We start from the raw sequence: 46,053 nt of genomic DNA on the forward strand, positions 1-46,053 counted from the left end.
GATCTTGTCGGGATGCCCCTCGGTCACGGACTCCGAGGTGAACAGACGACGGGACATGACACTCCAAGACGTCAGTGGGTGGGTACGGAGGTGGCCGGGGAGAGCCCCGGCCACCGTGGTTTCTCAGCGGCTGGTCAGCGGTCGGTCAGCTGATCCTTGAGCTGGTCGGCGAGTGCGAGCCGCTGCACCTTGAGCGTCGCGGTGCGCGGCAGTTCGGCCTCCGGGATCTGCACCGGGTCGGCCAGCTGCGGGAACCGGGCGACGGCGGCACGCCACCGTTCCAGGTCCAGCGGCTTGTCGCCGTGCGTGCAGATCACCGGCACCGCCTCGGCGTTGGGCCCCTGGACGACGACGAGCTCGCTCAGCTCGTGCAGTTCGGCCAGGACGACGTCCTCGATCTCCAGGGAGCTCGTGACGCCCGGGATCATGTCGACCTCGCGGTCGAGCATGTGCAGACAGCCGAACCGGGTGAAGTAGCCGACGTCGCCGGTGCCCCACCACTCGCCCTTGCGGTTGGCGTCGTAACGCTCCTGCTCGCCGTAGTACGTCTTGGCGATGCCCGGCCAGGCGACCTCGATACGGCCGGGGTTCTGCTCGGTCGGGCGGTGGCCGTCACGGCTGACGACCCGCACCTTCGCCGCGCCCAGCGGCATCTGCCAGCCCACGCACCGGCCGTTGGCCTTGTGCGCGGAGTGCCGGAAGTAGGCGCGGCCGACGGCGGGGCCGACCTCGCTCTGCCCGTAGATCTGGAAGAACAGGGCGCCGCGCCGGTCGGAGGCCTTGAGGAGCGTGCTCATCGTGCCCGGGTGGATCGCGTCGAAGGTGCTGCTGAAGACCTTCACCGAGGCGAAGGGCGCCCGCGGGTCCTCGGCCAGGCCCTCCCACTCCATCAGCGAGTTGGGCAGCGCCTCGATGAGAGCCGGGCGGTGCTCGATGAAGTGCTCGGCGACGACCGCGGGGTCCGTCTCCCGCAGCAGCAGCACCGGGTACTCCTTGAGCAGCGCCAGCGACATCGCCGCGACCATCCGCGAGTGCACGAACGGCACATGGATGGCGACGGTCTCCTTCTTGCGCAGCAGGGCCAGCAGCCGCCACTGCGGCAGCAGGCGGATGCCCTGGGTGCGGGCGGTGTGCACCACGAGCTTGGGGATGCCGGTGGTGCCGGAGGTGTGGGTGATGACGGCGGCCTCGTCGATCGGCCGGACCACCGGCTTCACCCGCGGGGAACCCGCGAGTTCACCGAGCGAGATCGCGCCCGGCCGGTCGAACGCCGAGGTGATGACGCGCTCGGTGAGATCCGCCAGCGGCACGTCGGCGAGGGTGTCGAGCTTGTTGCCGTCGGTGAGCAGCGTCGGCCGGCCGACCCGCTCCAGCAGGACACCCACGGTGGCGGGGTCCAGGGCGGGGGAGATGTTGACGACGATCCCGCCGATACGGGAGATCGCCGCCGCGAGCATCCAGTGGTCGGCGCCCGCCGTCTTGTAGATGAAGACGTGCTCGTCGGGCCGGACCCCGGCGGCCCACAGGCGGGCCGCCAGGTCGTCGACGTGGTCGGCGTACTCGGCCACCGTCAACCGGCGCCCCACCTCCGGCAGGGCGTCCAGGTCGTGGTCCAGGGTGATCGGCGTCGACGGGTTCACGGCCGCGGCCATCTCCGGCAGGAGACCGATGTGCAGGCCGCGCTTCTGTATCGAGGAGTAGGCGGTTGAGCCCTTCATCGGGCTGTCTCCTTTGCGCTGGGCGATGGATGTTCGGGCTGTCGCCGGCTCTGTGCGGGATACCGGGCGGTGCGGGACACCGCGGAGTGAGGCGTGCCGTCAGGCCGTCGCGCGGCCCGCCTTCAGCGCCGCCGCCGTCTCCGTGACCCGGCGGGCCTGGTAGCGGGCGCCCTCCAGGACCACCTCGCTCGGGCCGCCGTTGCTGTTGCCGGCGCCCGAGACATACGAAGTGCCGTACGGATTGCCCGTCTTGAACTGGATCGGGTCCGTGTAACCGGGCGGCACGATGATGCCGCCCCAGTGGTAGAAGGTGTTGCTCAGCGCCAGGATGGTGGACTCCTGGCCGCCGTGCGCGGTACCGGTCGCGGTGAAGGCCGAGACGACCTTGTCCGCGAGCCCGCCCCGCTGCCACAGCGGGCCCGCGGTGTCGATGAACGCCTTCAGCTGGCTGGAGACGTTGCCGAAGCGGGTCGGGGTGCCGAACAGCACCGCGTCCGCCCACTCCAGGTCGTCGAGGCCGGCCACCTCGACGTCGGCCGTGTCCTCGATGTGCTTGGCCCACGCCGGATTGGAGTTGATCGCCTCCGGCGGGGCCAGCTCACGGACCTTGCGCAGGCGCACGGTCGCGCCCGCCTTCTCCGCGCCCTCGGCCGCGGCCTGCGCCATGGTGTGCAGGTTGCCGGTGGCGCTGTAGTAGATGATCGAGACGTTGACGGCTGCCATATACGGTTCCTTCGCTGACTCTCTGTCTGCCGAAGCCGATTACTTGGCGACGACGAGGGTGGCGGGCTCCGCGACGTGGAACGAGACGTCCTCGAACCCGGCCTTGATCAGCCAGTCGCGGTAGTCGCTGCGCGTCCAGGTGCTGCCCTGCCGGGTCTTGAGCAACATCTCCGAGGCGAAGATCAGCGGGAAGGCCGGGCCGCTGCGGTCGTCGTCGACGACGTAGTCGTTGACGACGAGGGTGCCGCCGGGCTTGAGGGCCTGCCGGAGCCGGGAGAAGACCTCGATGTTGCTCTCCGGGCTCTCCTGGTGGGCGATGTGCGAGTACACCGCGACGTCGTACTCGGCTGTACCGAAGTCGGTGGTGTGGAAGTCCCCGTTGAGCGTGGTGAACCGGTCCCCGACGCCCCGCTCGTCGAGCAGCCGGCGGGCGATCTCGTTGATCGGCTCCCAGTCGAGCTGGGTCGCCCGGGCGGCCGGGTTGGCCTCCAGCCAGATCCCCGAGTAGATGCCCGAGCCGCCGCCCACGTCGAGGATCGAGATCTCCCCGGCGTCCGCCAGCCCGAGCACCTCGGCGGCGACACCCGCGGCAGGCACCGACTGCGCGGCGATCGCCGTGACGATGCCCTCCCAGTGCGGGTTGTTGGCGACCTCGACGACCACGTCCTTGATCGGCCCGCCGACCCGGACGACCTCGGCCAGATCGGTCAGCGAGCCCGTGTGGCCGAGCTTCAGCCGCGCGAACGGGGCCAGCGACACCGGGGTGTCCTCCACCAGGTAGGTGGCCGCCTCGGGGGTGTTGCGGTAGCGGCCCTCGTGCAGCTCGACCAGGCCGATGCTGACCAGACCGTCGAGGAGCGTCTGGGCGCCGCGCTCGGCGATGGCGGCGCGCCGGGCCAGCTCGGCGGAGGTGTCCGCGCCGTCGGCGAGGTGGGTGAAGACCGAGTGGGTGGCGGCTGCGGCGAGGACACCGGTGGCCCAGTAGCCGTTGATCAGCCGCATGATGCCGACAGGTGACGGCTGGTTGTTGGTCATGCTGCCCCTCCGAGGGCGAAAGTGGCGGGCGAGGTGGCGGTGGAGTGGGTGTGCACCGCGCTGCGCAGCGCGGCGACGACCCGCTCGACCTGGTGGGGCTTGAGCTCCGCGTGCATGGGGATGGAGAGCTGGCGGGCGAAGAGGTCCGCCGAGACGGGGCACGTCTGCTGTGCCTTGAACACCGGCTGCACATGACCGGCCCAGGTGCCCTGCTGGCAGCCGATGCCCTGGCCGCGCAGCTCCGCGGCGACGGCGGCGCGGTCCACGCCCGCGTCCAGCGTCACCATGTACGTCTGCCAGGCGTGGGTGCGGTCGTCGGGGACGGTCGGGGTGCCCACCAGGTCCTCGTCGGCGAGGAGTTCGGCGTACTGGGCGGCCACCGCGCTGCGGCGGGCGAGCAGTTCGTCGATCCGGCCGAGCTGCACCTGGAGGATGGCCGCGGCGATGTCGGACAGCTTGAAGTTGTAACCGACCTCGGTGAACGTCGGCACGGGCAGGCCCACGACCTTGCCCATGTCGAAGATGCTGCCGATGCCGAACGAGGAGCGCAGCCGCGCGTCCTTGCCGATCTCCGGGTCGTGGGCGAGCAGCGCGCCGCCCTCACCGCTGGAGGCGCCCTTGCGTCCGTGGAAGGACAGGCACCCGATCTCGGCCAGCGCACCGGCCTGCCGGCCCTGGTAGGTGGCGCCGACCGCGCAGGCCGCGTCCTCGATGAGGAACAGCCCGTGCCGGTCGGCGATCTCCTGCAGTTCCGTGTAGTCGGCGGGCATGCCCACCGTGTCGATCGCGACGATCCCCGCGGTGCGCGGCGTGACCAGGTCGGCCACCGCCTGCGGGTCGACCGTGTACGTGTCGGGCCGTACGTCGGCGAAGACCGGGGTCGCGCCGACGTACAGGGCGGCCTGCGCGGGCGCCGGGAACCCGTAGTCGGCGACGATCACCTCGTCGCCCGGCCCCACGCCGAGCGCGAGCATCGCCAGGTGCAGCGCCGCCCCGCAGTTGGCGAGCGCCACGGCGTCACCGACGCCGTACTTCTTGGCGAGCTGGGCCTCCAGGGCCTTGCCCTTGGGACCTTGTCCCGCGGGCCAGCCGGAGGCGAACACCTCGGCCACGGCCGCCAGTTCCTCCTCGCCGAGGCTCGCGTGGACCAGCGATATCGGTTCCATCTCGGGTTCAGCTCCCACTCTGGTTCGCGTGCGTCGTCTGGCCGGGGATGTGGAGGGCGGGCGGCTCGTAGCGCAGCGGCGTCAACTGCTCGACGTCGTACCGCTTGCGCATCGCCTCCACGGCCGCGGCGTCCACCGTGGTGCCGCGCGACCAGATCTCCGCGATCTCCTCGAAGTAGTCCTCGTGGATGGGCGAGGGCAGGCACTGGAAGAGCATCTTCACCGGCCTGTCCGTGGCGTTGCGGAACGCGTGCGGCGTGCCGGGCGGCACGAACATGCAGCCGCCCTCGCTCGCCCGGATCACGCGGTCGCCCTTGGGGGACACCCAGTCGTGCCAGCTGTCCGGTGTGCGCTCGGTCGGTTCGAAGCACAGCAGGTCGAGCTCGCCCTCGAGGACGTAGAAGAACTCCTGGGCGTCACCGTGCACATGGGCCCCGACGTCGAAGCCGGGCGGCACGACCACTTCGAAGATGGACACGGAGGAGCCCATCTCCTTCGTGGCCTTGAAGGTCACCTCCTGTGCCCGGGTGACCAGCTTTCGCCCGGCGCCCGCCGGGAGGATGAGGTCGGTCATACGGGTTCCCTCCGCTGTCCGTAGGGGCGCTCAGGACGCGGGCCGGGAGCCGTCGGCTCCCCAGGTGCCCAGGGCCATCTCGGCGGTGATACCGGGACCGAAGCCGGCGATCAGACCGGTGGCGCCGGGGGCCGGGGTGTCCTCCTCGAACAGGCGCCGGGCGGCCTCCAGGACGACGGCGCTGGCGATGTTCCCGTACTCGCTCAGCGTCGACCAGCTGTGCCGGAAGACGTCCCGGTCGACCTCCAGGAACTTGGCGAGGTCGTCGAGGATGCGCGGGCCGCCGGCGTGCACGATGTAGAAGTCGAGCTTGCCCGCGTCCCAGCTGTGGTCCTTGGCGAGCTCGCGCAGGACCGGGGCGAGCGGCTCCATCGTGCCGGGGACCCGGCGGTCGAGCTGGAAGTGGAAGCCGGTGTCCTTGACCGCGTAGGAGATCCAGTCCTCGGTGTTCGGTATGAGGTAGGAGGCGTTGCGCTCCAGCTCGATGCCGTTGCCGCCGATGCCGCGGACGACGGCCGCGGCGACCGCGTCACCGAACAGGCCGTCGGAGAGCAGCGAACCGATGTCGTCGGCCTCCGGCTGGTAGCACAGCGAGCACAGCTCGCAGGAGACGATGAGGACGTTGCTGCCCGGGTGGGCCACGCAGAAGTCGTGGGCCCGGTTGATGGCCGCGCCGCCCGCCGCGCAGCCCAGCTGGGCGATGGGGATCTGCCGGGTGTCGGGGCGGAAGCCCAGCTTGTTGATGAGCCAGGCCGTCAGCGACGGCATCATGAAGCCGGTGCACGACACGTAGATCATCGCGTCGATGTCCCGGGCCCGCAGATCGGCGTTGGCCAGCGCGCGCTCGATGACCTCGGGGGTGCGCTTCTTCGACTCGACCTCGTAGATGCGGTTGCGCTCCTCGAAGCCCGGGTGGCGCAGCGTCTGCTCGATGGGCTGCACGATGTGCCGCTTCTTCACGCCGGTGTTGCGGATCAGGCGGAGCGCCAGGGGCAGTTGCGGCTTGCCGGCATGCGCCTTCTCTGCAAATTCCAGAGTCTCTTCCACCGTGATGATGTGTTCCGGCGCCATCATGGCCGGCTTGCAAAGCCTGGGCATATCTGGAATCCACTTCTGTTGGGGTCTAGACAGCGGGGGCGGTGCGGCGGGCGGGACACGCTTGCTCAGCAAGCGCTACAAGGTGCCTCAAGACCGAGCGGTCGCGGCTGGCGGCGACGAGCCTCGGATGGTTCAGTGGCAGAGGTGACCGGACAGGGAAGGCGATCACGGCGAAGTACGCGAACACGGCGAAGAAGCCGGGAGAGTCCTGGAGAGTCCGGGAAGGGACTTCGGCTGTCCGGAGAAAACGTCGGCTGTCAGGTGCGCAGGGGCTCGAGTCGCCCTGCGGGAACCGGCGAACGACCCTCGGTCCGTTGCCCCGTGCTGTTTTCGGGCAGGCGAGGGGTGCGAAAATAGTGACACGCGCTGAGGAGCCGAGCCAAGTGCCTGTTAGGCATACCCGAGCCAGACTCCAGGCGTACTCGCGCGCGCTTCCGGCAGGGGTCAGGACGCCCCCTGCCGCACCCTGCCTGACCAGCACGTTCGCCGATCGGCGGGAGAGTCGCGCGACCTCGTCCCCGACCCGTCGGAAGCATGCATTCCGGCCCCCGCGGAGCACCGGGCACCCACCGCCTCAAGTGAATCAAGACCGTTCGGCAGGGAATCGTCCAGCACATGTGTGCCGGACTCCGCCGGCGGCCCGTCACATTTGCCCGCCGTGGCCTGTCACACAGACGAGGCCCTGCTGGGAGGAAGCGACCTGATGAACGAAAACGAATGGCTGGCCGCCCGATTCGAAACCGACCGCCCCCGGCTGCGAGCGGTGGCCTACCGGGTGCTCGGATCCATGACGGAGGCCGACGACGCCGTCCAGGAAGCCTGGCTGCGGGTGATCCGCTCGGACGCCAGCGAGGTGGAGAACATGAGCGGCTGGCTCACCACCATCGTGGCCCGGGTGTCGCTGAACATGCTCCAGTCCCGCAAGTCGCGCCGGGAAGACCTCGTGGACGCCCCCGACACCGAGCGCGCGCAGCACCGGGAGGCGGAGTCCGCCGACCCCGAGCAGGAGGCAGTGCTCGCCGAGTCGGTCGGGGCCGCGATGTTCCTCATCCTCGACACGCTCACGCCCGCCGAGAGGCTGGCGTTCGTCCTGCACGACATGTTCGCGGTGCCCTTCGAGGAGATCGCCCCGATCGTCGACCGCACCCCGGCCGCGGCCCGCCAGCTGGCCAGCCGGGCCCGCCGCCGCTTCCAGCGCCAGGGCGTCAGGCCGGAGGACGTGGAGGTGGTCCCGAAGACCCCGCCGGCCCCGGCCGAGACCCCGGACGCCGAGACGGCCCAGGTCGGCAAGGCCGACTTCGTGCACGCCTTCCTCACCGCGTCCCGCGAAGGCGACTTCGAGGCACTGCTGGCCATCCTCGCCCCGGACATCGTGGTCCGCGCCGACCACGCCGCCGTACAGATGGGCATGGCCACCGGCATCGGCCTGGCCACAGGTGCGGGGCTGACCGAGGAGATGCGCGGCTCCGACGCCGTCACCCGCGCCTTCTCCAAGCTCTCCTGGGCTCCGGTGCCGGCCCTCATCGACGGCTCCGCCGGCCTCGCCTACGTCCGCGACGGCGTGCCGCACGCCGTGTTCCGCTTCGACATCGCCGCGGGCCTGATCACCAACATCGACATCCGCGCCGACCTGACCGGCCTGGACATCGTCATCCTGAACTGAGCACGATCATCCTGAACTGAGCACGAAGAAGGGGCGGTCCGCAGGGACCGCCCCCTTCTTTTTGTGCTTGAGGAACCTTGCTTGAGGAACCTTGCTTGAGGAACCGTGCTTGAAGAACCGTGCTTGAGGAACCTCAGTCCTCCAGCGCGTCGAACGCCTTCAGCAGCCGCCGCTGGATGTCGGTGATGTGGTAGTACGCGCCGAGCTTGTAGTACTCCTCCGTGGGCGACAGCGTCAGCCCGTAGACCAGGGTGCGCTTCTCACCGACGTACGCGTACGGCGCCTTCGTGCCGTAGGCGCGGAACTGCTCGATGTCGCGCTCGTCCGTGGAGGGCACCAGCGTCGGGTCGGTGGAGATCACCGCGAAGCACAGGCGGTCGATCTTGCCGGTGTCCCAGTTGAGCGTGGGGTAGACCGAGAACGAGCGCTTGCAGAACTCCAGCCCCAGCTCGGTCGGCACGTGCAGACCCAGCTCACGGACCAGGGCCAGCACGGACTCCGGCGCCAGCGTCTGCTCGCTCAGCTCGCTGAAGTACAGATTGACCTGACGCTTCTTGTAGTCCATCGACGTCATCTGGACCTTGTCCAGCCCATAGCGGGCGAACAGCTCCGCGTTCTCGGCCACGGACGACGGCATGGACGGGATGGCGCTCAGCTGCGCGACCCCGGGCATGTCGTCGGTGGGGAAGAACGCGTACGTCTTCTTGAAGCCACCGGTGACCTCGCCGTCGATGGCGAACATCGACACCGGCAGGTGCTTCTGGGTGTCGGCCAGCAGATCGTCCACGGGGTGACCGGTCGCCGGGAACAGCCCCTTCTCCACCACGGTGGCGTACGGGTCGCCCTGGCTGGTCGGCACCGAGATGCTGAAGTCCAGCTCCGTGGAACGACGTCCGCTCGCCATCGAGAAGACGACGACGCCGTCGGTGAGGGTGTCCTGGAACTCGGTCAGCAGCGGATAGATCTTCTCGCGTGCGCAGGTCACGCCCAGCAGTCCAGCCGCTTCCTCCATGGCCGCGTACACGCGCTCGACATCAGCGGCTCCGGACATTCATACCTCCACGCTTCGATCCTGACGATCCGTCCGCGCCTCAGCTTCGGCCATCGACCTTGAACCCCGCTGGAGGATCGATTGGCGCTGACTGGTCGAACAGACCCCCGACGCCAGGGGGCACGCACAATGGCCGAAGCATTGCCTGCCCGATGGAGAGTGGGGGCGAGTTCACGAATGGCTGACGACACGACCGATACCGCCGTACGAACCGATGGACCCTACGCGCGCCCCGGTAATACCGACGCATGGCGCATAGCGGCGCTGGAACGCGAGATCCAGGAACTGCGCCGCACCAACGAGGAATTGCGCGTGTACGTGAGCAGAGAGCTCGATCCCGAGCCCGAATTCACCGTCGTGGCCGACCAGGAACTGGCGGAATTCGACGTCGTGCCCGGCCGCGGAACAGGCGCGGCCACACCTGCCGCCACCATGGCACCCGCGACCACGGCCATGACCGAGCCCGCCCACCCGCGCGCCCTCGCCGAGTTCCACGCCCTGGGCCCCATCGAGGCGTTTGTCGGCGGCCGGCTCGTCGACCTCGGCGCACCCAAGCAGCGCGCGCTGCTCGCGCTCCTGGTCGGCAAGGTGGGCCGCCCGGTGGCGGTCGACACGATCGTCGAGGAACTGTGGGCCGGCCAGCCGCCGCCGTCCGCGGTGCCCTCCCTCCAGGCCTACGTCGCCAACCTGCGCCGGGTCCTGGAGCCCGACCGCGCGCCCCGGACACCGCCGACCATCCTGCGCACCTACGGTCGCGGCTACCTCCTCGACACCCGGGTCGTGGAGGTGGACGTGCAGTGGTTCGGCGAACGCTCCGTCGCCGGCTGGCAGGCACTGGACCGGGGCGATGCGCGCAGCGCGGTCCACGAGTTCGAGTCGGCGCTGGCCCTGTGGCGCGGCCAGGCGTACGCCGAGGTGGCCGACACCGCCTACATACGGCCGGACGTGGCCCGCCTTGAGGAGCTGCGCCTGTCGGTGGTCGAGGGCCGGTGCGCGGCTCTGCTCGCCGTCGGCGCTCATGAGATCGCGGTGGCCGAACTGGAGGCGTTCGTCCAGGACCACCCGCTACGGGAGTACGGCTGCGAACTCCTGGGGCTGGCCCTCTACCGGGCGGGCCGGCAGGCCGACGCCCTGGCCGTGCTCCGCACCAACCAGCGGCGCCTGGCGGACGAACTGGGCATCGACCCGCGCCCGGCCCTGCGCCGCCTGGAGCAGCAGATCCTCACCCAGTCCGCATCCCTGGACTGGCACCCGGCCCCCCGCCCGCCCGCCGTCGCGACCCGGCGGCCTCCTGAGGCCGCGGACCGCCGCCCCGTCCGCCGCCCGCCGGCCCACCGCGACCGCCTGCCCAGGCCCGACTTCTTCCGCTCGTCCCTGCTGGCGGAGCGGTAGGCGCCCGCGGCGAGCGGCGCTCACGCCGGCCTCCCGCGGCGAGCAGTGCTCACGCCGGCCTCTCGCGATGAGCAGTGCTCACGCCTCCGCGGTCCGGCGGGGCGGCGAGCCGGCCAGCGGCGACGAGTCCTCGTAGCGGACCTCGTAACGCCGCTCGGTGAACTTCCAGCCGTCCCCGGTGCGCTGGTAACGGTCGTGATAGATGGCGTAGTTGATGCCGCCCCGGCCGTCGAAACCACGCCCCACCTCCGACATGTAGGCGCGCCCCGAAGCGGTGTCGCCGTCGAGCACGATCAGGCCCGGATGCGTGTTCTGCACCAGGAAGTCCACGACCTTCGGCACCCGCCGGCCCCACGCCCGGATCTCCTCCGGGCCCTCCAGCTCGATCGGGATGTTGGGCATCCGCAGCGCCCCGTCCTCCGTGAAGAGCGTCGCCACCCGGTCGTAGTCGCGCATCATCACCGCATCGGTGAACTCACCGCGCAGCGCCTCGATTTCGACGCGGTCCGCGATGGCCTGGAAGTCATTCATCGCTTTCCTCTTTCTCCTTACCGGAATTCCCGGACGGTGTGTTCGTCCGGCTCACCATGACGACAGCCGGGGGCTGCGGAATGTGACAGCCGAAGGCCGTTTCCCGGCCTGAGTCCCCCGGACGGGTGAGCGCACACGGCACGGCGTTCGACGTACGGGGACAGCGTTCGACGTGTTCCGGTGTTCTGCGAGGTCAGCGGCCGTCCATGGGCGGCGCCAAGTGGGCGCCAACCGGCTCCATAGTGCGCCCCAACCACTCCACCCGATGCTGGATGCCGCAGCACTGGCCGAAGTGCGCCGTCATGCCTGTTCACCCGTAATCCACGACGGCCCGCCCCACGTGTGGGCCCTCATCTGATGGAAGGCCGAATATGGAGGCTACCGAGGTTCCGGTTCTGATCGTGGGCGGAGGCGGCTGCGGCCTGTCCGCCTCCATCTTCCTGTCGGACCACGGTGTGCGGCACCTGCTCGTGGAACGGCACGCGGACACGTCGATCCTGCCGAAGGCGCACTACATCAACCAGCGCACGATGGAGATCTTCCGCCAGCACGGCCTCTACGACGACGTTGTCGAACGCGCCTCCACCACCGACCGCTTCGGCCGCGTGCGCTGGCAGACCACCCTCACCGGCGACGGCCCCCTGGACCGCCGGATCATCCACGAGATGGACGCCTTCGGCGGTGGCGCGCTGACCGAGGTGTACGCCGCTGACGGCCCCGTACTGCCTTTCAAACTGCCCCAGTTGAGGCTGGAGCCGATCCTGCGCCGGCAGGCTGAGGAACGTAACCCCGGCCGCGTGCTGTTCTCCCACGAACTGGTCTCCTTCACCGAACAGGACGACCACGCCGTCGCCGAGATCCGCGACCTCGCCACCGGCGAGACCACCCGGGTCGTCGCCCGGTACGTCATCGCCGCCGACGGCGGCCGCACCCTCGGCCCCCAGCTCGGCGTGCAGATGCAGGGCACGGTGAAGATGGCCGACGTCTCCACCGCCTACTTCTCCGCCGACCTGTCCCAGTGGTGGCACGACGGCACGCTGATGACCTGGTTCATGAACCCCGAGCGCGCCGACCGCAACTTCACCCTGCTGGAGATGGGGCCGAACTGGGGCAGGCAGTGCGAGGAATGGGGCCTGACCTCCTTCCTCCTGGGCGACGCCGACCGCGCCGACAACGAGGCGGTCGCCGCCCGCATCCGCGAGGTGCTGGGCCTGCCCGACCTGGAGCTGACCGTGCACAAGGTGTCGCAGTGGACGGTGGAGGGCGTGCTCGCCGACCGCTACCGGTCCGGCCGCGTCCTCATCGTCGGCGACGCCGCCCACCGCCAGCCGCCCACCACCGGCCTCGGCCTCAACGGCGGCATCCAGGACGTCCACAACCTCGCCTGGAAACTCGCCGCCGTCCTCTCGGGGCGCGCCGACGACGGCCTCCTCGACACCTACGAGAGCGAGCGCCGCCCCGTCGGCAAGCGCAACGTCGACTGGGGGCTGGCCGCCTGGTTCCACCACCGTGTCATGACGGAGGCCGCGCTCGGCCTCGGCCCGCACGTCCCGCCCGAGCGGCGCGCCTCCGCGTTCGCCGGCTACTTCGAGCAGTCCGAGGTCGGCGAGGTCCGGCGGGCCAGGGCGGCGGAGCTGTTCGCCACCCACCGCGCCGAGTGCCAGGCCCACGACCTGGAGATCGGCTACGTCTACGAGGAAGGCGCACTCGTCCCCGACGGCACCCAGCCGCCGACGGGCTCGCCCATGGGCACCGAGTACCACCCCACCACCCGCCCCGGGCACCGGCTGCCGCACGCCTGGCTGGAGCGCGACGGACAGCGCCTGTCCACCCACGACCTGGTCGGCGCCGAGGGCGGCTTCGCCCTCCTCACCGGCCCCACCGGCACCGGCTGGGCCGAGGCGGCCGAGCAGGTCGCCGAGAAGTTCTCGATCCCCCTCACCGTGGCCCGCATCGGAACCGGCGCCGAGTACACCGGCGACGACTGGGCGGACGTACGGGAGATCGCCGACGACGGCGCCGTCCTGGTACGCCCCGACAACCATGTCGCGTGGCGCTCCATGGGCGGGGCCGACCATCCGGCGGCCGTGCTGACACAGGTGTTGTCCCAGGTCATGAACCACGGGACCGCTGACAGGGCCTGACCCGGCGGACCCGGCGGAAAAACCGTGACCGCAGCCGGTCACATTCCTCCGCCGGGACCTGTCATACGGGCGAGGCCTTGAGTCCGACCCAAATACAACGAGGAGAACAGACCATGTCCACAACCAGTGCCGTGCCTGCGGCAAGGGACTCACGGCGGTGGATGGTTCTCGCCGTCATCTGTGTCGCCTACCTCATGCTCACCCTCGACATGACGGTGATGAACCTGGCTCTGCCGTCGGCGCAGGAGGCCCTCGACTTCTCGGACGCGGACAAGCAGTGGATCGTCACCTCATACGCCCTCTGCTACGGCACCCTGCTGCTGATCGGCGGCAAGCTCTCTGACCTCATCGGCCGCAGGGAGACCTTCCTCGTCGGCCTGGTCGGCTTCGCAGCGGCCTCCGCGGTCGGCGGCGCGGCCAACAGCTTCGGGATGCTGGTGACCGCCCGCGCGGCCCAGGGTGTCTTCGCCGCACTGCTGGCGCCCACCACGCTGTCGATGCTGGCCACCACGTTCACCGACCCCAAGGAGCGCGGCAAGGCCTTCGGCGCCTTCAGCGCGGTCGCGGCCAGCGGCGGCGGCCTGGGGCTGCTGATCGGTGGCGCGCTGACCTCCGGTCTGAACTGGCGCTGGTGCATGTACGTCAACCTGGTGTTCGCCGCGTTCTCGCTGATCGTCGGCGGCAAGCTGGTCCCGCGCCAGCCCCGCGCCAAGGCCAGCCTGGACATCCCCGGCGTCATCCTGGTCTCCGCCGGCCTCTTCGGCCTCGTCTACGGCTTCTCCAACGCGGCCACGCACTCCTGGGGCACCCCCTCGACCTGGGGCTTCCTCGCGGCCGGTGCCGTGCTGCTGATCGTGTTCGCCGCCTGGCAGACCCGCGCCCAGCAGCCGCTGCTGCCCCCGCGCGTCGTCACCGACCGTAACCGCGGTGGTGCCTACCTCACCTCGCTCCTCGTCGGCATCGGCATGTTCGGTGTGCTGCTCTTCCTGATCTACTACCTGCAGACCGAGCTCGGCTACTCCGCGATCAAGTCCGGTCTCGCCCTGCTGCCGATGATGATCGTCACCGGTGTGGCCAGCAACGTCGGCAACATCAAGGTGATGCCGAAGTCCGGCCCGCGTCCGCTGATCACCATCGGCATGCTGGTCAACGCGGGTGCCATGCTCTGGCTGACCCAGATCGGCGCCGACTCCAACTACGCCACCGCGATCCTGGGCCCGCTCATGCTCATCGGCCTCGGCATGGGCATGATCTACGCCGCCGCTCTGAACACCGGCACCTCCGGTGTGGCCCCGCAGGACGCGGGCGTCGCCTCGGCGACCATCAGCGCCGGTTCCCAGCTCGGCGGCGCCATCGGCACCGCCCTGCTCAACACGATCGCCGCCAGCGCGGCCAGCGACTACATCTCCGGCCACGCCCAGGGCAAGCCCAACGCCGAGGTGTTCCACCTCGCCGCGATCGAGGGCTACCAGCAGGTGTTCTGGTGGTGCGCCGCCATCTTCACCGCCGGCGCCGTCCTCGGCGGACTGCTGCTGCGCAGCGGCCCGCTCCCGGCGCCCGCCTGGGCCGCCAAGCCCAAGGTGGAGGAGCCGGAGGCCGGCGAGCCGGAGAAGGCACTGTCCTGACACACACCGCCTGAGCAGCACGAAAGAGGGCCGGGTCACCCCGGCCCTCCTTTCGTTCCCGGGCGGCGGACGTCAGCCGCGACGCAGCGAAGGCTTGCGCACCCGGAAGTTCGCCATCATGCCCATCGACGCGTGGTCGAACATGTGGCAGTGGTACACGTAGGTGCCCTCATAGCCGGTGAAGGTCGCCTGCAGCTTGACCGTCTCGCCGGGCTGCAGCGGCACCGTGTCCTTCAGCCCGCTCTCCGGACCGGAGGTGACGGGCTTGCCGTTGCGCTCCAGGACCCGGAACTGCACCAGGTGCATATGGAAGTTGTGCGGGGTGTAGAGATTGGCGTTGCGCACGTTCCAGATCTCCGTGGCCCCGTACTCGATCTCGGTGTCGACCCGGTCCATGTCGAACGACTTGCCGTTGATGAACGCGTCCATGGTCGCGCCCGTCTCGTCCATGCTCAGCACGAAGTCACGGCTGACCGTGGCGCTCCCCAGCGCGGGCAGCTTGCGCAGCGTCGAGGGCACCGTGCTGCGGTCCGTGACGGGAGCGGTGACCCGGAACTGCAGCACCCGGCCGAGCTGGTCGACGGGCTCGCCGGGCAGCAGACCGCCGGTGTTGGTGAGGATCAGCCTGGTGCCGGCCGCGTACTTGGAGAAGTCGATGACGATGTCCGCGCGCTCACCGGGGGAGAGGGACACCGACGTCACATCCAGCGGCTTCTCCAGCAGCCCGCCGTCGGAGCCGATCTGCTGGAAGGAGGAGCCGTCGGACAACTGCAGCGTGTAGAACCGCAGGTTGGCCGTGTTGAACAGCCGGAAGCGGTACTTGCGGGCGGCGACCTCGAAGTACGGCCATGCCTTGCCGTTGGCCATCAGCACATGGCGCTTCATGAAGTCGCCCATGCTGTAGATGAGTTGGCCGCTGTCGTCGAACCGCGCGTCACGCAGCGCGATCGGCACGTCGTAGGCCCCCGACGGCAGGTTGAGGTTCTTCTCCACGTCGTCGGTGAGCAGATAGAAGCCGGTCAGCCCGCGGTAGACGGTCTCCGACTCCTGGTGGTGGGCGTGGTCGTGGAACCACAGGTTCGCGTGCGGCTGGTTGTTGGGGTATGTGTAGATCTTCGACCCGCCGCCCGGCGCGATGAGATCCATCGGCGAGCCGTCACTGCTCTCGGGCACGTGCGCGCCGTGCAGATGGATCGAGGTCGACACCCCCAGCCGGTTGGTCTGCCGCACCAGGACGCGCCGCCCCGAGGTCGCCTTGATGACGGGACCGGGGAAGTTGCCGTTGAAGGTGTACACGCGGGTCTTGCGGCCCGGCAGGATCTCGGCGTCAGCCTCCCGCATGGCGACGTCGTAGTAGCTGGTCAGGCCCAGGTCGCACACCGGCTCCAGCACCTGGGGCACCGGCATCGCCTGCTCGAACTGCGGAATGGTGGTCGGGTCCAGCTCGCCGGCCTGCGCCGGCTCGGCCATCGCGGGCGCCAGCAGGCCCGCACTGCCGAGGGCGCCGGTCAGCGCGGCCCCCGTCATGAGGACGGTTCTGCGGTGGATCATGTCCCCTCCCCGTGGAGATACGTGTGATGGACATCAGAGACCTCGCAGAGGATGCACGGTCGCACTCTCCGGTGCCTGGAGTGCTGGTGGAGCAGCAGAGGCGGGAGAGCCGCCAGGGGACCGGCCGACCGCCGCCGCCGACCGGCCTGTCACCTCCCCCCGCTCCGACTTGTCACATAGACGAGAGCCGAGTCCGAGGAGGGGCCCTGCATGAGCCGTGACGAAGAGTTCGAGGCAGTACGGCCCCTCGAGGCCACCCACACCGCCTGGGAGACCCCCCGCACACCCCGGCCACGACAACCCCCGCACCCCGACCCGTGGTGCGCCCTCCCGGCAGAAACGCCCGACCCCCGGCCGGAAACACCCGACTACGTGTCCACCGCGGCCGTACTGCTCCTGGAGCGACTGTCCTCCCTGGAACGAGCGGTGCTGGTGCTGCGCGAGATGCTCGGCTGCGACATGGCACGGATCGCTGAGGCCGTGGGCCACCCGGAAGCCACCTGCCGTGAGCTCGCCGCCACCATCACGGCGAGAACCGACACCGGCACCCGCCCCTGGCCCCGCGAGATCACCGGCGCGGACCGGGTGGCCCGGCTGCTCACGGCGATCGTCCCGGCCCTGCTGGCCGTCGGCATCACGATGCGCCCCACGGACGCCGCCGCCGACCCGGGTGCCCTCTTCCACGACCCCCACGGCACCCTCCTGGGCGCCCTGGCCCTCGGCATCGCCGACAACCGCGTCCACACCATCCACTGGCTGCCGGCCCAACAGGTCGGCAGGGAAACGGGGGAGCCGACATGACACGACACACCGCCCCGATCCGGCTGCTGCTGGCCGATGGCCGGCCCGGGCCGCGGGCACGGCTGCGCGCGGACCTCGACGCCGAGGCGGACATCGAGATCGTCGCCGAGGCCGACGACGGCAGGCAGGCGTTGCGGTCGGCCCGGGAACGACGCCCCGACATCGTCCTCACGGACGTGACCCTGCCCGGCCTCGACGGCATCGAGGTGACCCGGCGCATCACCGCCGACCCGGCCCTGGCCCGGGTGCGGGTCGTCATCCTGACCGGCGACAGCCGCGACCGGCACGTCTTCGAGGCGCTGCGGGCCGGCGCCGCCGGATACCTCGTCGACGACACCACCCCCGCCGAGCTCGCCCACGCCCTCAGGGTCGTCGCGCGCGGCGACGCGCTGCTCGCCCCGTCGGTCACCCGTCAGGTGATCGGCCGGCTCGTCGCCCGCTCGCTGCCCCCGGTCCCACGGCCCGCCCTGCTCGCCGAACTGACCGACCGTGAACGGGAGGCCGTCGCCCTGGTCGCCCGCGGACTGTCCACCGCCCAGATCGCCGCCCGCATGGTGATCACGCCGCTCACGGCGAAGTCCCACATCGACCGCGCCCGCGCCAAGCTACGGGCCCGCGGCCGCGTCCAGCTCGTCGGCCTCGCCTACGCAGCGGGCCTGGTCGGCTCGGGCCCGTGACGGCCCCTGACGGTTCCTGACGTTCCTGACGGTTGCTGTCAGTCCTTTGACGGGACGTCGGCCCTGCTCTCCTTCACCATGCGCAGGCCCCGTCCGTCTCCCAGCCCCGCCAGGTCCAGCAGCAGTTCCTTGACCTCGGTCGCCCCGTACCGCCCGCGCGCACCCCGCGGATCCGAGCACAGCAGCACCGGCCCGTCCTGCGGACTGCCCGGCAGCCGGCCGTGCGTGCCCTTCACCGCCGCCGCGCCCGCGTCCAGCCCGATCGCGCTCATCAGATAGCGCATGCCGAGCTTCTTGCGGGCCAGTGCCACGGCCGTGCGTCCCTTCGCCGCGAGCGGCGCCGCGGGGTCGAAGAACAGCTCGGCGGGGTCGTACCCGGGCTTGCGGTGGATCTCCACCAGCCGGGCGAAGTCCGGAGCGCGCTCGTCGTCGAGCCAGTAGTAGTACGTGAACCAGGCGTCCGGCTCGGCGACCAGCACCAGATCACCGGCCCGCTCATGGTCCAGGCCGTAGGCCGCCTTCTCCGCCTCGCCCAGCACCTCGGCCACGCCCGGCAGGCCGGCGCACACCTTGCGCACCAGCGGCAGATCCTCGGGGTCGTCGACGTACACGTGCGCGACCTGGTGGTCGGCGACGGCGAACGCGCGTGACGTCCACGGGTCCAGATACTCCATCCCGGCCTGGGTGTGCACCCGCAGCAGGTTCTCGCGGCGCAGCGCACGGTTGATGTCGACAGGGCGGGAGGCCCGCGTGATGCCGTACTCCGACAGGGCCACCACGGTCGCCCCGCGCCGGCGCGCCGCCTCCAGGAGCGGGCCGAGCACCGCGTCCAGCCGCGCCGCGGCGGCCGCGGCCTTGCGCCCGTCCGGGCCGAACCGCTGCAGGTCGTAGTCGAGGTGCGGGACGTAGACCAGCGTCAGATCCGGGTCGTGGCGTTCCATGATCTGCCGCGCGGCCCGGCAGATCCACTCGGAGGAGGCGATGCCCGCTCCCGGGCCCCAGTAGTTGAACAGGGGGAACTCGCCCAGTGCGGTGGTGAGTTCGTCGTGCAGCTCGGGCGGGTCGGTGTAGCAGTCGGGGTCCTTGCGGCCGTCGGCGTGGTAGACGGGCCGCGGGGTCACCGTCCAGTCGGTGTCCGCGCCCATCGCGTACCACCAGCAGATGTTGGCGACCGTGTACCCGGGGTGGCGGCGGCGTGCCGCGTCCCACAGTTTGTCGCCGCCGACGAGCTTGTTGTGCTGGCGCCACAGCAGGACTTCGCCGAGGTCACGGAAGTACCAGCCGTTGCCGACGATGCCGTGCTCGCTGGGCGGGGCGCCGGTGAGCAGCGTGGCCTGCACCGAGCAGGTGACCGCGGGCAGCACCGGGGCGAGTTCGGCCTGCCAGCCCGTACGGGCGATCGCGGCCAGCCGCGGCATGTGCTTGAGCAGTCGCGGGGTGAGCCCGACGACGTCGAGCACGACCAGGGGAGTGGGCCGGGCGTTCAATGGATCAGCTCCCTAACAGGTTGCTCGCGCAGTCCGAGAGCGAGCAGTTCATCCCGGGCGAAGGCCACCTCGGCGGCGATACCGTCGGCCAACTGGCCTTCGGTGACAGGGCGTTGGGCGGCAGGCAGCACGTTCCAGGTGTACGTCTCCACCTCCAGGTGGTCGCACAGGGCCCGCTCGCCGCCGACCAGCACGTCCAGCGCGTCCCGCAGCACGTCCAGCGTGGCGTGCAGCGGCGGCTGCGGGGCCGCGTGCAGCGGCACGTGGTAGTGCACCCGCCACGGCCCGGGAAGCTCCGCGTCGAGCGCTTCACCCAGGTCGTCGGCCGCGTGCCCGGCCGCGGACCGGGTCTGGTGCAGGAACCGGGGTTCGGCGTACCCGCGCAGCGCGTCGGCCGTCGCGGGCTGCTCCGGATGGTCCGCGCCGAGCGCGGCGGACACCTGCACCTTCACCACCGGCAGCCCCGCACCGGCCAGCCGGCCCAGCGCCTCCTCGGGCTCCTCCCACCCGCATGCCAGATGGGCCAGGTCCAGGCACACCCCGAGGTAACGGGTGTCGATGCCGGCCAGCCCGGCGGCCACCTGCTCGGTCGACTCCAGCACACAGCCGGGCTCCGGTTCGAACCCGACGCGGATCAGCCGCCCGGTGCTCGCGTGCACGCCCTCAAGACGTTCCGCGAGCTCGTCGAGCCGCCCCTGGGCCACCGCCTGGTCGGCCACCGTCCAGGGCGTGCGCCAGGCCAGCGGCAGCGTCGACACCGAGCCGCGGGCGGCGTCATCGGGCAGCAGCCCCGCCAGCACCCGGGCCAGGTCGAGCGTGTACGTCATCCGCGCGTCGCTCAGCCAGTCCGGCCGGTACACCGCGTGCTTGACCACCGGCGCGTGGAAGGCGCCGTAGGGAAAGCCGTTGCAGGTGACCACCTCCAGGCCGCGCGCGTCCAGGTCACGGCGCAGCCCCGCCACCGCGGCCGGGTCGGCGGCGAGCCGGGCGGCGACCGGCGCGGCCAGCCACAGCCCGACCCCGAGCCGCTCGGCCCCCAGACGCCGCCGGGCCGGCACCGCGTACGTGTCCAACTGCCGCACGATCTCCGGCAGTTCCTCGCCGGCGTGGACGTTGGTGCAGTAACCGAGATGGACCGTCTGCCCGTCGCGGTGGGCCAGCCGCATCAGCTGCCTCCGCGGGCGATGGAGTTCCCGGCGAACGCGGAGGCCGCCGCACCCGCCGTCCCGGAGAGGTCCAGCCGCCCGGACTGCCCGTAGAACTCGATCGGGTTGCGCCACAGCACCCGGTCCACGTCGTCCTCGCTGAACCCGGCATCCAGCATCGCCTGCCCGGTGGCACGGGTGAGCAGCGGGTCGCTGCGCCCCCAGTCGGCGGCGGAGTTCACCAGAATCCGGTCCGGCCCCCACTCCCGCAGCACCACCGCCATGCGCTCCGGCGACATCTTGGTGTCCGGGTAGATGGAGAACCCCATCCAGCAGCCGCTGTCCGCGATCTGACCGACCGTCACCTCGTTGAGGTGGTCGACGACGACCCGGCCCGGGTCGATGCCCGACTCCCGCACCACGTCGAGGGTGCGACGGGTGCCGCGCTGTTTGTCACGGTGCGGGGTGTGCACCAGGACCGGCAGGTCGTGGACGACGGCCAGGGCGAGCTGGGCCGCGAACACCTCGTCCTCCGCCGGGGTCATCGAGTCGTAGCCGATCTCGCCCACCGCGACCACGCCGTCCCTGGCCAGGTAGCGCGGCAGCGCGCCGAGCACCTCGCGGCAGCGCGGGTCGTTGGCCTCCTTGGGGTTCAGCGCGAGGGCGCAGTAGTGGCGGATGCCGAACTGGCTCGCGCGGAACGGCTCCCAGCCGGTCAGCGAGTCGAAATAGTCGGTGAAGGACCCGGCGCTCGTGCGGGGCTGGCCGAGCCAGAAGGCCGGCTCGACGAGCGCGCGCACGCCGGCGGCCGCCATCCGCTCGTAGTCGTCGGTGGTCCGTGAGGTCATGTGGATGTGCGGGTCGAAGATGCGCATCAGACTGTCTTCTCCTTGAACTCTGCGGACCGTGCCGACGCCGTGTCGCCGATCCCCCCTGGTTGTGTGGACCGCACCCACTCCGGGTCGCTGATCAGCGCCAGCAGGACGGTCGCGTCGTCGGGCAGGGACCGCCCTGCGGCCCTCCGTTCGTCGTCCAGGTCGGCCAGCATCCGGGCAAGCTCGCCGTCGGCCCGCCGGTCCAGGTCGGCCACGGCGGTCAGCGGTATCTCCATGAACACGCACTTGAGCACGGCCTGCCGCCACATCCCGTCATCGAGCCGCCGGGCAGCAGACCCGACCGCGGCGGCGACCAGACGCGGGTCGTTGGTACGGATGGCGTCGTCCAGCAACTCCACGGCGGCGGCCCCGATGTCGAGGCCCTGGGGCAGCTCCGGAGCGCGCGCCCCCCTGCCCAGGTCCTGCGGCAGGCCCGCGGCGCGGGCTTCGCTGTGCAGGTCCTGTGGCAGGCCTGCGGTACCGGCCCCGCTGTTCAGGTCCTGCGACAGCCCCGCGGCACCGGCCCCGCTGTCCGTGTCACGTGGCAGATCCGCCGCGCCGTCCCCGAGGTCCGGCCCTGACAGGGCGCGCAGCACCGCGCGCTTCTCCGCCGCGCCGCCCTGCCAGTACAGGGCGGTGACCAGCCGGGCCAGTGCCGTCCCGCGCAGCGGCAGCGCGGTCAGCAACAGCACCCGGGCCGCGTCGTCGACGCTCCAGCCCGCGAGTTCCGGGCCGGCGTCGGCGAGCGGGCCCCGGCCGCAGCGCCGGCCCACGGCGGGGAACAGCATGGCGATCGCGTCCGGGTTCTGCGCCACCTGCCAGCGGGCGTCACCCAGCCACTGCGGGTCGGCGACCTGGTTCTTCAACACGTCGGTCAGTACGTCTGCGAGATGTCGGCCGGTCACAGGGAGACCTCCTCCGCTACACGGGTCGCGCTCAGGAACTCGGCCGCGGCACGGGCGTGGGTCAGGAACGCCAGCGACGTGCGCGCGACCGCGGGGGCGGCATGGGAGTGGCGGGGCAGCTCCACGGCCGTCAGCCCGCGGTACCCGGTCTCCGCCAGGGCCCGCAGCGCGGCCGGGAAGTCGACCTCGCCGGAGCCGAACTCCAGATGCTCGTGCACACCCCGCCGCATGTCGTCGATCTGCACGTTGACCAGGTACGGGCCGGCCTTGGTCACACACTCCGCCACCGGCAGCGGCTCCACACAGCGGCAGTGCCCGATGTCGAGCGTCAGCCCGAAGCAGTCCGGCGCGCCGAGCTTGCCGCGCAGCGCGAACCAGTCGTCGAGCGTCTCCACCAGCATCCCGGGCTCGGGCTCGAACCCCAGCCGTACGCCCGCCGCGTCGGCCGCGTCCACCACCTCGGCACAGCCCCGCACCAGCCGGTCCCAGCCCTGCCCCCGCGACACCGCGGAGGGCCGGATACCGGCCCAGAACGAGACGGCCTCCGCGCCCAGGTCCGCCCCGATGTCCACGGCCCGCCGCAGGAAGTCCAGCCGGGCCGCGGGTTCGTCGTCGAGGAGGGTCGGGGCGTGCTTGCGCCACGGGTCGAGCAGATAGCGGGCGCCGGTCTCGATGACGACGGCGAGCCCGAGCCGGTCCAGCCGTGCCGCCAACGCCTCGACGCGGTGCGGCAGTTCCGGTGCGAACGGATCGAGATGGTCGTGGTCGAGGGTGAGCGCGACGCCCTCGTAGCCGAGGTCGGCGATGACGGCGAGCGCGTCCTCGAGGCGGTGGTTGGCGAACCCGTTGGTGCCGTAGCCGAAGCGTATGTCCGAGGAGGTCATAGGGCTCATGTCGGCGACACCCGCCCCGCCAGGACCCGGCCGATCGGTGCGCAGGCGGCCACCACGGCCGCGGCGCCGGGCCGCGCCGACCGTGCGACAAGCGCGCCCTGCAGTGCGGGCAGGTTGGTGATCCCGGCGGCGACCGCCGCCCGTACGCTGCCTGCGTCCGGCGTGGCCAATGCCCGCACCTGGGCGTCGCCGTAACCGGCGGCGTACCAGGCGGCCAGCGAGCCGACCAGCCCTTGGCGTGGCGCGCGCCCCGAGGCGGCGAGCGTGACCCCGGCCGTCGCGGCCAGCGTCGCCCCCGGCAGCAGGCGGCCGGCGCCGGACACCTCGCGGCGCGACAGCGCGGTGACGGTGTACGTGTGCGCCGCGACGGTGAGCGCCGGCACGAGCGCACCGCGCCAGCCGCCCCGGCGGGTACTCGCGCCGAGCAGCACATCCAGTGCACGGCAGGCGGCCATGCCGGCCGGCCCCGCGGCGGTGTCCTTCAGCTTCACGTCGTACGCCCACACCGCACCGGTCAGCGGCACCGCCACCGCGAGCGCCCTGCGGCCCCCGGCCAGTCCGGCGAGCGCGAGTCCGGCCGCGCTGAGTCCGGCCGCGACACCCAGCGCGGTCCGGGCGCTGACCCGGCCGGAGGGGATCGGCCGGCCGGGACGCTCCTTCGCGTCCAGGTCCCGGTCCGCCCAGTCGTTGGCGGCCATCCCCGCCCAGTACAGGCAGACCGCGGCGGCGGACAGCCCTGCGGTGCGCGGACCGAGGGTGCCCGCGGCGGCGGCACCGGCCACCGCGTCCCCCGGCACCGACAGTGCCGCGGGCGCGCGGACCAGCTCCACAAGATCCCGGGGTGTGGTCATCGGCCGCCGCCCGATCCGGCGCCGAGCCCGGCGAGATACGTGCGCAGCGCCTCCCACTGGGCGTGCAGCGCGTGGTCGACGTCGCCCAGCGGGTCCTTGAAGAAGTAGGAGAGGGACTCCAGCGGCCCGGTGTGTCCGGCCTCGTGCGCGGCGGCGGTGATCCGGGCCAGGTCCAGGACGAGCGGCGCCGCGAGCGCCGAGTCGCAGCCCTGCCAGGTGAACTGCAGGCACATGCCGGTGCCGAGGAACCCGTCGAAGGTGATCAGGTCCCAGGCCGTCTTGAAGTCGCCGATGTCGGCGACGTAGTCGATGCGGGTGTCGCCGTCGGGCGCGTAGCCGAGGGTCTCGTGCAGCACCCGCTGCTTGCTGGCCGTCTTCGCGGCGTTGGCCTGCGGGTCGGTGAGGCTGGCGCCGTCGCCGCCACCGAGCAGGTTGATGCCGGACCACGAGCGCACCGAGAGGTTGCGCATCGCGAACATCGGCGCCAGCACCGACTTCAGCAGCGTCTCCCCGGTCTTGCCGTCGTGGCCGGCGTAGGGCAGGCCGCGTTCGGCGGCGAGCTCGGCGAGGGCCGGCAGCCGGGCTCCGGTGGAGGGGGTGAAGTCGACGAAGGCGCAGCCCGTGTCGAACGCCGCGTAGGCGTACAGCGAGCTGGGCGGCAGCACCCTGCCCGGCGCGGCGAGCGCGGCGGTCAGCGCGGCGAGGTCGGAGTGCGCGGGGTGCGCGGGCGGGGCGGGTTCGGTGGAGGACACGTTGACCACCACCACCCGGTCCAGGCCGTGCCGTTCGGCGAACGCCCTGATGTCGGCGGCGATCAGCGCCGCGTCCGCGGCCTGGGTGGCGGCGGCCGGGGCGGGCCGCAGGTTCGCCTCCACCGCGTCGAGGTCCTGTTGCAGCGCCTGCACCAGCCGGGCCGGCACGACGCCGGCGGCGGCCAGTTGCTCGGCCTTCTTGGCCACGGGGATCGTGGTCACGTCGTGACCGCCGAAGACCAGGTCGCCGAAGCCGGGCAGCGCCGTCACGTCCAGCGCGGGATGAGCGGTCACGCAGCCCACCGGGTCGGCGAGCCCGGCACGCAGCGCGAGCGCCCCGATCACGCTGGTGGTGGCGACGGACCCGCGGGCACCGATGAACCAGATGCCAGCACGCACGGTTGTCTCCTTCGATCACGAGTTCGATCACGAACACAATGGATCTGGTGGGTCCTGTAGATCTGGTGGACCTTGTGGACCTTGCCGGTCTGTCACGACCGGGTGGATCGTGTGGTCTGTGTGCGCCGCGGGCCGGACCGGACCTCTGAACGGTCCGGTCCGGCCCGCGAGCGGGACGACCGGACGGTCAGCCGATCTTGACGATCTGTCCGTCGCCGGTGGCGTGGATGTCCGTGGAGCTGGTGCAGGCCGGGGCGTCGGTGCAGGCCGGCCACATCATGGTCTTGTCCGCGACGTAGATGGAGCCGTCGGCGCCGGCCAGGAAGCCGGTGGGCGCGAACAGCTTCTCGTCCGCCAGGACGGTACGGGAGTTGTCCTTGTGGTTGATCTGGATGACGTTGCCGATCGGGTCACCGGTGGGCAGGAACCCGGTGGTGTCGAACTGCGTCACGTAGAAGTCACCGTTGGCACCGAAGCCACAGCCGCTGATGGCGCTGAAGCCGCTCTGCCAGACCTTGAGCTTGCCGGTCTTGGGCGAGTACCGGTACACGTTGGCCGCGGTGGCCGAGTTGCCGTGGCCGGTGATCTGGCCGATGTACACGCCGCCGTCGGGGCCGACGTCGACACACATCGGGACGGCGTCCGAGCCGCCCGGCGTCTCGGGCACGAAGGCGAGGACCTTGGTCTTGCCCTTGCGGTCGACCGAGTTCAGCGTGTTCGCGCCCGCGTCCACCAGGTAGAACCCGCCACCCGGCTTCGTCGTCAGCGCGTACGGGTTGGACGCCGGGTAGGTGTCGGACAGGTCCGGGTTGTTCTTGGTCCAGTTCCAGTTGACCGTGCCCGGGTTGGCGATCACCTTGCGCTGCCCGTCGGTGATGTCCATGATCGAGCCGTACTGCTCGGTCAGCGTCTTGGTCAGCTCCGGGTCCAGCCCGGCCGGAACCTGCTCCGGCGAGCCGGCCTGCAGGGTGTAGATGTGGCCCTTGCGGTCGACGGTGATGCCGTTGGGGCCGATCGTCTCTTCCTGGTTGAACGCGGTCGGCAGGTTCTCGGCGATCCGCACCGGGGTGCCGGACGAGACATCCGCGACCGAACCGGTCTGGCCGTAGCACCTGGTGGCGAAGCCGGTGCCCTGGCACGCGGTGGGGGTGGCCCCCATCTCGGTGACCAGGAGTTCACCGTCGGGGCCCCAGGCCAGGCTCCGCGGTGAGTTCAGCCCGCGGGCCACCACGGTGACCGGCGCGTCGCTGGTGAGGTGGCGGGTCGGGCGGGCCTTCTGAGTGGCGGCCTCGGCCGCCTGCTCCGACGGTCCGACTCCCAGGCCGACGAGCGCTGCTGTGGCCGCCACTCCGGCGACCAGCATCCTGCTCGTTTTGAGACGCCGCATCTTGGACTCATTCCCTCCGGTCGAAACCACGACTTGCTGACGGGTGTTCACGACAGGACGCACCGGGACCGACTCGCACTGATGCGGTATGACCCGCCCCCTGCATCTTGTTCTGGCGCCTCAGCATCAACGACATGGCTTGTTCATGACTGCCGATCAACTTGGCGCCGACTTGGCGCCGGGCACCGACGGCCACTCGCCCCCAACTCCCGTTGCTCGTCAGCCGCTTGCGACTGAGTCCAGCCGACGGGGCACGAACGGACTTTCCGGGTACGTTCGTCGTCCGCCGGTCACATTCCGGCGCCGCGGACTGTCATGAGGGTGAGACCGCGGATCGGCGCGGTCGCGCGGCACGGAGCCGAGGCACACGGCGGATCGGGCCGGATGCGAGGAATCCGGCCCACTGACACCGGAACAGATCGGGAGAGACCATGGGTGACAGGCTCGACATGTCGTTGATGTACGCGATGCACAACGCGCTGCGGCGCGAGCTGGAGATCATGGCCACGATCACGGCCCGCGTCGACGACGACCCGCGGCGCACCCTCGCCGGCGCCGCAGGCTGGGACATCTTCAAGAAGGCCCTGCACATCCACCACACCGCCGAGGACGAGGCGCTGTGGCCGGTGCTGCGCCAGACCGTGGCCGACCGCCCCGACGACCTGGCCCTGCTGGACGCGATGGACGCCGAACACGCCTCCATCGACCCGCTCGTGGAGACCATCGACGCCGCGCTCGCCGACCCGGAGGCCGACGCCGAACGCCTCGCGGCCGCCGTCGACTCCCTGGCCACCAACCTCACGGCACACCTCAAGCACGAGGAGGACCAGGCACTGCCGCTGATCCAGGAGGTCCTCACCCTTGAGCAGTGGCAGCACTACGGCAGGATCCACGGCGCCAAGACCGGCCCCGACGGCCCCCTGCTGACCCCCTGGGTCCTCGACGGCGCCGACCAGGAGACCATCGACGGGATGCTCGCCATCCTCCCCGAGCCCGTCCGCGCCGCCTACCACACCGCCTGGGTGCCCGCGTACATCGAACTCGACAGGTGGAACACCAAGAACTGACCACACACCGACACCGCACGACGGACGCGGCCTCTGCCCACCAGAGGCCGCGTCCGTCGTGCGGTGTACGAGGGCCCGAGCAGCCTCGCCGAACAGCCGAGCAGCCTCGCCGAGCAGCCGAGCAGCCGAGCAGCCGAGCAGCCGAGCAGCCGAGCAGCCGAGCAGCCGAACAGCCGGACGACGGCACCCCACGGCACTTCAGGCGGACCGCTCAGCGCGCGGCGAGCACCCGCCCCTCGTCCAGCGTGACCACCTGGTCGGCCCCGGCGAAGCCTTCCCGCTCATGGGTGACCAGCAGCGTCGTACGGCCACGCGTGGCATCGAGGATGTCGGCGAGCACGGCCGCGGCGGTGTCCGGGTCGAGTCCCTCGGTCGGCTCGTCCAGGACGAGGACCGGCGGATCGGCCAGCAGCGCACGGGCCAGCAGCAGCCGGGTCCGCTGACCGCCGGAGAGCTGGGTGCCGTCGGGGCCGAGCACGGTGTCGAAGCCGTCCGGCAGCGACTCGATCCAGTCCAGGATCCGCGCCCGGCGCGCTGCTTCCCGCAGCTCGGCGTCCTCGGCGTCGGGCCGCGCCAGCAGCAGGTTGGCGTGAATGCTGGCGTGGAAGACATGGGCGTCCTGCGTCATCCCGGTGATCACGCGCCGCACCTCGTCACCGGCGCAGTCCCGCAGCTCGCGGCCACCGACCCGGACGCTGCCGGCCTCGTACTCCACGAACCGCATCAGGGTGGCGATGAGCGTCGACTTCCCCGAGCCGCTCGCACCGAGCAGCACCGTGCGCCGCCCGGCCCGCAGTTCCAGGCTCAGCCCGTCAAGGGCCGTCGCACCGCCCGCCTGATGACGTACCTTCAGGTTCTCGATGCGCACCCCGACCGGCCCGTCGACGGCAAGCGGGGCCGGGTCGGCCGGCTCGACGACCGGGGCGGGAGTGTCGAACAGCTCCGCCAGCCGCCGTGCCCGCACCCGCACCTCGGCCAGCCGGTACGCGGCGGCCGGCAGCGGCTCCAGCGCCTCGAAGGCGACCAGCGCGAGCACCGCGAGCACCGTCAGCTGTACCGCGGGCAGCCGCCCGTCGGCATGGGCGCGCAGCGCCCCGTGCACCACCGCGACCAGCGCCGCCCCCTGGAAGAGCAGCAGCACGGCCGAGGCCAGCGAGGTGGTCAGCGCACGCCGCCGCTCCAGCCGGGCGATCCGCGCGGCGGCATCCTGCGCCCGCCCCACGGCCCGGCCCCGGGCCCCGTACGCGGCGAGGTCGGCCGCTCCCTCGGTCAAGTCCACGACATGTGCGGCGAGTTCGGCCCGTGCCGCCGCCTGCTCCCGGCCGGTGCGGTGGGCCACGGCGAGCACGGCCGCGGGCACCAGCAGGACGGCCAGCGCGAGCAGCAGCCCCAGCAGCAGGCCCGCCTGTGGCAGCAGCAGCCACGCCGTCACCGTGGCGGCGACCCCCACCGTGACCGCCGCGGCGGTCGGCAGCAGCACCCGCAGCAGCAGATCCTGGGCGGCGTCGACGTCGTCCACCAGCCGGGTCAGCAGATCACCGCTGCGGAAGGCGGGTGTCCCCGCGGGCGCCAACGGCACCAGCGCCTCGTACACCCGGGTCCGGAACCCCGCCACGGCCCGCAGCACTCCGTCGTGCCCCAGGAGCCGGTCGCCGTAACGCAGCGCCCCGCGCCCCAGCGCCAGGGCGCGCACGGCGACGATCGCCAGGCTCACCGAGGCGAGCGGCGGATGCTCGGCGGCCCGCGTGATCAGCCAGGACGCGGTGGCCATGAGCGCCGCCGCGGCGAGCTCACTGCCGGCCGCGGCGAGCCCGGCGGGCAGCAACCGGCGCCAGTACGGCAGGAGTTGACGCACAAGACGCAGCGTCGGATGGGAAGGCCCGCCTGACGGCCGGACGGGGGAATGGACGGCCGCCAGGCGGGAGTCGGTGCGGCCGAGGGCCGCCGTGGGGGAGGTCATGAGGCCATCGGCCCTTCTGCGGGCACCAGTGGGGAGGGAACGAAGTCACTGAGGGGGTGGGTGCCGGTGGGTGCGGACGCCAGGACGGCGGGGCCGGTGCCGGCGGGCCCGGCCACCACCGTGCCCACGTCCGAGTCCACGTGCCCGGCCCGCAGCGTGACGATCCGGTCGGCGTACGGCAGCAGGCTGGTGCGGTGGGCCACCACGATCGCGGTGCGCCCGCGCATGAGCCGCACCGTGGCGTGGGTGACGGCGGCCTCGCTGTCGGGGTCCAGGTGGGCGGTCGGTTCGTCGAGCAGCAGCACGGGGGCGTCCTTGAGGAAGGCGCGGGCGATCGCGATGCGCTGGCGCTGACCGGCGGACAGGCCCGCGCCGTGCTCGCCGAGCCGGGTGTCGTAGCCCTGCGGCAGCGCCTCGATGAACGCGTCGGCGTGTGCGTCGCGGGCGGCCTGCCGTACCTCGGCCTCGCTCGCCCCGGGCCGCCCGAGCCGGATGTTGTCGGCGACGGACGCCGCGAACAGATGCGGCCGCTGCGGCACCCACGCCAGCCGCCGGCGCCACTCGTCCACGTCGAGGCGGTCCAGGTCGATGCCGCCGACCGTGATCCGGCCCGTCGAGGGCCGGGTAAAGCCGAGCAACAGCGCCAGCAGCGTGGACTTCCCGGCTCCGCTGGGCCCGACCAGGGCGATGTGCTCACCGGGCCGGACATGCAGCGAGACCCGGTCCAGGGCGGGTGCGGCGCGTCCCGGATAGGTGACGCCGACCCCGTCCAGGCGCACCGACACGGCACGCACCTCGGGCACCGGCGTCGGCTCGTCCGACCGCGCAGGGCGATCCTCGTCCTCGTCGAGGACCGCGAAGACCTGCTCGGCCACCGTGATGCCCTCGGCGCTCTCGTGGAACGCGGCCCCCATCGCCCGCAGCGGCAGATACGCCTCCGGCGTCAGGAACAGCACGATCAGCGCCGTACGCAACGCCATGTGGCCGTCCAGCAGCCGCAGCCCGACCGGCACCGCGACCAGCGCCACCGACAGCGTCGCGACCGTCTCCAGCACGAACGACGACAGGAACGCCACCCGCAGGGTCCGCATCGTGGCCCGCCGGTGCGCGTCGGCCATGTCACCGACCCTGCGCGCCTGGTACTGGGCCCGCCCGAACGCCCGCAGCGTCGGCAGCCCGGCCACGACGTCCAGGAAATGCCCGCCGAGCCGTGCCAGCAGCCGCCACTGCCGCGCGGTGCGCCGGGCGGTGTGCATACCGACCAGCGCACCGAACACCGGGATCAGCGGCAGGGTCACGACGACGATCAGCGCCGAGGTCCAGTCGGTCGCGAACAGCCACCCGACGACCGCGACCGGCACCACGCCGGCCGCCGCCATGGTGGGCAGGGAGCCGGTGACGTACGGGTCCAGGGTGTCGAGGCCACGGGTGAGCAAGGTGGCCGTCTCGCCGTGCCGGCCCGTCGCGAGCCGGAGCGGCGCGGTGCGGCCCAGCCGATCGGTGAGGCGGGCGCGCAGCGCGTGCTTGGCGTCGGACGCGGCCCGCTGCGCGAGCACACCGCGCGCCCACGCCAGCAGCGCCCGCCCGGCCACCACCGCGCCCAGCGCGGCCAGTGTCCCGAAGGCGACCGTGTGCCCGCCGAACCCGTCCGCGAGCACGGTCGCCAGCAGGGTCACCTGGGTGACGACGAGCCCCGCGCCGAGCAGCGCGAGGGCCGTCGAGTTCGCCAAGTGGCGCCGCAGCACCGGCAGTTCCCGCATCAGCCGACGTTCGACCGGTTTCATCCCGGACCCCTTCCCCTTCCCGTACGGCCGCGGCTCAGAAGTAGCTGGGGTGGCGCAGGCCCGTACGGCCGCGGAACGCCCACCAGCTCCACGCCTGGTAGGCGAGGATCGTCGGCACCACCAGCACCCCGAACACGCTGAGGATCTTCAGCGTGGCGTCGTCGGTGACGGCGTCGTGGATGTCGAGACCGTGCCCCGCCGAGCTGATCAGCAGGTACGGGTAGTGACCGGCGCCCACCAGCAGCACCGGCAGCGCGGTCGCGCAGCAGGTCGCCACGAACGCCCGCACCTGGTGCCCGCCGGTGAAGGACCACCAGGCGACGCCGAGTGCCACCACGAGAGCGCCGGCGATGACCCACGACGCCCCGCGGTTGGTCATCGAGGCGCCCGAACCGAAGACGGTGAGCAGCAGCGCGACCAGCGCCGCCGCCCCGGCGCCCAGCAGCAACTTGGCGCCCAACTCCCGTGCCCTGGAAGCCATTTCGGAGCCGGACCGGATGGCGACGAAACCCGCGCCGTGCGCGGCGAACAGCAAGATCGTGGCGATGCCGCACACCAGCACGAACGGCGTGAACACCTCACCGAAGCCGATGTGGAAGCTGCCGTCGGCCCGCCGCGGCACCCCGTGCAGCAGCAGCCCCACCACCAGCCCCCAGCACAGCGCGGGCACCGCACCGCCGAACACGATCAGCGCGTCCCACACCCGCCGGCCACGGGCCCCACGGGCCCGCCGCCGCAGCTGCACCGCCGCGTTGCCGAGCACCAGCCCGGCCAGAATCGCCACGATCAGCGGGTACAGCCCGGACAGCAGGGTGCCCTCCAGGTGCGGGAAGGCACCGAACATCACCCCCGCGAAGGCCACCAGCCACACCTCGTTGCCGAGGAAGAACGGCGCGATGGCGTCGAGCGCGGCATTACCGCCCTCAGGCTTCTCGGCCCGGGCCTGCTCGTCGCCTCCGTCGCGGAGGAAGGGGTGCAGCATCTGTGCGCCGTAGTCGTATCCGCCGAGCACGAAGTACCCGGCCAGCATCAGGCCCAGCAGGCCCAGCCAGGCGATCTCCAGAGACATCTCGCTCAACTCTCCCTCTAGAAGGCCGGGACCGGCTGCTTGTCGTCGGCGCCGCCGGTGGGCTGCTCCGGCAGGCCCTCGGGAAGCGGTTCGGTGACGCCGAGCTGCGTGGCGTCCGGGCCGCGCACGGCGAAGCGGGTGATCAATGTCCAGTTCGTCACCGCGAGGCCCACGAAGATGGTGATGAACACCGTGCAGGACACGATCAACGAGGCCCTGCTGACGTGGGACAGGGCGTCCTCGACGGTCAGGTGGCCGTAGACGATCCAGGGCTGCCGGCCCACTTCACGCACCACCCAGCCGGCCACGGAGGCGAGGAAGGCGAACGGGATCACCGCCACCATCAGCCAGGCCATGGGACGCCAGCGGACCAGCCGGTCCTTCCACAGCAGGAACACGGCGACGAAGGTGATCGTCGAGATCGTGTTGCCGAGGAGCGTCATCACGTTCATCGACAGATGGATCCAGCCCTGCGGGGGCACGTAGTCGCCGGGCCCGAACTGCTCCACCAGCCGCCGCTGCACCTCGGCGACGCCGGAGTTCTCCAGCACGGCGTTCTTCATCGGCTGCGTCCGCTCGATGATCGGACGCTGCAACTCACCCACCACGACCACGAAGAACGAGGCGAGCATCGCCACCCACGTCCCCAGCCGCAGCGAGGAGCGGAACAGCTCCGTCTCCTTCGTTCCCCGAAGGAAGTGGAAGCAGCTGACCCCGGCGACGAACAGACCGCCCGTCGTCAGCGCGGCCAGCACGATGTGACCGAGGGCGGTCAGCGACATCTCGTTGGTCAGCAGCGCCCCGAAGTCGGTCAAGTAGGCGACACCGCCGCGCACTTCGTAGCCGACCGGGTGCTGCATGAAGCCGTTGGCGATCAGGATCCAGTACGCGGAGGCGTACGCGGTCAGGGCGACCAGCCAGATCAGCGTGACGTGCACGCCGCGCCGCAGCCGCCCCCAGCCGAAGATCCACATGCCGAGGAACGTGGACTCGGCGAAGAACGCGATGAGCGTCTCCAGCGCCAGGGGCGCGCCGAAGACGTTCCCGGCGAACTTGCTCAGTCCGCTCCAGCTCAACCCGAACTGGAACTCCATGACGAGGCCGGTGACGATACCGACCGCGTAGTTGATGACGTAGAGCTGTCCCCAGAAGCGCGTCATGCGCTCCCGGACAGCCTTCTTGGCGGGGTCACGGGTGTAGGCGGCCCTGGTGTGCATGAACGCCACCAGGGGGACGAGCCCCATGGTGAGGATCACGAACAGCCAGTGGATGCCGGTCGTGGCCGCGAACTGGAGTCGGGCCAGCTCCGCAGCGCTCATGGTGCGACCTTCCTGAGGGAGGGCGGCGGGAGAAGGACAGAAGTGCGGGGCCCTCGCGTCGCGTGTACAGGAACCGGGCGGTGAAGCCCGCCACCTGTGCGGTGGCCCCGGAAAGACGGTAGAGAACAACACTCATGCATTTCCAAGACCGGTTTTGCCATGTGACGATGCCTCGACAGTTATAGGTGAAGGTGGACCGTGGATCTGCTGCAGTTGCGTTACTTCCAGACCGTCGCCCGTTTCGAGCACATGAGCCGCGCCGCGGAGGAACTGGGCATCGCTCAACCCTCTCTCAGCCGCACTATCGCCCGCCTTGAGGCCGAGTTGGGTTCCCCGCTCTTCGAGCGCCACGGACGGGGCATCAAGCTCAACGCCAGCGGCACGATGTTCCTGCGGCACGTCGACCGCTCCCTCAGCGAGCTCGACGACGGCGTCAGAGCCGTCCGCGAGGCCGGTGACCTGGGCCTGGGCCGGGTCGGCATCGCCTGCGAGACCCTGCTGACCATCACCACCGTCCTCGGCAGCTTCCGCCTGGCCCAGCCCCGCGCCGACATCCGTCTCTACCAGTCCGACGCCGAGGAGATGGAGCGCCAACTACGCGTCGGCGAGGTCGACTTCTGTGTCGCCTCCCAGCGGCTCGACGACCCCCACCTGGACTCCCTCGAACTCACCCGGGAAGAGGTCCTGCTGGCCGTCCCCCGAGGCCACCGGCTGGACGGACGCGACCGCGTGACGATCCCCGAGATCGCCGACGAGCCCTTCGTCACCACCCGCAAGAACCACTGGCAACGCACCCTGCTGGACCGCCTGTTCGCCGCCGAGGGCCGCACCCCGGTGATCTCCTGCGAGGGCGACGAACCCGCCGCCAGCCAGGTCCTCATCAGCGCGGGCCTCGGCATCGGCCTCATCCCCGCCATGTCCCGCCAGGCCGGCACCGACACCCGCGTCCCCGTCTCCTGGGTCCACCTGGACGCCCCCGCCTGCCACCGCGTCCTCACCCTGGTCTGGCGCCGCGACGCCTACCTCTCCGAAGCGGCCCTGAAATTCCGCGAGTTCATCACGTCCCGCCCCTTCATGACCCACCGCCTGCCGGACCCGCGCCAAGCCAAGTCCTAGGATCTGTCGAGCGGTTCTCAAGCGGAACTGGACTTGGCGCCGCCACAGTCCTCTGGTACGTTCACTGCCCTTCCCCGCCCCGGCACCGGACCGTTTCGACGGCCCCGCCCGGCGGCGAGCAGAAGAGCCGGAGAGGTGTCGCGTCCCCACCGACTCTCAAGCGATCCTCCACGCCTCTTCACCGGCCGCTCCACCGGAACGGGTAACGCACCGCACCCCGCACGCGGCGGCCAAGCGCTCCAGAGGGGTCCACATGCCCAAGATCACGTACGTCTCCGCCCGCGGCACCGAGCGCACCCTCGACGTCCCCGTCGGCACCAGCGTCATGCGCGCAGCCGAACTCAACGACGTCGAGGGCATCGTCGCCCAGTGCGGCGGCAACATGCAGTGCGCGACCTGCCACGTCTACGTCGACGAGACCACCCTCGACAAACCGGAACCGGCCCACCCCGACGAGAACTACATGCTCGACTACACCGTCTGCCCCCGCCGCCCCAACAGCCGCCTCAGCTGCCGGCTGAAGGTCACCGAGGCGATGGACGGCCTGATCGTGCACACCCCCGAACGCCAGAACTGACGCCCGAGCCGGAACCGACTCGCCCTCCAGCCCCGGCCGAGGTGCGGAACGGAAACTGCGGAGGACCACCGTTCCAGCACACACCTGGGGGCCTGATGACGTCCGGAGAAGCCGGCATAAACCGCCTGTACGCGGCCGTGGAAGAGGCGGCGGGCCTGCTGGGCGTGGCGTGCTCACGCGACGCCATGTGGCCGGCCCTGACCGCGTTCCAGGACGTCCTCACCGACGGCAGCGTCGTCTTCAACATGGTGACCATGGGCGGACACATCGGAGACCTGTCCTTCGACTTCACAGTGCCCCCCAGCGTCGGCGACCCCTACACACGTGCCCTCGCCCACGGCCTGGTCGACGAGACGGACCACCCCATCCGCACCCTCTTCGCGGACATCCAGGAACGGTTCCCGATCCAGTCGTACGGCGTCGACCACCGCATATCCGGCAGCTTCAACAAGGCGTACGTCTTCTTCCCGCTGACCGACCTCCAGGACCCGGCCCGGCTCGCCGACGCCGTCCCGTCCATCCCGGGCGGCCTGTCCGAGCACGTGCGCACCCTCGCCGACCACGGCCTGGCCAACAAGGTGTCCGCCATCGCGATCGACTACGCGCGCCGCACCTGGAACCTCTACTTCAACGGCCTCTCCCCCGAGCACGTCAGCCGCGAGGCGGCCCGGTCCCTGATCCGCGAGTTCGGTCTCCCCGAGCCCAGCGAGCAGCTCCTGTCCTTCATCGAGACCTCGTCGGCGCTGTACCCGACCTTCGGCTGGGACTCCAGCAAGGTCGAGCGAATCAGCTTCTCCACCCGCACCACCGACCCGACGGCGCTGCCCGCCCGGATCGAGCCGAAGCTCGGCGAGTTCGCCGCCAACGCCCCGTACACGTACGACGGCGACCGCGTCCTCGTCTACGCCGGCGCCCTGTCGCCCAGCGAGGAGTACTACAAGCTGGCGACCTACCACCAGCTGGCCTCCGCGGCCCACGACCGCATCCGGTCCGCCGGCTGACCGCACCGCCACGTCAGGCGCCGGGTGACATTCCAGTCGCCCGGCGCCGCACCATGTGCCCGGCTACGCCGCCAGGACCGGCACCCCGGCCTTCGCCGGCCGCGTCATCAGCCCCGCGCTCCGGGAGCGCCGCCCGGCGAAGACGTAGAGCCGCAGCACGAGGAACCGGCCGATCCCGGCGAGCCCGGAGGCGCCGAGGTAGACGATCTGCTCGGTCAGCAGGCCGGGTTGGCTCTGCGCCAGATGCAGCACGAACACGGCGAGGCTGGTCGCGAGATAGGCCACCCCGGCCGACCCGGCGGACTGCCAGTGCTCACGCCACCCGGCACCCCCCTTCTTCCCGAAGGTGTGGCGGGCGTGGAGCTCGGTGCACAGCACCGTGGAGACGACAGTGACGACGGCGTTGGACAACCCCCAGGGCACCACCATGGCCAGCACCGCGACGGCGAAGCTGCTGACCACGCCGACACCCCCGCCGAACACCACGAACCGCACGAACGAGGCGACGGGCCCGGGCGAGACCGAGGGCTCGTCCGAAGACTGCGGCTTCATGGCTTGGTCCTCCCCCATATGCCGTTTCCTGACAGAGAAAACGCTACGTTGCGTTTCTGTCTACAGCAACAGAATATTTGCGAATCTCCCTCAAAGCTCCAGCTAGAAGCGAGATATCGTTGCAACGGATAAGCATTCAACGCAACGAAAATCCGAAATGCAGTTGCAATGAATGCCACTGAACGCTACGCGTGACGACTCGGCGCCGGTACTGGTGTGCTCACTGCACTGACAGCTGCGCCGACGGAAATGTGACAGGCCTGCCCGAGACGGCACCTACTAGGTACCATCGCGGTATGCCGTCACTGAATGTGTCCTTCACCGACGAGGAGCTCGAAGGCGTGCGCGCCGCCGCGGCCGCCGAGGGCAAGAGCCTCAAGCAGTACCTGCACGACCTCGGGGTCCGCGAGATGCAGCGCAAGCGGTTCGTCGCGGGTGCCGGCGCGTGGGCCGAGCGGCTGCGCGCGGAGTTCGACGAGGCGTTTCCCGACGAGGTGCCGCCGTCCGAACGTGCGGGCGGGGACGGGGCCGCGGCCGCCTGATGCACCTGTACGTCGACGTCTCCTGGCTCCTCGATGTCCAGGAGGCCGCCCTCGGCACCGACGACATGTCGGTCGCGGACTACTCAGCCCTGGTCGCCGCAGTCGCGCGGCACAAGACCAAGCTGCCCAGCCTCCAGGCCGCCGACCCGGACGCGGCCTGGCGGGCCGCCGCGCTCATGCACACCATCGTGCGCCTGGAGCCGCTCCCGCACCGCAACAGCCTGTTCGCCGCGTTCGTCGCGGCCCAGTACATGGACCAGTCCGGGGAAGGCATCGACCCGCCCTACGGTGCCCTGTCGGATCTCGTACGCAAGATCCGCGACTCCGCGCTGCGGGTCCCCGCCGTCGCCGACCAACTGCGCGCCTGGCGACTCTGAGGCGGGCGGCCGCCTCAGAAGCTGTGTCAGAACCGGTGATCAGTGACGTTCTGCTTTCACCGGCTCGACGGGGTGCGGTGAACTGCGGGGTGGTCGGGGAGGGCGGGTGAGGCGGCGGACCATGAGGGTGATGAAGGTCCAGGTGAGGTGGGCCTCGCTGTGGGAGATGAGCCGCTCGTAGTCCCGGACGTTTCTTCTGGCTCTCATGATCCACGAGATGGCCCGCTCGACTCGCCACCGCTTGGCGAGGACGGCGAAGCCGTCCTGGTCCTTGCGGCGGGGCACCGCCTTGAGGGTGATGCCGAGGAAGGAGCGGGACCAGTCGACGAGGGTCCCGCCGTAGGCGGAGTCGGCCCAGGCGACGGCGAGTTCGGGATGGGTCAGGCGCAGGCGGAAGAGCTGGTCGCGGGCGGGGACGCTGTCGTGCGGCGAGGCTTTGGTCACCATGACGGCCAGTGGCATGCCGCGCATGTCTACGGCCAGGTGCCGCTTCCTGCCATTGATCAACTTTCCGCCGTCGAAGCCGCGGGTGTCCTGGCCCACCGTCTCGGCGCCCTTGACCGACTGGGAGTCCAGGATCACCGCGACGGTGCGCGGGTTGATTCCGTCGTGGACGCTGACCTGTTCGTGCAGCTCAGCGTGGATACGGGCCAGGTCCCCGCTCGCCCGCCACCTTTGAAAGAATCCGTAGACCGTGCGCCAGGGGATGCCGAAGTCGACGGGAACGGCCCGCCACTTCACGCCGTTGTCGTTGACGTAGCGGATGGCGTCGACGATGTTCCGGCGCGGATGGGCCTCCGGGCGCCCGCCTGTGGGCAACTCGCAGGCCGGGACGGGCAGCAGCGGTTCGAGGACAGCCCATTCGGCGTCCGTGGTGTCGCTGGGGTAGTGCCGCTCACGCACGGTGCCTTGCTCGGTATGGATGCAGGTCATGGCCGTTCCATGCGGGATAGGACTTCGAGGGTGGCTCTGATGCCGCCGAGCTGGTCGAGGATCAGGCGGGCCCACTCGTCCTTCGGGGTGCGTTTGGTGTGCGGGGCGACGATCCCCTCGATGAAGTTCGTCATCCGGTGCAGCTCGGCGTCAAAGACTGCCTGTTCGTAAGCGATCCACACGTCCGGGTCCTCGGACAGCTGGAACCCGTCGCGGCGGTTGTGGGTCACCGGCGGCAGCCCGTCCTTGACCGCGTTCTTGCGCAAGAACCGGATCCCTGTCCAGACTTGTGCCGGACTCCGTTTGGTGGCTTTGGCCAGCTGTTTCGAGTGCAGTCCCGCGGGCCGTGCTTCTTCCAGGGCTTTGCGTATCGCTTCGGCATGAACATGAGCGGGATGCCCCGCCCGCCGTTTCATGGCTACTGGCCCCGCAGGAGCTCGGCCAGGGCTTCATCCAGGTCCACCTTGCCGGTGGCCACGGCGGTCTCGATCCAGTCCGCGGTGGCCCTGATCTTCTCCACCTGCCGTGTGACCAGGGCGAGCTGGGACTCGGAGAACTCCCGGCCGCGCAGCTTCGGCACCAGCCGGCTTGCGCCGGCCACGAAGCCCTGGCAGACGCCGATCAGGTCGGTGAACTCCATGGCCCGGCGGAACCCGCGCACGATCGCGACGGGATCGATGACACCGTCATCCTCGGCGTCGTTCTCCTCCCACCACTCCTCCTCATCGCCTTCCTCGACGAGATCAGCCTGGTCGAACTGGGCCTGGTTGACCTGCTCACGGGCCTGCTGCCTGTTGACCGGACTAGCAGAAGACACGCCGACGATGGAGAGGAGTCGATCTCTGCCTGGGCGATAGACCTCGTGCAGCTCGAAGTGAGGAGGCTGCATGGGGGCGAGGATTGGCGAGGTCGAGCGGGACATCACCGCGATCCGCTTGCCGAAGTGGGGGCGGGTGATTCCCGCCGAGGGTGTAGTGCCGTGGCTGGTGGTCGGCCCGGACGAGGTGCCGGTGGAGCCGATCCGGCGGTACCTCCGGGATTTCACGGCGAGGAACCGGCCTGGCTCGGTACGCAGCTACGCGTACGGGCTGCTGAGATGGTGGCGGTGGCTGCAGGCCGTCCATGTCGAGTGGGATCGAGCGACCGCGGCGGAAGCCCGGGACCTGGTGCTGTGGCTCGGCCGGGCGGACAAGCCGCGGAACTCTCCTCGGCGTGCGTGGGCCCACACGGCGGGCAAGGTCAACCCGATCACTCGCAAGAGGAACCTTGGCGACGGCTACGAACCCCGGACCATCCGTCACAACAACGCCGTCGTCCGCAGCTTCTATGAGTTCTGGATCGAGGTCGGCGAAGGCCCCCTGGTCAACCCCGTGCCGCTCGACCGCAAAGGGCGCCGCCCACACGCACACCACAACCCGCTCGAACCGTTCCGCGCCGAAGGCCGGATCCGCTACAACCCCAAGGTGCCCAGATCCAGGCCCCGCGAGATTCCGGACGAGCGCTGGAAGGAACTGTTCGGGGCCCTTCGCTCCAACCGCGACCGCGCGATCCTGGCGCTGGATCTCAGCTGCGCCGCCCGTGCGAGTGAGGTCCTCGGACTCCGCGGCGTCGACCTGGACTGGGGCGACCAGCTCGTGCGGGTCCGGCGGAAGGGCAGCGACGCCGAGCAGTGGCTGCCCGCGAATCCCGAGGCATTCATCTGGCTGCGGCTCTACCTGGCCGACCTCGGCCTGCTGGACCCGAACGACCCGATCTGGTGGACGCTTCGTCGCCGCGATCATGGCGACGGCCTGCGGCACCAGCCAATGAACTACGACGCCTTGAGGGCTGTGTTCCGGCGGGTGAACGCGCTGCTCGGGACGAACTACACCATGCACGACCTGAGACACACCGCAGCCCTGCGCATGAGCCGCGATGAAAGCCTCTCGCTCCGGGACGTACAGATCATCCTCGGTCATGCCCACCTCAGCACCACCGCCGACGTCTACCTCATCGAGGACGAAGCCCGGGTGATCCGCCGCGTCGCCGAGCATCTGGCCGCACGCGAGCTCCGTGCCCAGCAACCCCCGCCTCCGGTCGCCGTCGGCTACCACTCCACTGACCTGGACGTGCTATTCGGAGGTCTCCCGCGATGACTGTGACTACCAGCAGACCAGCCGATGCCGTCCCCTCTGCCCGAGACGCCCTCGACCATCAGCCGATGCACGCTGCCGATCGCGGCCCGTTCGACGAGCTCTCGGTCGAGGGCGTTCTGGAGCTGCTGCCGTCACTCTCGACGTTTCTGTCGGCGACGAGCAAGCGAAGCAGGAGCAAGCGGGCCGAGCGGTCGCGCGGGACCGCCCGGATCCTCGGCTGGCTACTGTCCTTCCGGGGGGACGGCTGGGAGGAGCGGTGGATCGTCTCCGGCGCCGACGGCGGCCTGGACTGGATCGACGTCGTCACGGCCGGATACGGATGCGTCGAAGCATCCCGACGGTCAGTGACCACGGACGGGCTGGGCTGTTTGCTCCTGGCCAGGGTGGTGCGTCCGAGCTACGAATTCCTGCAGTGCTACCGGACCTCGGGGCTCTACCGGCACGCCAAGCAGGAGTTCGGCGCCGACCTGTTCAGCAAGCTCCGGCAGGCCGGCATGGCCCGGGGAACGATCCCCAGTCACCTGAGCACGGCCGAGAACAGCCTGGTGAAGGTCGCCTTCCGGACCGGCCGCGACCTCGCCGGTCTCACCGCAGACGACCTGATCGCTTATCACGAGTGGAACAAGAAGACCCTCGGCAAGGCGCCCATGGGGCTTCACGCCGCCTGGGACCTGCTGCGCGACATCGGAGTTCTAGACGAGAAGCTGTCCTTGCGCCGGACACTGGCGCGCGGGCAGCTGCCGACAACACAACTCGTTGACCGGTACGGCATCCAAAGCGGGCCCGTCCGGGACGTGTTCGTACGCTACTTGGACGAGCGCCGCCCCAGCCTCGACTACAGCTCGGTGTCCGGCCTGGCCAGCCAGCTGGTGGGCGCCTTCTGGGCCGACATCGAGAAGCACCATCCGGGCATCTCCAGCCTCCACCTGGCTCCGGAGATCGCCGAGGCATGGAAACAGCGGGTGAAGGTGATCAACCGCCCGGGCAAGGATCCAGTCCCCCGCGAGCAGTGGGCGAGCGTGCTGACCACCGTCCGGGCGTTCTACCTCGACATCGCCGAATGGGCCCTTGAGGATCCGAGCTGGGCAGCCTGGGCGGTCCCCAGCCCGGTCCGCCGCTCCGACACTGGCGGCTTCACCAAGGTCAAGAAGAAGGCCCGCGCCAAGATGTACCAGCGGGTCCGTGAACGCCTGCCCCGTCTGCCTGAACTCGTCGACACCACCGAACAACACCACGCCCACCAGAAACGCCTGCTGGAAGCGGCCGAAGCCACCCCGATCGGCGAGACCTTCACCCTGGACGGCCGCAACTATCGGCGCATCGACAGGAAGGACGACCACAGCAGGAAGCGATTCCACTACCGGCCCACCATCGTGCTCGCGCAGGACATTGCTGCTGGCGAGCAACTCGACCTCACCCGCAGCGAGGACGAGGCGTTCTGGGCCTGGGCAGTCATCGAGACACTCCGGCACACCGGAGTCCGACTCGAAGAGCTTCTGGAACTCACGCACCTGGCGCTGGTTTCCTATCAACTCCCTGACACCGGTGAGATCGTCCCGCTGCTGCAGATCGTCCCGTCCAAGAGCAACGAGGAACGGCTCCTCCTGGTCAGCCCCGAGCTGGCCAGCGTCCTTGCCACGGTCATCAGCCGGCTCCGCGGCGACAACGACGGCGTCGTTCCCTTCGTCGCGCGCTATGACCCCCACGAGCTGGTCACAGGTCCGGTACTTCCGCACCTGTTCCAGCGCCGCGTCGGCTGGAGACGCGATGTCATCACCACCAACATGGTCTACCAGTTGCTCAACGACACTCTGGCTCGCGCCTCACTGACCGACCAGGCGGGCCGGCCGTTGCGCTATACGCCCCACGACTTCCGAAGAATCTTCGCGACCGAGGCCGTCGCCGGCGGACTCCCCGTCCACATCGCCGCCCGCCTCCTCGGCCACGCTTCTGTGACCACCACCGAGGCATACGTGGCCGTCTTCCAAGAGGACCTGATCCGTTCCTACCGGGCCTTCCTCGACAAGCGTCGCGCCGTCCGTCCCGTCGAGGAGTATCGCGAACCCACGGATGACGAATGGCGCGAGTTCCAGGAGCACTTCCACACGCGCAAGCTCGAACTGGGCGATTGCGCCCGCCCCTACGGAACCCCCTGCCAGCATGAACATTCCTGCCTCAGATGCCCCATGCTGCGGGTTTCCCCCAGACAGCGGCCGCGGCTGATCGAGATCATCCGCAACCTCTCTGACCGCATCGCAGAAGCACGGTTGAATGGCTGGCTCGGCGAAGTCCAAGGACTCCAGGTCAGCCTCACCAAGGCCAAGGAGAAGCTTATTGCCCTCGACCGCAGCCTGGAACGGACACGCAACAGCAGCAAGGGCGGTCCCACCGATCTCGACATGCCGGTGATCACAAGGCCACAGTGACGTCGCTGTCCGGCCCCAGCACAGAGATCATTTACGGTGTCATGCCGCATAATGGCTGGTTTCCGCGTTTCCGGAATGCCCCTCGGTCTGTTCCGCAGCCTCGTTGTGCTGCGACGCTTACTCCCCGCGTCACGTCGGCAGGCGAGGGAGTGTGAGATGCATCCTGATCTTGGATCATTGTGGACCGCGGCCGGAGTGGTCTCCGGCTTCCAGGTCACCGGATTCGCTCTACGGATCAATAGAGAGATCGATGTCAGCGGCAAGGGCGACATCACGTGGCTGCCTCCCGCAGACATCCTCAACTTGCTATCGATCGCCGTGACGATGCTCGGAGTGTTCATTGCACCCGTTCTTGAAATCGGCAGCGCAACTGTCCCAATTAGGGCGTTTGGCCTGTCAGTCCTCTTGCTTGCGGGATATCCATTCGCACTCGCAGGCCACTACGACATGTTCAACCCGCGAACGCGTCGCTCATGGACGTATTGCCCGCGGCAGGAGCGGATCGCCCTAGCCATCGTTGGCGTCTCGGCGGTCGCGTACACCGCCCTTGCGGCACTCCGCTAGGAAACCGGACAGCGAATGAGGATCTGCCGCTTTGCCCGATATTCACATGAACCCGACAACTAGCCTGAGTCGACGCAACTGCCCTCCAGAACTTACACCGCCAAGCCGTAGTCCGGATAACGGTCCCGCATGGCCCGGAAGGCCACCTCCGGCCGGTGCAGCAGATCGCACGCGGCCTGGGCGGCGACCTGTTCGTCCTGCGCGAGGTCACGGATGGCCTCGACTTTCTCCTCCACCGTCACGGGTGTCGCGGTCGACCAGCCCGCTGCCCGCTTCGCCGCGTCCCCGCTCCACGCGCGGCGGCCCGTCCGTTCACTGGCCGGCGGGTGCTGGATCAGCTCGTACGCGTCCGGCGTCGACGCCAGAATCCGGTGCACCTCGAAGGAGACGCCCTCCTGGCGCTGGTCCTTCGGCCACCGCGCGGCCACCCACCGATACGTGCGCATCGTGTGGAAGGACAGCCCTATCTGCTCGGCGAACAGGCGTAACGAGTCAGCCACCCCCAGCTCCTCGCCCTCGCCCAGCGCCATGTTCCCGCCGTGCGTACGCAACGGAGCGATCTCCAACGCGACGTCTCCCAGAGCGAACTGGCAGCCCGTCATCACCCGGACCAGCTCAACCGACCGGTCCACCAGATCATCGAAACGCTCACACGGCACACTGCCGACCGTCTGGACCACGGGACACACTCCCAGGGGCCGGAAGGGCCGATGCTTCACCGGCCACAACCACTCCGGCCCGCATATGCCCGAGGCTCCACCGACTGCCTCAAGGTCGCCATAAGCGACCGGAAATACCTCGTTTCGCATGCGAGCAATCCCGTTACTGCCCGAACATCGCCCATGTCCGACGTATTGCTGAACGACTCCGTCATCATCGCGTTTGCGGCGGTTCAGGAGCCCAGACAGCAACCGGTAAGCAGCTCGTACGACGTGGGCGAAGGCACCGCACCTTCAGCCGGCTCCTCCCGGACCCATACCCGATCGTCGCCTCGCTCACGAAACGCCTCTCCCGTGGCCATCGGTCTTCCGCGGACGGGCCTGGCCCTCCGGAGGCATCTTGGGTTCGTAGCTACAATCACGAACCCATACGGTCAAGAACTTCCGCAGCTAGTTCGCGAATGCGGGGGGCGGCGTCGCTCTGGCTTATCTGCCTTACGCCTTCTTTGAGCTCGGCCGATGCCTCCGAGCCTGCGGAGGTGACGGCTACCTTTCGTACCCCCATATCCTCATCGGCGACAAGGCCGACAAGAATGTCGTTTGAGTCCCTAGCCGGGAGATTCCTCGCTGCCGCTGCAGCGGCCACACGCAGAGCAGGATCTGCGCTTTGGGCTGCTCGATTTACAACAGCGGCGGATCCTTCCGCAGCGATCAGACTGGCGAGGTACGTAGCCTTGGGGGCCAACTGCGACGTGCCCGCCGCCACAATCCCGTACAGGTGGGGCAGTGCTTCGGAGCCCAGGCGGCGTGCCTGTTCATAGTCAGGTTCCTCGGGCTGTAGAGCGCGGAGCACTTGTTCAATGGTCACGGGCATGGCGTCTTCCTAGATGTCCACTGTGAGGGAGCTACCGTCCATGGTGCTTCCTTCGGAACCGATCAAGTCGGGGGGCAGGTCAGTGATACGTCCGGTACCACAACCGGTCATCAGTCGCGTGGGCCTGAAATCAGGCCTCTCGCACCTCTCGCCAGGAACATGATTCAGTCCAAGAACATGTCCTACTTCGTGAGCGAGAGTCCACCGGGTGGCAGTCTGTGCGACGACTGCGCCTGGGCGACCGTTCGGGTGTGCGGCACAACCGTTGAACGGTGGAACGGTGGAACGCACGAAATAGACAACGACATCCGTGGCCGCAGCGTTATCTCGTTGAGCGAACAACTGGTTCTGTTCCGTAGTGGTGTTCCCGCGAGTGCATTGCCCCACTTCTATATCGACGAGTTCGGGAAGGCTCAATTTTTGACTTGATCCGACCTCTACCTTGATTCCGATCGAGTCGTACACCTCTTGCATCGACTGCACCATCACGGCCAGCGTTACATTCGGCCCGAGATTACCGACTGCATTGTCTCGCTCAGCCATCGACGTCGTGTAGAAGTGATCTCCGGTTGCAGCATTGAATGCTCGCAACAGTGGTGTCGTGCCGGGGCGGGCCGCCGAGAACACATGACAGGCGATCCCCTCGTCGGTGTAT

At 70.1% G+C, this 46,053-nt stretch carries 42 protein-coding genes and 1 pseudogene; 15 read left to right on the top strand and 28 right to left on the bottom strand.

Annotated elements, in window-relative coordinates; translation table 11 throughout:
• Nucleotides 1-134: 134 nt before the first annotated feature.
• The 6 genes from DI272_RS37895 to DI272_RS37920 form a co-directional block, all read right to left on the bottom strand.
• Entirely contained in the window at nucleotides 135-1,718 is a 1,584-nt protein-coding gene (locus DI272_RS37895) for a class I adenylate-forming enzyme family protein (RefSeq protein ID WP_109499700.1), read from the bottom strand.
• Nucleotides 1,719-1,817: 99 nt separating this feature from the next.
• Nucleotides 1,818-2,441 (bottom strand): NAD(P)H:quinone oxidoreductase, encoded by a 624-nt coding sequence (wrbA, locus tag DI272_RS37900; RefSeq protein ID WP_109499701.1) that lies wholly within the window; start codon nucleotides 2,439-2,441, stop codon nucleotides 1,818-1,820.
• Between the two features lie 39 nt (nucleotides 2,442-2,480).
• The gene (locus DI272_RS37905; protein ID WP_109499702.1) at nucleotides 2,481-3,476 is read right to left on the bottom strand and encodes a class I SAM-dependent methyltransferase; all 996 of its coding nucleotides are present in this window, start codon (nucleotides 3,474-3,476) and stop codon (nucleotides 2,481-2,483) included.
• On the bottom strand, nucleotides 3,473-4,642 hold the full coding sequence (locus DI272_RS37910; RefSeq protein ID WP_109499703.1) for a DegT/DnrJ/EryC1/StrS aminotransferase family protein: 1,170 nt from the start codon (nucleotides 4,640-4,642) through the stop codon (nucleotides 3,473-3,475). The genes DI272_RS37905 and DI272_RS37910 overlap by 4 nt, the downstream gene beginning before the upstream one ends.
• Nucleotides 4,643-4,649: 7 nt before the next feature.
• Nucleotides 4,650-5,216 (bottom strand): cupin domain-containing protein, encoded by a 567-nt coding sequence (locus tag DI272_RS37915; RefSeq protein WP_059197831.1) that lies wholly within the window; start codon nucleotides 5,214-5,216, stop codon nucleotides 4,650-4,652.
• 30 nt (nucleotides 5,217-5,246) lie between these two features.
• Complete coding sequence (locus DI272_RS37920; protein ID WP_181387444.1) at nucleotides 5,247-6,314, bottom strand: type III polyketide synthase; 1,068 nt, start codon at nucleotides 6,312-6,314, stop codon at nucleotides 5,247-5,249.
• 703 nt (nucleotides 6,315-7,017) lie between these two features.
• Between DI272_RS37920 and DI272_RS37925 the strand changes: the two genes are divergently transcribed.
• Complete coding sequence (locus tag DI272_RS37925) at nucleotides 7,018-7,977, top strand: sigma-70 family RNA polymerase sigma factor (protein WP_109499704.1); 960 nt, start codon at nucleotides 7,018-7,020, stop codon at nucleotides 7,975-7,977.
• A 133-nt stretch (nucleotides 7,978-8,110) separates the two neighbouring features.
• Here the strand turns inward: DI272_RS37925 and DI272_RS37930 are convergent, their stop codons facing one another.
• Nucleotides 8,111-9,028 carry an aromatic prenyltransferase gene (locus DI272_RS37930; RefSeq protein WP_109499705.1) on the bottom strand — a complete coding sequence of 306 codons (918 nt, stop codon included), beginning with the start codon at nucleotides 9,026-9,028 and terminating at the stop codon, nucleotides 8,111-8,113.
• 177 nt (nucleotides 9,029-9,205) lie between these two features.
• On the opposite strand from DI272_RS37930, the gene DI272_RS37935 reads away from it, so the two are divergent.
• A complete protein-coding gene (locus DI272_RS37935) occupies nucleotides 9,206-10,420 on the top strand; it encodes an AfsR/SARP family transcriptional regulator (protein ID WP_109499706.1) in 1,215 nt (404 codons plus the stop codon).
• A gap of 78 nt (nucleotides 10,421-10,498) precedes the next feature.
• Here the strand turns inward: DI272_RS37935 and DI272_RS37940 are convergent, their stop codons facing one another.
• Nucleotides 10,499-10,951 carry a nuclear transport factor 2 family protein gene (locus DI272_RS37940; protein ID WP_109499707.1) on the bottom strand — a complete coding sequence of 151 codons (453 nt, stop codon included), beginning with the start codon at nucleotides 10,949-10,951 and terminating at the stop codon, nucleotides 10,499-10,501.
• 371 nt (nucleotides 10,952-11,322) lie between these two features.
• On the opposite strand from DI272_RS37940, the gene DI272_RS37945 reads away from it, so the two are divergent.
• Nucleotides 11,323-13,095, top strand: a complete 1,773-nt coding sequence (locus DI272_RS37945; RefSeq protein WP_109499708.1) for an FAD-dependent monooxygenase — start codon at nucleotides 11,323-11,325, stop codon at nucleotides 13,093-13,095.
• Between the two features lie 113 nt (nucleotides 13,096-13,208).
• Nucleotides 13,209-14,720, top strand: a complete 1,512-nt coding sequence (locus DI272_RS37950; RefSeq protein ID WP_258314793.1) for an MFS transporter — start codon at nucleotides 13,209-13,211, stop codon at nucleotides 14,718-14,720.
• 72 nt (nucleotides 14,721-14,792) lie between these two features.
• Here DI272_RS37950 and DI272_RS37955 read toward each other — a convergent pair whose 3' ends face one another.
• Nucleotides 14,793-16,271 carry a multicopper oxidase family protein gene (locus DI272_RS37955; protein WP_109499709.1) on the bottom strand — a complete coding sequence of 493 codons (1,479 nt, stop codon included), beginning with the start codon at nucleotides 16,269-16,271 and terminating at the stop codon, nucleotides 14,793-14,795.
• Between the two features lie 210 nt (nucleotides 16,272-16,481).
• On the opposite strand from DI272_RS37955, the gene DI272_RS37960 reads away from it, so the two are divergent.
• Both DI272_RS37960 and DI272_RS37965 read left to right on the top strand, forming a co-directional pair.
• Nucleotides 16,482-17,072, top strand: a complete 591-nt coding sequence (locus DI272_RS37960; RefSeq protein WP_146238418.1) for a hypothetical protein — start codon at nucleotides 16,482-16,484, stop codon at nucleotides 17,070-17,072.
• Nucleotides 17,069-17,749, top strand: a complete 681-nt coding sequence (locus DI272_RS37965; protein WP_109499711.1) for a response regulator transcription factor — start codon at nucleotides 17,069-17,071, stop codon at nucleotides 17,747-17,749. Before DI272_RS37960 ends, DI272_RS37965 begins: the two co-directional genes overlap by 4 nt.
• 38 nt (nucleotides 17,750-17,787) lie before the next feature.
• On the opposite strand, the gene DI272_RS37970 is transcribed toward DI272_RS37965, so the two are convergent.
• The 8 genes from DI272_RS37970 to DI272_RS38005 all read right to left on the bottom strand — a co-directional run bounded on the left by DI272_RS37970 (nucleotide 17,788) and on the right by DI272_RS38005 (nucleotide 26,443).
• Entirely contained in the window at nucleotides 17,788-19,236 is a 1,449-nt protein-coding gene (locus DI272_RS37970) for an alkaline phosphatase family protein (RefSeq protein ID WP_258314794.1), read from the bottom strand.
• The gene (gene eboE / locus DI272_RS37975) at nucleotides 19,233-20,402 is read right to left on the bottom strand and encodes a metabolite traffic protein EboE (protein WP_109499712.1); all 1,170 of its coding nucleotides are present in this window, start codon (nucleotides 20,400-20,402) and stop codon (nucleotides 19,233-19,235) included. The genes DI272_RS37970 and eboE overlap by 4 nt, the downstream gene beginning before the upstream one ends.
• Entirely contained in the window at nucleotides 20,402-21,256 is an 855-nt protein-coding gene (locus tag DI272_RS37980) for a TatD family hydrolase (protein WP_109499713.1), read from the bottom strand. Before DI272_RS37980 ends, eboE begins: the two co-directional genes overlap by 1 nt.
• The gene (locus tag DI272_RS37985) at nucleotides 21,256-22,161 is read right to left on the bottom strand and encodes an EboA domain-containing protein (RefSeq protein ID WP_109499714.1); all 906 of its coding nucleotides are present in this window, start codon (nucleotides 22,159-22,161) and stop codon (nucleotides 21,256-21,258) included. Before DI272_RS37985 ends, DI272_RS37980 begins: the two co-directional genes overlap by 1 nt.
• On the bottom strand, nucleotides 22,158-23,054 hold the full coding sequence (locus DI272_RS37990) for a sugar phosphate isomerase/epimerase (protein ID WP_181387445.1): 897 nt from the start codon (nucleotides 23,052-23,054) through the stop codon (nucleotides 22,158-22,160). Before DI272_RS37990 ends, DI272_RS37985 begins: the two co-directional genes overlap by 4 nt.
• Complete coding sequence (locus DI272_RS37995; protein ID WP_109499716.1) at nucleotides 23,051-23,905, bottom strand: SCO3242 family prenyltransferase; 855 nt, start codon at nucleotides 23,903-23,905, stop codon at nucleotides 23,051-23,053. Before DI272_RS37995 ends, DI272_RS37990 begins: the two co-directional genes overlap by 4 nt.
• Nucleotides 23,902-25,056 (bottom strand): inositol-3-phosphate synthase, encoded by a 1,155-nt coding sequence (locus tag DI272_RS38000; protein ID WP_109499717.1) that lies wholly within the window; start codon nucleotides 25,054-25,056, stop codon nucleotides 23,902-23,904. Before DI272_RS38000 ends, DI272_RS37995 begins: the two co-directional genes overlap by 4 nt.
• 187 nt (nucleotides 25,057-25,243) lie before the next feature.
• Nucleotides 25,244-26,443 carry a ScyD/ScyE family protein gene (locus tag DI272_RS38005; protein WP_109499718.1) on the bottom strand — a complete coding sequence of 400 codons (1,200 nt, stop codon included), beginning with the start codon at nucleotides 26,441-26,443 and terminating at the stop codon, nucleotides 25,244-25,246.
• Nucleotides 26,444-26,874: 431 nt separating this feature from the next.
• On the opposite strand from DI272_RS38005, the gene DI272_RS38010 reads away from it, so the two are divergent.
• Nucleotides 26,875-27,510, top strand: a complete 636-nt coding sequence (locus DI272_RS38010; protein ID WP_109499719.1) for a hemerythrin domain-containing protein — start codon at nucleotides 26,875-26,877, stop codon at nucleotides 27,508-27,510.
• A 211-nt stretch (nucleotides 27,511-27,721) separates the two neighbouring features.
• On the opposite strand, the gene cydC is transcribed toward DI272_RS38010, so the two are convergent.
• The 4 genes from cydC to DI272_RS38030 are packed head-to-tail and all read right to left on the bottom strand — an operon-like array spanning nucleotide 27,722 to nucleotide 33,642.
• A complete protein-coding gene (cydC, locus tag DI272_RS38015) occupies nucleotides 27,722-29,470 on the bottom strand; it encodes a thiol reductant ABC exporter subunit CydC (protein ID WP_109499720.1) in 1,749 nt (582 codons plus the stop codon).
• A complete protein-coding gene (cydD, locus tag DI272_RS38020) occupies nucleotides 29,467-31,254 on the bottom strand; it encodes a thiol reductant ABC exporter subunit CydD (protein WP_109499721.1) in 1,788 nt (595 codons plus the stop codon). The genes cydC and cydD overlap by 4 nt, the downstream gene beginning before the upstream one ends.
• A 34-nt stretch (nucleotides 31,255-31,288) precedes the next feature.
• Nucleotides 31,289-32,323, bottom strand: coding sequence for a cytochrome d ubiquinol oxidase subunit II (locus DI272_RS38025; protein ID WP_109499722.1), 1,035 nt, complete (start codon nucleotides 32,321-32,323; stop codon nucleotides 31,289-31,291).
• 17 nt (nucleotides 32,324-32,340) lie between these two features.
• A complete protein-coding gene (locus tag DI272_RS38030; protein ID WP_109499723.1) occupies nucleotides 32,341-33,642 on the bottom strand; it encodes a cytochrome ubiquinol oxidase subunit I in 1,302 nt (433 codons plus the stop codon).
• Nucleotides 33,643-33,840: 198 nt separating this feature from the next.
• On the opposite strand from DI272_RS38030, the gene DI272_RS38035 reads away from it, so the two are divergent.
• The 3 genes from DI272_RS38035 to DI272_RS38045 all read left to right on the top strand — a co-directional run bounded on the left by DI272_RS38035 (nucleotide 33,841) and on the right by DI272_RS38045 (nucleotide 36,336).
• Nucleotides 33,841-34,758 (top strand): LysR family transcriptional regulator, encoded by a 918-nt coding sequence (locus tag DI272_RS38035; RefSeq protein WP_109499724.1) that lies wholly within the window; start codon nucleotides 33,841-33,843, stop codon nucleotides 34,756-34,758.
• Nucleotides 34,759-35,011: 253 nt separating this feature from the next.
• Nucleotides 35,012-35,335, top strand: a complete 324-nt coding sequence (locus tag DI272_RS38040; protein WP_109499725.1) for a 2Fe-2S iron-sulfur cluster-binding protein — start codon at nucleotides 35,012-35,014, stop codon at nucleotides 35,333-35,335.
• Nucleotides 35,336-35,430: 95 nt separating this feature from the next.
• Nucleotides 35,431-36,336, top strand: a complete 906-nt coding sequence (locus tag DI272_RS38045) for an aromatic prenyltransferase (RefSeq protein ID WP_109499726.1) — start codon at nucleotides 35,431-35,433, stop codon at nucleotides 36,334-36,336.
• 63 nt (nucleotides 36,337-36,399) lie between these two features.
• On the opposite strand, the gene DI272_RS38050 is transcribed toward DI272_RS38045, so the two are convergent.
• Nucleotides 36,400-36,888, bottom strand: coding sequence for a hypothetical protein (locus tag DI272_RS38050; protein ID WP_109501255.1), 489 nt, complete (start codon nucleotides 36,886-36,888; stop codon nucleotides 36,400-36,402).
• A gap of 296 nt (nucleotides 36,889-37,184) precedes the next feature.
• Between DI272_RS38050 and DI272_RS38055 the strand changes: the two genes are divergently transcribed.
• A complete protein-coding gene (locus tag DI272_RS38055) occupies nucleotides 37,185-37,430 on the top strand; it encodes a hypothetical protein (protein WP_181387446.1) in 246 nt (81 codons plus the stop codon).
• Nucleotides 37,430-37,807 carry a toxin Doc gene (locus tag DI272_RS38060; protein WP_109499727.1) on the top strand — a complete coding sequence of 126 codons (378 nt, stop codon included), beginning with the start codon at nucleotides 37,430-37,432 and terminating at the stop codon, nucleotides 37,805-37,807. The genes DI272_RS38055 and DI272_RS38060 overlap by 1 nt, the downstream gene beginning before the upstream one ends.
• A gap of 102 nt (nucleotides 37,808-37,909) precedes the next feature.
• On the opposite strand, the pseudogene DI272_RS38065 reads toward DI272_RS38060, so the two are convergent.
• From DI272_RS38065 to DI272_RS38075, 3 genes and pseudogenes are all read right to left on the bottom strand, one after another.
• Nucleotides 37,910-38,710 (bottom strand): annotated as a pseudogene (locus DI272_RS38065) (IS5 family transposase); the annotation flags it as partial.
• 26 nt (nucleotides 38,711-38,736) lie between these two features.
• Complete coding sequence (locus DI272_RS38070) at nucleotides 38,737-39,006, bottom strand: hypothetical protein (RefSeq protein WP_109499729.1); 270 nt, start codon at nucleotides 39,004-39,006, stop codon at nucleotides 38,737-38,739.
• Nucleotides 39,007-39,158: 152 nt separating this feature from the next.
• A complete protein-coding gene (locus DI272_RS38075) occupies nucleotides 39,159-39,557 on the bottom strand; it encodes a DUF6192 family protein (protein ID WP_146238419.1) in 399 nt (132 codons plus the stop codon).
• Nucleotides 39,558-39,693: 136 nt separating this feature from the next.
• Between DI272_RS38075 and DI272_RS38080 the strand changes: the two genes are divergently transcribed.
• From DI272_RS38080 to DI272_RS38090, 3 genes are all read left to right on the top strand, one after another.
• Nucleotides 39,694-40,875, top strand: coding sequence for a site-specific integrase (locus DI272_RS38080; RefSeq protein WP_258314795.1), 1,182 nt, complete (start codon nucleotides 39,694-39,696; stop codon nucleotides 40,873-40,875).
• A gap of 65 nt (nucleotides 40,876-40,940) precedes the next feature.
• Entirely contained in the window at nucleotides 40,941-43,301 is a 2,361-nt protein-coding gene (locus DI272_RS45755; RefSeq protein ID WP_181387447.1) for a site-specific integrase, read from the top strand.
• A 156-nt stretch (nucleotides 43,302-43,457) separates the two neighbouring features.
• The gene (locus DI272_RS38090; protein WP_146238420.1) at nucleotides 43,458-43,865 is read left to right on the top strand and encodes a hypothetical protein; all 408 of its coding nucleotides are present in this window, start codon (nucleotides 43,458-43,460) and stop codon (nucleotides 43,863-43,865) included.
• Nucleotides 43,866-43,957: 92 nt separating this feature from the next.
• Here DI272_RS38090 and DI272_RS38095 read toward each other — a convergent pair whose 3' ends face one another.
• The 3 genes from DI272_RS38095 to DI272_RS38100 all read right to left on the bottom strand — a co-directional run.
• Complete coding sequence (locus DI272_RS38095; protein WP_146238421.1) at nucleotides 43,958-44,497, bottom strand: DUF6192 family protein; 540 nt, start codon at nucleotides 44,495-44,497, stop codon at nucleotides 43,958-43,960.
• Between the two features lie 445 nt (nucleotides 44,498-44,942).
• Nucleotides 44,943-45,398, bottom strand: coding sequence for a HEAT repeat domain-containing protein (locus tag DI272_RS46315; RefSeq protein ID WP_375138090.1), 456 nt, complete (start codon nucleotides 45,396-45,398; stop codon nucleotides 44,943-44,945).
• A gap of 9 nt (nucleotides 45,399-45,407) precedes the next feature.
• Nucleotides 45,408-46,053: zinc-dependent metalloprotease family protein (locus DI272_RS38100; RefSeq protein WP_219933867.1), on the bottom strand; the 646-nt coding region annotated here is incomplete at its 5' end.

It is taken from the genome of Streptomyces sp. Act143 (assembly GCF_003143935.1).
Taxonomy (GTDB): Bacteria; Actinomycetota; Actinomycetes; order Streptomycetales; family Streptomycetaceae; genus Streptomyces.

What these genes read in the sequence shown, in the direction of transcription:
- DI272_RS37895 (WP_109499700.1), bottom strand. Translation starts at nt 1,718, where the DNA reads ATGAAGGGCTCAACCGCCTACTCCTCGATACAGAAGCGCGGCCTGCAC.
- wrbA (WP_109499701.1), bottom strand. Translation starts at nt 2,441, where the DNA reads ATGGCAGCCGTCAACGTCTCGATCATCTACTACAGCGCCACCGGCAAC.
- DI272_RS37905 (WP_109499702.1), bottom strand. Translation starts at nt 3,476, where the DNA reads ATGACCAACAACCAGCCGTCACCTGTCGGCATCATGCGGCTGATCAAC.
- DI272_RS37910 (WP_109499703.1), bottom strand. Translation starts at nt 4,642, where the DNA reads ATGGAACCGATATCGCTGGTCCACGCGAGCCTCGGCGAGGAGGAACTG.
- DI272_RS37915 (WP_059197831.1), bottom strand. Translation starts at nt 5,216, where the DNA reads ATGACCGACCTCATCCTCCCGGCGGGCGCCGGGCGAAAGCTGGTCACC.
- DI272_RS37920 (WP_181387444.1), bottom strand. Translation starts at nt 6,314, where the DNA reads ATGCCCAGGCTTTGCAAGCCGGCCATGATGGCGCCGGAACACATCATC.
- DI272_RS37925 (WP_109499704.1), top strand. Translation starts at nt 7,018, where the DNA reads ATGAACGAAAACGAATGGCTGGCCGCCCGATTCGAAACCGACCGCCCC.
- DI272_RS37930 (WP_109499705.1), bottom strand. Translation starts at nt 9,028, where the DNA reads ATGTCCGGAGCCGCTGATGTCGAGCGCGTGTACGCGGCCATGGAGGAA.
- DI272_RS37935 (WP_109499706.1), top strand. Translation starts at nt 9,206, where the DNA reads ATGGCTGACGACACGACCGATACCGCCGTACGAACCGATGGACCCTAC.
- DI272_RS37940 (WP_109499707.1), bottom strand. Translation starts at nt 10,951, where the DNA reads ATGAATGACTTCCAGGCCATCGCGGACCGCGTCGAAATCGAGGCGCTG.
- DI272_RS37945 (WP_109499708.1), top strand. Translation starts at nt 11,323, where the DNA reads ATGGAGGCTACCGAGGTTCCGGTTCTGATCGTGGGCGGAGGCGGCTGC.
- DI272_RS37950 (WP_258314793.1), top strand. Translation starts at nt 13,209, where the DNA reads ATGTCCACAACCAGTGCCGTGCCTGCGGCAAGGGACTCACGGCGGTGG.
- DI272_RS37955 (WP_109499709.1), bottom strand. Translation starts at nt 16,271, where the DNA reads ATGATCCACCGCAGAACCGTCCTCATGACGGGGGCCGCGCTGACCGGC.
- DI272_RS37960 (WP_146238418.1), top strand. Translation starts at nt 16,482, where the DNA reads ATGAGCCGTGACGAAGAGTTCGAGGCAGTACGGCCCCTCGAGGCCACC.
- DI272_RS37965 (WP_109499711.1), top strand. Translation starts at nt 17,069, where the DNA reads ATGACACGACACACCGCCCCGATCCGGCTGCTGCTGGCCGATGGCCGG.
- eboE (WP_109499712.1), bottom strand. Translation starts at nt 20,402, where the DNA reads ATGCGGCTGGCCCACCGCGACGGGCAGACGGTCCATCTCGGTTACTGC.
- DI272_RS37980 (WP_109499713.1), bottom strand. Translation starts at nt 21,256, where the DNA reads ATGCGCATCTTCGACCCGCACATCCACATGACCTCACGGACCACCGAC.
- DI272_RS37990 (WP_181387445.1), bottom strand. Translation starts at nt 23,054, where the DNA reads ATGAGCCCTATGACCTCCTCGGACATACGCTTCGGCTACGGCACCAAC.
- DI272_RS37995 (WP_109499716.1), bottom strand. Translation starts at nt 23,905, where the DNA reads ATGACCACACCCCGGGATCTTGTGGAGCTGGTCCGCGCGCCCGCGGCA.
- DI272_RS38005 (WP_109499718.1), bottom strand. Translation starts at nt 26,443, where the DNA reads ATGCGGCGTCTCAAAACGAGCAGGATGCTGGTCGCCGGAGTGGCGGCC.
- DI272_RS38010 (WP_109499719.1), top strand. Translation starts at nt 26,875, where the DNA reads ATGGGTGACAGGCTCGACATGTCGTTGATGTACGCGATGCACAACGCG.
- cydC (WP_109499720.1), bottom strand. Translation starts at nt 29,470, where the DNA reads ATGACCTCCCCCACGGCGGCCCTCGGCCGCACCGACTCCCGCCTGGCG.
- cydD (WP_109499721.1), bottom strand. Translation starts at nt 31,254, where the DNA reads ATGAAACCGGTCGAACGTCGGCTGATGCGGGAACTGCCGGTGCTGCGG.
- DI272_RS38025 (WP_109499722.1), bottom strand. Translation starts at nt 32,323, where the DNA reads ATGTCTCTGGAGATCGCCTGGCTGGGCCTGCTGGGCCTGATGCTGGCC.
- DI272_RS38030 (WP_109499723.1), bottom strand. Translation starts at nt 33,642, where the DNA reads ATGAGCGCTGCGGAGCTGGCCCGACTCCAGTTCGCGGCCACGACCGGC.
- DI272_RS38040 (WP_109499725.1), top strand. Translation starts at nt 35,012, where the DNA reads ATGCCCAAGATCACGTACGTCTCCGCCCGCGGCACCGAGCGCACCCTC.
- DI272_RS38045 (WP_109499726.1), top strand. Translation starts at nt 35,431, where the DNA reads ATGACGTCCGGAGAAGCCGGCATAAACCGCCTGTACGCGGCCGTGGAA.
- DI272_RS38050 (WP_109501255.1), bottom strand. Translation starts at nt 36,888, where the DNA reads ATGAAGCCGCAGTCTTCGGACGAGCCCTCGGTCTCGCCCGGGCCCGTC.
- DI272_RS38055 (WP_181387446.1), top strand. Translation starts at nt 37,185, where the DNA reads ATGCCGTCACTGAATGTGTCCTTCACCGACGAGGAGCTCGAAGGCGTG.
- DI272_RS38060 (WP_109499727.1), top strand. Translation starts at nt 37,430, where the DNA reads ATGCACCTGTACGTCGACGTCTCCTGGCTCCTCGATGTCCAGGAGGCC.
- DI272_RS45755 (WP_181387447.1), top strand. Translation starts at nt 40,941, where the DNA reads ATGCACGCTGCCGATCGCGGCCCGTTCGACGAGCTCTCGGTCGAGGGC.
- DI272_RS38090 (WP_146238420.1), top strand. Translation starts at nt 43,458, where the DNA reads ATGCATCCTGATCTTGGATCATTGTGGACCGCGGCCGGAGTGGTCTCC.
- DI272_RS46315 (WP_375138090.1), bottom strand. Translation starts at nt 45,398, where the DNA reads ATGCCCGTGACCATTGAACAAGTGCTCCGCGCTCTACAGCCCGAGGAA.